Origin of the sequence: Salipaludibacillus agaradhaerens, assembly GCF_002019735.1 — a bacterium.
GTDB lineage: Bacteria > Bacillota > Bacilli > Bacillales > Salisediminibacteriaceae > Salipaludibacillus > Salipaludibacillus agaradhaerens.
Window position 1 is genome coordinate 1448540 of the sequence record NZ_KV917378.1, and the last position, 57671, is coordinate 1506210.

Annotated in this window: 52 protein-coding genes and 2 riboswitches (2 of these 54 running past the window's edge); of the genes, 23 read left to right on the forward strand and 29 right to left on the reverse strand. The window is 37.5% G+C overall.

What is annotated here, in order from left to right; translation table 11 throughout:
- The 3 genes from BK581_RS07045 to BK581_RS07055 all read right to left on the reverse strand — a co-directional run.
- Positions 1–831, reverse strand: partial view of a HAMP domain-containing sensor histidine kinase gene (locus BK581_RS07045; protein ID WP_169837593.1) — the 5' portion only. Its footprint begins 558 nt before the window's first position; 831 of the gene's 1389 nt are visible here — the first part of the coding sequence; its start codon is at positions 829–831; its stop codon lies beyond the left edge, outside the window.
- On the reverse strand, positions 824–1522 hold the full coding sequence (locus BK581_RS07050; protein ID WP_078577502.1) for a response regulator transcription factor: 699 nt from the start codon (positions 1520–1522) through the stop codon (positions 824–826). The genes BK581_RS07045 and BK581_RS07050 overlap by 8 nt, the downstream gene beginning before the upstream one ends.
- A 221-nt stretch (positions 1523–1743) precedes the next feature.
- A complete protein-coding gene (locus tag BK581_RS07055; protein ID WP_078577503.1) occupies positions 1744–2418 on the reverse strand; it encodes a GTP pyrophosphokinase in 675 nt (224 codons plus the stop codon).
- A gap of 211 nt (positions 2419–2629) precedes the next feature.
- On the opposite strand from BK581_RS07055, the gene BK581_RS07060 reads away from it, so the two are divergent.
- Both BK581_RS07060 and BK581_RS07065 read left to right on the forward strand, forming a co-directional pair.
- Positions 2630–3160, forward strand: a complete 531-nt coding sequence (locus BK581_RS07060; protein ID WP_078577504.1) for a GNAT family N-acetyltransferase — start codon at positions 2630–2632, stop codon at positions 3158–3160.
- A gap of 79 nt (positions 3161–3239) precedes the next feature.
- On the forward strand, positions 3240–4445 hold the full coding sequence (locus tag BK581_RS07065) for a cation:proton antiporter (RefSeq protein ID WP_078577505.1): 1206 nt from the start codon (positions 3240–3242) through the stop codon (positions 4443–4445).
- Positions 4446–4633: 188 nt separating this feature from the next.
- Here the strand turns inward: BK581_RS07065 and BK581_RS07070 are convergent, their stop codons facing one another.
- From BK581_RS07070 to BK581_RS07100, 7 genes are all read right to left on the reverse strand, one after another.
- A complete protein-coding gene (locus BK581_RS07070) occupies positions 4634–6340 on the reverse strand; it encodes an adenine deaminase C-terminal domain-containing protein (RefSeq protein WP_078577506.1) in 1707 nt (568 codons plus the stop codon).
- A gap of 18 nt (positions 6341–6358) precedes the next feature.
- The gene (locus BK581_RS07075) at positions 6359–7420 is read right to left on the reverse strand and encodes an ABC transporter ATP-binding protein (protein ID WP_078577507.1); all 1062 of its coding nucleotides are present in this window, start codon (positions 7418–7420) and stop codon (positions 6359–6361) included.
- Positions 7421–7424: 4 nt separating this feature from the next.
- On the reverse strand, positions 7425–8216 hold the full coding sequence (locus BK581_RS07080) for an ABC transporter permease (protein WP_078577508.1): 792 nt from the start codon (positions 8214–8216) through the stop codon (positions 7425–7427).
- Between the two features lie 6 nt (positions 8217–8222).
- Positions 8223–9044: an ABC transporter permease gene (locus BK581_RS07085; protein ID WP_078577509.1), complete on the reverse strand. Its 822-nt coding sequence runs from the start codon at positions 9042–9044 to the stop codon at positions 8223–8225.
- 24 nt (positions 9045–9068) lie between these two features.
- Positions 9069–10001: a nucleoside hydrolase gene (locus tag BK581_RS07090; RefSeq protein ID WP_078577510.1), complete on the reverse strand. Its 933-nt coding sequence runs from the start codon at positions 9999–10001 to the stop codon at positions 9069–9071.
- A gap of 167 nt (positions 10002–10168) precedes the next feature.
- Positions 10169–11224 (reverse strand): ABC transporter substrate-binding protein, encoded by a 1056-nt coding sequence (locus BK581_RS07095; RefSeq protein ID WP_078579881.1) that lies wholly within the window; start codon positions 11222–11224, stop codon positions 10169–10171.
- A gap of 256 nt (positions 11225–11480) precedes the next feature.
- A complete protein-coding gene (locus BK581_RS07100; RefSeq protein WP_078579882.1) occupies positions 11481–11816 on the reverse strand; it encodes a Na-translocating system protein MpsC family protein in 336 nt (111 codons plus the stop codon).
- A 365-nt stretch (positions 11817–12181) separates the two neighbouring features.
- On the opposite strand from BK581_RS07100, the gene BK581_RS07105 reads away from it, so the two are divergent.
- The 3 genes from BK581_RS07105 (at position 12182) to BK581_RS07115 (ending at position 15941) form a co-directional block, all read left to right on the forward strand.
- Entirely contained in the window at positions 12182–13624 is a 1443-nt protein-coding gene (locus BK581_RS07105) for a carbon starvation CstA family protein (RefSeq protein ID WP_078577511.1), read from the forward strand.
- A gap of 203 nt (positions 13625–13827) precedes the next feature.
- Positions 13828–14478: a hypothetical protein gene (locus BK581_RS07110; protein ID WP_078577512.1), complete on the forward strand. Its 651-nt coding sequence runs from the start codon at positions 13828–13830 to the stop codon at positions 14476–14478.
- A 245-nt stretch (positions 14479–14723) separates the two neighbouring features.
- On the forward strand, positions 14724–15941 hold the full coding sequence (locus tag BK581_RS07115; RefSeq protein ID WP_078577513.1) for a dicarboxylate/amino acid:cation symporter: 1218 nt from the start codon (positions 14724–14726) through the stop codon (positions 15939–15941).
- A gap of 58 nt (positions 15942–15999) precedes the next feature.
- Here BK581_RS07115 and sfnG read toward each other — a convergent pair whose 3' ends face one another.
- From sfnG to BK581_RS07135, 4 genes are all read right to left on the reverse strand, one after another.
- A complete protein-coding gene (sfnG, locus tag BK581_RS07120) occupies positions 16000–17076 on the reverse strand; it encodes a dimethylsulfone monooxygenase SfnG (protein WP_078577514.1) in 1077 nt (358 codons plus the stop codon).
- 324 nt (positions 17077–17400) lie between these two features.
- A riboswitch (SAM riboswitch) is annotated at positions 17401–17507 on the reverse strand.
- 191 nt (positions 17508–17698) lie between these two features.
- The gene (locus tag BK581_RS07125) at positions 17699–18940 is read right to left on the reverse strand and encodes a glycosyl hydrolase family 28-related protein (RefSeq protein WP_245828923.1); all 1242 of its coding nucleotides are present in this window, start codon (positions 18938–18940) and stop codon (positions 17699–17701) included.
- A 484-nt stretch (positions 18941–19424) separates the two neighbouring features.
- Positions 19425–20645 (reverse strand): NRAMP family divalent metal transporter, encoded by a 1221-nt coding sequence (locus tag BK581_RS07130; RefSeq protein ID WP_078577515.1) that lies wholly within the window; start codon positions 20643–20645, stop codon positions 19425–19427.
- A gap of 23 nt (positions 20646–20668) precedes the next feature.
- Positions 20669–20923 carry a hypothetical protein gene (locus BK581_RS07135; RefSeq protein ID WP_078577516.1) on the reverse strand — a complete coding sequence of 85 codons (255 nt, stop codon included), beginning with the start codon at positions 20921–20923 and terminating at the stop codon, positions 20669–20671.
- A gap of 316 nt (positions 20924–21239) precedes the next feature.
- Between BK581_RS07135 and ric the strand changes: the two genes are divergently transcribed.
- Positions 21240–21950: an iron-sulfur cluster repair di-iron protein gene (ric, locus tag BK581_RS07140; protein ID WP_078577517.1), complete on the forward strand. Its 711-nt coding sequence runs from the start codon at positions 21240–21242 to the stop codon at positions 21948–21950.
- 744 nt (positions 21951–22694) lie between these two features.
- Positions 22695–24092 carry a hypothetical protein gene (locus tag BK581_RS07145; RefSeq protein ID WP_078577518.1) on the forward strand — a complete coding sequence of 466 codons (1398 nt, stop codon included), beginning with the start codon at positions 22695–22697 and terminating at the stop codon, positions 24090–24092.
- A gap of 174 nt (positions 24093–24266) precedes the next feature.
- On the opposite strand, the gene BK581_RS07150 is transcribed toward BK581_RS07145, so the two are convergent.
- Entirely contained in the window at positions 24267–25370 is a 1104-nt protein-coding gene (locus BK581_RS07150; RefSeq protein ID WP_078577519.1) for a TIGR04053 family radical SAM/SPASM domain-containing protein, read from the reverse strand.
- A gap of 180 nt (positions 25371–25550) precedes the next feature.
- Here BK581_RS07150 and BK581_RS07155 point away from each other — a divergent pair, with 180 nt between their 5' ends.
- The 4 genes from BK581_RS07155 to BK581_RS07170 all read left to right on the forward strand — a co-directional run bounded on the left by BK581_RS07155 (position 25551) and on the right by BK581_RS07170 (position 28056).
- Positions 25551–25868, forward strand: a complete 318-nt coding sequence (locus BK581_RS07155) for an ArsR/SmtB family transcription factor (protein WP_078577520.1) — start codon at positions 25551–25553, stop codon at positions 25866–25868.
- Positions 25869–25955: 87 nt separating this feature from the next.
- A complete protein-coding gene (locus BK581_RS07160; RefSeq protein ID WP_078577521.1) occupies positions 25956–26822 on the forward strand; it encodes a permease in 867 nt (288 codons plus the stop codon).
- 347 nt (positions 26823–27169) lie between these two features.
- Positions 27170–27355 (forward strand): hypothetical protein, encoded by a 186-nt coding sequence (locus BK581_RS07165; RefSeq protein ID WP_078577522.1) that lies wholly within the window; start codon positions 27170–27172, stop codon positions 27353–27355.
- Between the two features lie 302 nt (positions 27356–27657).
- Positions 27658–28056, forward strand: a complete 399-nt coding sequence (locus BK581_RS07170) for a GyrI-like domain-containing protein (RefSeq protein ID WP_078577523.1) — start codon at positions 27658–27660, stop codon at positions 28054–28056.
- A 115-nt stretch (positions 28057–28171) separates the two neighbouring features.
- Here BK581_RS07170 and BK581_RS07175 read toward each other — a convergent pair whose 3' ends face one another.
- From BK581_RS07175 to thiD, 7 genes are all read right to left on the reverse strand, one after another.
- Complete coding sequence (locus tag BK581_RS07175) at positions 28172–28636, reverse strand: hypothetical protein (protein WP_078577524.1); 465 nt, start codon at positions 28634–28636, stop codon at positions 28172–28174.
- Positions 28633–28842: a helix-turn-helix transcriptional regulator gene (locus BK581_RS07180; protein WP_276327420.1), complete on the reverse strand. Its 210-nt coding sequence runs from the start codon at positions 28840–28842 to the stop codon at positions 28633–28635. Before BK581_RS07180 ends, BK581_RS07175 begins: the two co-directional genes overlap by 4 nt.
- A 188-nt stretch (positions 28843–29030) precedes the next feature.
- Positions 29031–30302, reverse strand: a complete 1272-nt coding sequence (gene bcmE, locus BK581_RS07185; RefSeq protein ID WP_211273953.1) for a thiamine pyridinylase — start codon at positions 30300–30302, stop codon at positions 29031–29033.
- A 29-nt stretch (positions 30303–30331) separates the two neighbouring features.
- Positions 30332–31099 (reverse strand): class I SAM-dependent methyltransferase, encoded by a 768-nt coding sequence (locus BK581_RS07190; protein WP_078577526.1) that lies wholly within the window; start codon positions 31097–31099, stop codon positions 30332–30334.
- 12 nt (positions 31100–31111) lie between these two features.
- Positions 31112–32089 (reverse strand): thymidylate synthase, encoded by a 978-nt coding sequence (locus BK581_RS07195; RefSeq protein WP_078577527.1) that lies wholly within the window; start codon positions 32087–32089, stop codon positions 31112–31114.
- Positions 32070–32543: a TIR domain-containing protein gene (locus tag BK581_RS07200; protein ID WP_078577528.1), complete on the reverse strand. Its 474-nt coding sequence runs from the start codon at positions 32541–32543 to the stop codon at positions 32070–32072. Before BK581_RS07200 ends, BK581_RS07195 begins: the two co-directional genes overlap by 20 nt.
- An 83-nt stretch (positions 32544–32626) precedes the next feature.
- On the reverse strand, positions 32627–33448 hold the full coding sequence (gene thiD / locus BK581_RS07205) for a bifunctional hydroxymethylpyrimidine kinase/phosphomethylpyrimidine kinase (RefSeq protein WP_078577529.1): 822 nt from the start codon (positions 33446–33448) through the stop codon (positions 32627–32629).
- A 90-nt stretch (positions 33449–33538) separates the two neighbouring features.
- A riboswitch (TPP riboswitch) is annotated at positions 33539–33637 on the reverse strand.
- Between the two features lie 442 nt (positions 33638–34079).
- On the opposite strand from thiD, the gene BK581_RS07210 reads away from it, so the two are divergent.
- Complete coding sequence (locus BK581_RS07210; RefSeq protein WP_078577530.1) at positions 34080–34520, forward strand: NUDIX domain-containing protein; 441 nt, start codon at positions 34080–34082, stop codon at positions 34518–34520.
- A gap of 353 nt (positions 34521–34873) precedes the next feature.
- Entirely contained in the window at positions 34874–35335 is a 462-nt protein-coding gene (locus tag BK581_RS07215) for a GNAT family N-acetyltransferase (protein ID WP_078577531.1), read from the forward strand.
- 108 nt (positions 35336–35443) lie between these two features.
- Here BK581_RS07215 and BK581_RS07220 read toward each other — a convergent pair whose 3' ends face one another.
- Together BK581_RS07220 and BK581_RS07225 are read right to left on the reverse strand one after the other, a co-directional pair.
- Positions 35444–35647 (reverse strand): hypothetical protein, encoded by a 204-nt coding sequence (locus tag BK581_RS07220; protein WP_078577532.1) that lies wholly within the window; start codon positions 35645–35647, stop codon positions 35444–35446.
- A 281-nt stretch (positions 35648–35928) separates the two neighbouring features.
- On the reverse strand, positions 35929–37434 hold the full coding sequence (locus BK581_RS07225) for a hypothetical protein (protein WP_095995596.1): 1506 nt from the start codon (positions 37432–37434) through the stop codon (positions 35929–35931).
- A 483-nt stretch (positions 37435–37917) separates the two neighbouring features.
- Between BK581_RS07225 and BK581_RS07230 the strand changes: the two genes are divergently transcribed.
- Positions 37918–39654, forward strand: coding sequence for an ABC transporter ATP-binding protein (locus tag BK581_RS07230; protein ID WP_078577533.1), 1737 nt, complete (start codon positions 37918–37920; stop codon positions 39652–39654).
- Between the two features lie 106 nt (positions 39655–39760).
- Here the strand turns inward: BK581_RS07230 and BK581_RS07235 are convergent, their stop codons facing one another.
- From BK581_RS07235 to BK581_RS07245, 3 genes are all read right to left on the reverse strand, one after another.
- Positions 39761–40789 (reverse strand): serine hydrolase domain-containing protein, encoded by a 1029-nt coding sequence (locus tag BK581_RS07235; RefSeq protein WP_078577534.1) that lies wholly within the window; start codon positions 40787–40789, stop codon positions 39761–39763.
- A gap of 1374 nt (positions 40790–42163) precedes the next feature.
- Positions 42164–43618 carry a glycoside hydrolase family 1 protein gene (locus BK581_RS07240; protein WP_078577535.1) on the reverse strand — a complete coding sequence of 485 codons (1455 nt, stop codon included), beginning with the start codon at positions 43616–43618 and terminating at the stop codon, positions 42164–42166.
- 109 nt (positions 43619–43727) lie between these two features.
- Entirely contained in the window at positions 43728–44477 is a 750-nt protein-coding gene (locus BK581_RS07245; protein WP_169837595.1) for a MurR/RpiR family transcriptional regulator, read from the reverse strand.
- A gap of 401 nt (positions 44478–44878) precedes the next feature.
- Here BK581_RS07245 and BK581_RS07250 point away from each other — a divergent pair, with 401 nt between their 5' ends.
- From BK581_RS07250 to BK581_RS07275, 6 genes are all read left to right on the forward strand, one after another.
- Positions 44879–45877 carry a sugar-binding protein gene (locus BK581_RS07250; RefSeq protein WP_078577537.1) on the forward strand — a complete coding sequence of 333 codons (999 nt, stop codon included), beginning with the start codon at positions 44879–44881 and terminating at the stop codon, positions 45875–45877.
- The gene (locus BK581_RS07255; protein WP_078577538.1) at positions 45870–47288 is read left to right on the forward strand and encodes a sensor histidine kinase; all 1419 of its coding nucleotides are present in this window, start codon (positions 45870–45872) and stop codon (positions 47286–47288) included. The genes BK581_RS07250 and BK581_RS07255 overlap by 8 nt, the downstream gene beginning before the upstream one ends.
- Positions 47289–47303: 15 nt before the next feature.
- Entirely contained in the window at positions 47304–48872 is a 1569-nt protein-coding gene (locus tag BK581_RS07260; RefSeq protein WP_078577539.1) for a response regulator, read from the forward strand.
- Between the two features lie 647 nt (positions 48873–49519).
- Positions 49520–50944 (forward strand): sugar porter family MFS transporter, encoded by a 1425-nt coding sequence (locus BK581_RS07265; protein ID WP_078577540.1) that lies wholly within the window; start codon positions 49520–49522, stop codon positions 50942–50944.
- 741 nt (positions 50945–51685) lie between these two features.
- Positions 51686–51955 (forward strand): 30S ribosomal protein S14, encoded by a 270-nt coding sequence (rpsN, locus tag BK581_RS07270; RefSeq protein ID WP_078577541.1) that lies wholly within the window; start codon positions 51686–51688, stop codon positions 51953–51955.
- A 64-nt stretch (positions 51956–52019) separates the two neighbouring features.
- Complete coding sequence (locus BK581_RS07275; protein ID WP_078577542.1) at positions 52020–53075, forward strand: GTP-binding protein; 1056 nt, start codon at positions 52020–52022, stop codon at positions 53073–53075.
- Positions 53076–53238: 163 nt separating this feature from the next.
- Here BK581_RS07275 and BK581_RS07280 read toward each other — a convergent pair whose 3' ends face one another.
- Positions 53239–53685, reverse strand: a complete 447-nt coding sequence (locus tag BK581_RS07280) for a VOC family protein (RefSeq protein ID WP_169837597.1) — start codon at positions 53683–53685, stop codon at positions 53239–53241.
- Positions 53686–54112: 427 nt separating this feature from the next.
- On the opposite strand from BK581_RS07280, the gene BK581_RS07285 reads away from it, so the two are divergent.
- From BK581_RS07285 to BK581_RS07295, 3 genes are all read left to right on the forward strand, one after another.
- Entirely contained in the window at positions 54113–54874 is a 762-nt protein-coding gene (locus BK581_RS07285) for a MerR family transcriptional regulator (protein ID WP_078577544.1), read from the forward strand.
- 21 nt (positions 54875–54895) lie between these two features.
- Complete coding sequence (locus tag BK581_RS07290) at positions 54896–55537, forward strand: hypothetical protein (RefSeq protein ID WP_078577545.1); 642 nt, start codon at positions 54896–54898, stop codon at positions 55535–55537.
- 427 nt (positions 55538–55964) lie between these two features.
- The gene (locus BK581_RS07295; protein ID WP_078577546.1) at positions 55965–56414 is read left to right on the forward strand and encodes an AraC family transcriptional regulator; all 450 of its coding nucleotides are present in this window, start codon (positions 55965–55967) and stop codon (positions 56412–56414) included.
- A gap of 319 nt (positions 56415–56733) precedes the next feature.
- On the opposite strand, the gene BK581_RS07300 is transcribed toward BK581_RS07295, so the two are convergent.
- Positions 56734–57671: the 3' portion of an erythromycin esterase family protein gene (locus tag BK581_RS07300; protein WP_245828926.1), read on the reverse strand. It continues 181 nt past the right edge of the window; the window shows 938 of its 1119 coding nt (coding positions 182–1119); its start codon lies off the right edge, out of view; it ends in the stop codon at positions 56734–56736.

Below are 57671 nucleotides of genomic sequence, written 5' to 3' on the forward strand. Positions count from 1 at the left end.
CTTTTCTTTCGGAATCGTGCCATCCATCATCGCACCTAAAAATCCTCTTATGGAGGTTAGTGGAGATCTCAAATCGTGGGATACGTTAGCGACGAACTCTTTTCGTAACTGATCAAGACTTCCAAGCTCTTTAGCCATATAATTAAATGTATGTGCCAGCTGCCCAATCTCATCTTTGCTTTCGACATGAATACGGGCTGAAAAATCACCTTTTGCATACTGCATAGCGACATTTCTCATGTTCGTTAATGGCGCAGTTATTTTTCTTGAAACGAAAAAAATCATGAGTGCTGTAATTAAAATAGTAAACCCTGCTGTTAAAAAGCTAATCCAAACAATTTGGCTCGATTCATTATCGAACTCATGAAAGAGCATCACCATCACATACTCTTCAACATCAGCTGTAGGAATAATGAGCGGCTCAGCAATCATATAAACGACTTGGGTCCCCTTACCTTGTATTCGCTTATTAACGCTCCCTTCAGCCAATACATGTTTTAAATCTTCCCTGGAAAAGCCAATACCTTCTAAGAAACCAGTATTATAAACGGGAGTGCCTTCCTGATTAAAAAGCAGAATTTGTCTATTTTCTTGATTCATACTCATTTCGAGCGACGTTTGCAACGTTTCTTCATTCCATCCTTGTTCTTTCGCATTTAAGAAATGCTCGATGAGCCGATCTTTTTGATGATCAAATGTCCTAGAGTATCTTGCCGTCATTTCATTATGAATAAGTGAATTTAATAATACCGCAAACACGACAAAGGATATAAGAAGAATTATTAAATGTGAGGAGAATAATTTTCTAAACATGCCTTTATTTTTAAACACGTTCATTCACCTCAAATTTGTAGCCGACTCCACGTATCGTTTTTAGTTTCCAATGCGGCCACTCATCCCCAATTTTTTCTCGAATCCGTTTAATATGGACATCAATTGTTCTGACGTCCCCTTCATAATCAAATCCCCATATTCTATCTACTAACTGCTGGCGAGTGAAGACCTGATTTTTTTCTGTAGCAAGAAAATATAATAATTCCAATTCTTTAGGGGGCAAAAAGAGAGAGTCCTCTCCCCGCCATAATTGATGTTGCTGAATATCAATTTCTAATTTTTCAAACTTAATCGGCTTTCGTTCTTGGTCATTCGGATGTGTCCGCCTCAGAATCGCCTGCATTCGCGCAATAATTTCTTTCGGTTCAAACGGCTTAACCACATAATCATCAGCCCCCATGTCTAGACCTTTAATTTTATCGTAACTTTCTCCTTTTCCAGTCAACATTAAAATAGGGGTTTGGCGTTCATCACGCCTGATTTCTCTACACACTTCCCATCCATCCATTTTCGGAAGCATAATATCTAAAATAACGAAATCTGGGTGTTCATCATAGTATTTTTCCCATCCTTCTTCCCCATCAATGGCGATCGAGACCTCAAAACCTTCCTGTATAAGATACAATTCTAATAGATCTGATATATAAGGATCATCTTCAACAATAAGCACGTGAAGCCTTTCTTTCATAATCTGCTCCCCCTTTTCTAGCATGTACTCATTAAGCTTACTTTAGCATAAGGAAAAGCTCATGAGACTAAATAACCCTATCTCATAAGCTTTCCTTTACTTTATAATAAACAGCTAATTAGCTGATAATTTTTTTGGCCTTTCACATAACGTTATTTTAATACCTAATTTTTCTAGTTTGTATTTAATTTCATATACGGATTTACGTGTGGGCATCTTTGTCATCTGTTGGCGCCTCCTCCGTCGTCATGGAAATACATCGGGATCACTTTCTTATCGTGATCTTCATCCAAGTGTTTTACCTGGTCATAAATAACTTTCATTTTATCATCCATCTCTTTAACTGTATCTGCAGCTTCCTTTAACCCTTTCTCAAGGTGCTTCGGAATTTTTTCATTGTATTTGTAGTAAATTTTATGTTCAAGGCTCGCCCAGAAATCCATCGCTAACGTTCGAATTTGTACTTCTACATAAACATTTTCTATGCCGTGGGATAGTGTTATCGGCACTTGAACAATAAGATGAAGACTTTGATAGCCATTAGATTTAGGGAAGCGTATGTAGTCCTTCACCTCAATGATTGTTAAATCTGTCCGCTTTGTTATCAAACTGTATAAGTGGTACACATCCGATTTAAAAGGCGTGACAATTCTCATCCCTGCAACGTCGAATAAATTATTTTTGGCATTGTTTACCGTCGGTCTCAAGCCTTTACGGTGAAGTTTATCAATCATACTTTTGGGTGTTTTCAATCGTGTCTTAACATGTTCAATTAAACTTTCTTCTCTCATATATTTCGTTTCTTCAACCATAATATTAACTTTTGTTTTTAGTTCATCTAGTGCAAATTTATACGGGAGTAAAAAATTTTTCCATATAGTCGCTTTATCATCCATTATTGTTCGCCTCCAAATAGAGATCTTACTTTCCAACTATCTTATTTGTAACTAAAAAAAGCTTATCAAATGAATATGAACAGAAAATGAACGAGTGAACTAATCCATATTTTTTTATAATTTACGGAATTTAATCCTTATTTACACTTCTTATTATAAAATAATGGGGGTAGACATTTTGTATCATGCACAGAACGGAGGTAGTAATAGAATGAAATACAACAAGAAAGATGGGTTAAGTTATGAAATACGGCCTGCAAACGAGCAAGATGCCCTTGAATTATCTCACGTAAGATGGCAAATCGATGGTGAAACTGACTATCTAGATAGAGAACAAGGAGAAGATTATTTAGATGAAGCTGGATTTAAAGAGCGTATACGTCAAGATAAAGTGACAATTAACCATCTATTTTTAGTAGCTGAAGTTGACGGACAAATTGTTGGCTTTTCTAGGTGTGAAGGCAGCCATTTAAAACGACTTTCTCATCGCGTAACGTTCGGTGTATGTGTTTTAAAATCATATTGGGGGTATGAAATAGGAAAAAACCTTTTAGGAGAGTCTATTCGTTGGGCTAAAAGTCAGCAATTAAAGAAAATGACGCTGCAAGTGCTTGAAAAAAATGAAAAAGCACTAAAATTATATGAAAATAAAGGATTTGTCGTGGAAGGTGTACTTAAAGATGATAAATTACTATCGGATGGTCATTACTATAACACCCTCCTAATGAGTAAGTTTTTATAATAAAGGGTAACTGACTTTAGGAAAACACCTAGTCTTATCAATTCTTATAAATCAGCATGTCTCATAGGAGGTCATCATTTTGGCACTGACACCTATTATAATATTACTATTCATCGGTTATATTATTTTCACCATCGATAAGAAAAAAGAAAATTTCCCCGTTCCAGCTATTTTAACGCTAGTTGGTATCGGACTATTTTTCGTCCCATACTTCTCTCAAGTTGAGGTCACACCAAATATTATCTATCATGTGCTCTTACCTGGATTATTGTTTACCTCAGCTTATCAATTTCCAATCGATGCTTTCAAGCAGCATGGTGGGCTTATTAGCTTCCTTGCCACGATCGGTATTGTCATCACTGTCTTAATGTTAGGAGCGGCAATTTTTGCATTAGCGGGACTATTCACGTCCTTGTCATTTATCGGAGCTCTGTTAATTGCAACTATGCTCACCCCCACAGATCCTGTTTCTGTTACAGCTATCTTGCAGCAATCTTCACGAGAACCACTGGTTGCCAATGTTCTTGAAGGTGAATCCTTAATTAATGATGGGACAAGTATTGTGCTGTTCACTGTTATTTTAAGTATTTTTCTCGAAAATAGTGCTCTTTCATTTACTCAAGTCCTTTGGGAGTTTGCATATGTCTCTTTTGGAGGAACTGCTATCGGCTTTTTGGGTGGCTGGCTATTTAGTAAAGCCATTCATCTCACACATGAACGCGACTACCAAGTCATGTTAAGTATTGTCGTCGCTTATGGCACCTTTAATGTAGCAGAATATATGGGTTTTTCAGGAGTATTAGCTACTGTGTCTGCCGGTATGATGTTATCCTTTGAATTTGGTCGCTTAATTAAAGAAGAGCACTTCCGAGACGCTCTCGATAATTTTTGGCGTATTGTTGAAGTTTCCGTATTATCTATCCTATTTTTACTTATTGGACTAGTAGCAGCAGATTATTTATCATTTAACTATTGGGTACTTGGTATTTTAATTTTTACCGTTTCAATCGGGATACGATGCTTCCTTATTATTACCACTACACAATTTTTCTCTAACTGGCGCCGTAAAATAGGATGGAAAACTGCTACCATATTAAGCTGGTCAGGAATTAAAGGGGCTGTTTCTGTCTTTATGATTCTATCAGTAAAAGAAGCCGGAAGTGGCACTGAAACAGATTTAATCATTTCCCTCACCTTTGCAGCATTACTATTGTCGCTCGTTATACAAAGTATTGGTGTATACCCATTGTCAAAGAAGCTGTTACGGTTAAGCCCTAAATGGTAGGCTTCCATCCACCTTTTTTCATCATTCATACAGGCTTAAAACGCAAAAAGTGCCGCTTTTTTTAATAAAGGTTGTCTTCCTGATAGCTTTTGCCTCAATGGAGGACACTGCCCTAATTGACAGAGTTGTTGAAAAAACAAGAGCTACTGCTGATAAAGCAGAAGTGCTCTTGATTTCTCTAAATATCTTTAATTAATAACTAGTGGAACGACTGCTCCTTTATTAACATCAATAAGACCAAAGTCGGTAATTTTCAGCGCTGGGCTGACTGGCAAAGACAACGTGCTGATAGACATAATGGCATTATAATGCTGGTAACCTAGCTTTTCTAAACTGTGCCGCAAACTCTCAACTTCTTCAGCTAGCGCTTCCAATGGCTTTTCTGAGAGAATCCCGCCAACAGGAAGCTCTACTAATTTCAGTACTTGCCCCTCATGTACAACACAAATACCTCCTTGATGACGAATAATTTCATTAGCCGCTATTTGCATATCCTGAGCATTTTGCCCGATAACGAGCAGATTATGATTGTCGTGAGAATAAGTTGTAGCCACCGCTCCCTTCTTAATGATATCGCCACCGATTAATCCGTATCCACGATTACCATTTTTTCCATACCGTTCAAACGTAGCAATTAATCCAAATGGACTCGTTTCCCATTGTAACTCCTGATTATGAATTGACACGTACTCTTGGCGTTCTTCTGTAAAAGTCGAACCGTCTTTCACCATCATGATCCGGCATAAATGCTGGCCGTTCTCTTTCGCTTGAGTAAGTGTGAAATCTTTAACAGAAAGCGGCTCTAAACGAACACTTCTATAAAATGTTTCAGGAAAGGCTGCATATGAGGTCTGGTCATATATTTCCCCACAACTGTAAACTTTTTTGCCGTCTTTATAGACGACATCTATAGAAAATTCTGACATATCACGCATCAAGATGAAATCTGCACACTTTCCTGGTGCGATGCTTCCTCGATCAAAGAGTTTCATACGTCTGGCAGGAGTATATGTACAGGCATATATCACTTGCTCAGGTGACATTCCCATGCTCATTGCTTTACGGGCAATGTGATTTAGGTGACCATGTTTTGTAAATGAATCAGGCATCACATCATCTGTAACAAAGCAAAAGTGTTCTGTCACTTGATGATCTATCAAATAATTAATAATTTCAGGGGAAAGGGATTTTTCCTGAATTTCAATAAACATCCCTGCGGCAATCCGTTCTTCCATCCCTTCAACTGTTTGATGAGTATGATCCGAATCCACTCCAGCATAGAGCATTTTCTGCAGGTCTACATCACGTAATTTTGGAACATGTCCCTCAATCGGCAATTCTGGATAACGCCTACGAATATGATTTATAATATCATTTGTCTTACCTGGCTCCCCTGAAACGACCTCTACATAGTTCATAATTTCACCCAAGCATAGAATATCCTTTTCACTAAGTAGCTCGTCAATGTCATCCTTTGAAATAGCTCCTCCCGCCGTCTCAAGACGTGTTGCTGGGACAGAGCTTGGAATACCGTAAAATATATCAGCCACACATCCTTGACTCGCCTTTATCATCTCTGTCACACCTTTAAGCCCAAAAACATTAGCCATTTCATGGGGTTCTGAGACAACTGTGGTGACGCCATTTTTGATCAACCCATGAGAAAAAGTTTCTGGCGTGACCATTGTACTCTCAATATGCAAATGAATATCAATCAATCCTGGAATCATATAATACCCTCTGCCGTCGATAACCTCATCTGCTCGAAAAGTCTTTCTTCCTTGCTTACCTACGTACAAAAATTTCCCATCTTTGATGGCTACATTTCCTTTGACAAATTTGCGGAAGTAGCTATTAAATATAATGACGTTCACTATTAAACAATCAACTTTCATTGTTATCACTCCTACGAATTACTCTACTAAAACAAGTTTATCTTCAGGAAATATAAGTTTTAAATGCTGTCCCACTTCAAATGGTGCTTCTGTTTCTTGATTCACTGTGAACGGCCCAATCGCTGTATCAACGATGAATTGATAACCTCTGCCAAGGAATGTACAAACTGTCACTGTTCCATTTAATACGTTCCTTTGATTTTTGACATTCCCTGTGACTACCTCAGCTTTTATATTATCTGGTCGAATTGCGGCAATTTTTGCTGAAGCGGATTGATCATCACGTCTATTAACAAAAAAATCAACGCCTTTCACCTGTAGTCGGACCGTATTTTCCAAGTTCTCTCGTTCATCAAATGTTATAAAATTTTTAAAGCCGATAAAGTCAGCAACAAATGTCGTTTTAGGCTGTTTATATATGATAGATGGTTCATCAAGCTGTTCAATAACCCCTTGATTCATAACGGCAACTTGATCAGATATTGAAAAACACTCTTCCTGATCATGTGACACATACACTGTTGTAATGCCTAATTCCTGCTGTATTCTCCTGATCTCCACTCTCATACTTACACGTAAATTAGCGTCTAAATTACTCAATGGTTCATCAAATAACAATAGATCCGGTTCAATAATCAGTGCTCGGGCGATAGCAACTCTCTGCCTTTGTCCTCCCGAAAGCTCTTGCGTAAAACGCTTTTCAAATCCGGAGAGATTAACAATCTCTAACATGCTTGCCACACGCTTTTCAATTTCTTTTTTTGACAGCTTTCGAAGTCTAAGCCCAAAAGCCACATTATCAAAAACAGATAGATGCGGAAATAAGGCGTAATTTTGAAAAACAAAACCAAAATTACGTCTATTAACAGGCACTTTCGTATAATCTGTCTCTTTAAATAAAAATTGACCTGATCGTGCTTCTAAAAACCCAGCAATCAAACGCAGTGTCGTTGTTTTTCCACAACCGCTTGGTCCAAGGAGAGAAATTAATTTTCCTTTTTCAATATCTAAATTAAAATTCTTTAAAATATCTTGTTTATGATAAGCTACGGACACGTCTTTTAACTGCACTAACGCCATGAACTTACCTCCTTTTGGTGAAATAAGATAGGCCTAATAGCCGTTCGATTAAAAACATCAGCACAGCTGTCAAAATCATCAATAATACTGAAATTGATGCGATTGTAGGATCAAAATAATATTGAACATAGGTAAGCATTTGTATAGGAAGAGTGCTAATACCTGGTCCAGTCATAAAGACAGAAATATCCACATTATTAAATGATTCTAAAAATGCGATAATAACCGCTGCTAAAATTCCTGTTTTTATGTTTGGAAGGACGACTTTAAAAAATGTTTCCAACCGACCTGCTCCAAGGCTCATTGCTGCTTCTTCAACAGCAAAGTCAAAGTTTGACAGACTTGAAGAAATCACTCTTATGATAAAAGGCAGCATGATCACGGTATGACCTATAAAAAGAGCGATATATATAGGTAATTGATAAGCTACAATAATGTATCTTAACAGCGTAAAACCTAATACGATTCCGGGAATTAATATTGGCGAAATAAACAGCGCATTTAATATATTCTTACCTCTGAAATCCGCGCGACTTAAAGCATAAGCCGCCGGTATTCCGAGAATAAGCGCCAGCATATTTCCAGCGAATGAAACTAAAATGGAAATTTTAAAAGTTTGTAGGAACATTTGCACGTCGAAAATGTTCACATACCATCGAAATGAGAAGCCTTCAGGCGGGAACTTTAAGACGTTCCCCGGCTCAAATGAAGTCATAGAAATAATGACGAGCGGCCCTAATAAAAAGATAAATACGAGAAGCGTAAACGGGCCTAACAATCGACTTTTTGCTTGCATACACGTCTACCCCTTCGGATTCAGTTTATATGCTGCTTTATTCATTACTGTTATAACAGCAAAAGTGACAACAATCATAATCGTTGCGATAATTGAGGCAAGCTGCCAATCATTCAATGTAATGGCATTTTGATAAAGAAAGGTGGAAACGACTCTTGCTCTTCCTCCGAGCAAGGCAGGTGTCGTATACGCTGTAAAGCTCCCAACAAATACTAGAATTGAACCGATCATTAAACCTGGGACACAAAGAGGGAACAATACTTTGCGAAAGACCGTTAATTTTGACGCTCCAAGACTTTCTGCCGCCTTTAATAAATCTTGCTCCACATTTTCCAAAACCCCTACAAGCGTTACGATGATCAATGGAAGAAATAGATGGACAAGGCCTATCGTCACAGCTGTTGGTGTATAGAGAAGTTCAATAGGGGCGTTAATTAAACCCGTATTAAGGAGAAGGCTATTTAGAAGCCCGTCCCTTCCAAGTATCACCATCCAGCTGAAAGACCTGACAACCGGACTTGTCAGTAGAGGAAAAATAGTAAGCAGCAGCAAGAACATTTTTTTTCTCCCTGTTAGCTTTGATATATAATAGGCAACTGGAAAACCAAGGATAATACAAATGAAAGTCGTCATGAGGCTCACCCGTAGTGTCCGCCACAAAATACTCATAAAATAATCATCTGTAAAAAACTGAATATACCCTTTAAAGGTAAACGTTCCTGCATCGACAAAAGTCGTTCCGATCGTCAAGGTAATCGGAATAACCATAAAAATTGTTAAAAATAACACCCCAGGAAGCAGTAATAAATAGAACGTTTTTCTTTTCATAGCCAAAACCTCAGTTTCTGTTTTCTAGGCGTTGAATGTCTCAATAAACAATCGAAGAAATGCTTCACTGTCTACATCCGTACAGACACGAACATTCGGCTTCTTCTCTAAACGGTTCTGAAAATCACAAACCGTCTGTCCATCACATAGCTCACTATTCGTTTCGATATCCACATAGTAATTTTCCGTTGTGACTAATTGATTATCTATAGCAACTGCAACTGCCAAAGGATCGTGCAGGGCTGAGCCTTCTATCCCGTTTCGTTCGTAATAACGTTGCATGTAGTCTCGTGTACTATCCCTTACGTAATGAGCTAATTCAGGATTTGTTATTTGGTCTATATGCTTCTTTTTAAGTAATGCTTTTCGAGTCACATCAAGACCAACGAGCGTCGTACGAGGAAAGTCCGCATGAATAACCACCTTAGCCGCTTCTGGATCAGCAAACATATTGTATTCAGCCACAGGCGTCACATTCCCCGGTCCACTCACAACCCCACCCATAAAGATAACTTCTTTCACCTTCTGCGGAAAATCTGGCGCCTTTTCAATAGCAAGGGCCAAATTAGTCAAAGGTCCTGTCATAATTAGTGTCACTTCGCCTGGATGAGCATTTACTTCATTAATCATTTTGTCTGGCGCTGATAGAGATTCTGGCTGCTTCGTCACCTTCATTGAACGAAGGGCGCCCCCAAGTCCATCTTCGCCATGAATCCTATGCTCAAAATAAGGGGCCCGGTTTAAGGGAGCTGATGCTCCTTTATAAACTGGGATATCATGATCAGCGTTAATTAGCTGCAATATTTTACATGTATTTAATGTGGCTGTTTCTAAAGAGACATTCCCATTAACTGTGGTAAGACCGGCAATGTGGAATTCACAACTTTTCACAGCAAGAATAATCCCAAGGGCATCATCAATACCAGTATCCACATCCAATATAATTTTTTGTGACATTTTTTTTCACCAACTTTCATCTTTTATTACAGATAACCTTCCTGCTTCAAAATAGAGAGTAGAGATAAATCTATTTAGGTAGAAGATAAAGGACGCTCATGTCCTGATTCACGCAACGACCAATCAGTGGGAGAAGGCCGAAAACGCCCACTGATTGAAAGTTCGTTTTATTGAGCAAACTCTCGATTCCACCTGTCAATCCAGTGGTCATTGTTTTCATTAACGAATGACATATCCAGTACAATGAGACTTTCAATCACATCGTCACCGTACGTAATACCTTCCGCTTCTTCCTCCGTCAGATTCAATGAGGTGTGAACAGGTGAGTCAATTTTAGCCAACGCTGCGGCTCTTTGTACTTCCTCACTTAAAATCCAATCAATGAAAGCTTCTGCCAGTTCCTTATTCTCACTACCCTTCACAATGTTGACGGTGTTGATAACAGCGTATCCCCCCTCTTCTGGAGAAATGAATTGTGCTTCTGGAACTGATTCCTGAACATCAGCGAAAAACATTTCCATAATAGGTCCAGCGGCTACTTCTCCTTGAATAAACATGTTCACAAATTCTGATGTGCCTTCATACTCTGTCACAATATTAGGGTTTAAGTCAGCTAATTGAGTGAATGCTTCATCTTCATTGAACGTTTCATTTCCTGCTACTCTTGAAGCGGCATCTAAAAACATCGGGCCAGATGTCGTTGTTATACCAGGTATTGTTATATTTCTTTCTAGCTCTGCATCCCATAAGTCGGCCCATGACGATATATCTTTATCTGTTCTATCTGGATGATACGCAATACCAAACTGTGCGATCGTGTACGCCGGCCCGTATTCTTCTCCAGTCGGTGCTTTTGCAACATCATAAATGTCAGCTAAATTTGGAATGTTCTCTCGATCAATCGTCTCAAAAATATCCGCTTCAATACCTTGTTGGGCATAATAATCAGATAAATAAATAAGATCTACTTTTGAGCTGCCTTGTTCCACTCTACTTAACCGCTCTGCGTTATTCCCCGTATCCAAAACAATAGTTACACCATGTTCTTCCTCAAAAGGTGTAAAGACTTCTTCACGGAAAAAGTCTTCTGCGAATCCCCAAGTAGAGATGACTAATTCATCACTCTCATTTGCAGAATCACTTTCATCACCTAGATTCTCTCCACCTCCACAAGCAGTTAATACCGTTAATCCAGCTAGCGATGTCCAAAAAAACTTTTTCATCATTATAAACCCCTCCATTTAATAGATTATATATAAACAAGGCGTCCGCTATTTCACAGGTGAATTAGACGATTGTGAGAGGAGCACCATTGTTTTACATACGAACTAATACCATTAAAAAAAAGGTGATCTTAATAGAATGAGCCATGTCATTCCTTAAGATCACCTTTTCTTTGTAAACAAAGATAAGAAGCATCTAACAGTTGTGAGTATGATTGGTTTTCTTTTAGATAAATCCAAAAGAAACACCAAGGATTTAAATGTCTGACAAAACAATATTTGTGAAGGCTAACTGGGTTGCCCCATCGTAATCTCTTAGCACAGCTTCAAGGGGTAGATGAAGCTCCTGTTCTATTTTTTCTTTTAATTTCTTTTTATAGAGCTGAGACATGCGAAAATCCACTTCCATTTTTAAGTTTGGATCTTCGCCTTCTAAAGCAGCAGAGCGCGGTGACCGGTGATGTTTCGCGTGAAAGGTAATGACGTTGTCATGTATTGATACCTTAAGAAAGGTCGTACCTGTCCCAAATAATTCCTTAGCCACACTATTATAAATATGGGCTAGAGTTTTCTTTTGTTCTAGTATACTCATTTTGATTATCATCATCACCCACCGAAAAAATCAATTAAGTTAACGCTATTATACATAAAACTTTTTATACTTTCAACCGAATCGTTCGGATTTTTTCAAAATAAAATACGTTTGAGTGATTTTTTTGTAAGATTGACTCACAAAATACGCAACATAATTAAAAAAACACCTTTAATAATCGTTATTTTATATAACTGATTGTTCATTTTGGCTTTCTCTTTTGAGTAAATAGGACTTTAGCAAGATCATTTAACATATAAATTAGATTTATATGTATTTTCTGAAAATAACGGTTGTCTTTCTTCCTTTAAATAGTTAAAATATCTTTTATGGTTAGATAATTTAACGTTCCAGGAGAGATAACTATGATAACATTTATGCTTGCTATTGTCTTCCTTATCATCGGCTACCTTACATATTCTAAAGTCGTTGAACGGGTTTTTGGTATTAATGATAATGATGAAACACCTGCTTATACAAGATCGGATGGCCTGGACTATGTCCCGATGAGCTGGTGGAAAGGCAGCCTAATTCAATTATTAAATATCGCAGGTCTCGGTCCTATTTTTGGAGCTATTTTAGGGGCTTTATACGGCCCTGTAGCCTTTATTTGGATTGTTGTTGGCTGTATTTTTGCTGGTGCCGTACACGACTACTTCTCTGGAATGCTGTCCTTGCGTCATAACGGTGAGCAATACCCAACGCTTGTAGGGCGTTATTTAGGAAAAACTGTCCGTGTATGTATTAATTTTATTTCAATTATCTTAATGATACTGGTAGCTGCGGCATTTACCGCGGGGCCAGCTGAACTTATTGCCCAAATCACACCGCTCAATTTTATGACTGCCATCCTCATTATTTTTAGTTATTTCTTGTTAGCTGCATTACTTCCAGTAAACAAAATAATCGGACGTATTTACCCATTTTTTGGGGCCGTATTAATTTTTATGGCTGTCTCTGTAGCCATCGCTCTTCTTTTCACCGATCGTCAAATACCGAACTTAACATTAGCTAATTTGCATCCAGGAGAATTACCACTTTGGCCGTTACTAATGGTCACCATTTCATGTGGTGCAATTTCCGGGTTTCATAGTACGCAAAGTCCAATTATCGCTAGAACACTCAAAAAAGAATCCGATGGTAGAAAAGTATTTTATGGCGCGATGATCGCAGAAGGTGTCATTACATTAATTTGGGCAACTGCCGGGATGACTTTTCTCGGAAATACAACTGGTCTTCAAGAAGCGCTTACTGCTGGAGGGACGGCTGGCGTTGTTAATGAGATCTCTACAACTTTATTAGGGACATTAGGCGGCGTGCTCGCTATTTTAGGTGTCATTTTTCTGCCGATTACTACTGGTGATACAGCAATCCGTTCATCACGTATGATGGTCATTGAGCTTTTGAATAACGGCTTTAAAAAAATGAAAGGGATAAATGATAAAACATTAATCATGACCGCAACTATTATTGTCACGGTACCCGCCTTCTTCCTATCTTTGATCGACTATGCTTTTTTATGGCGTTATGTAGGGTGGACAAATCAAGTTGTAGCTACTGTAATGTTGTGGACAGGAGCAATGTACTTGCTTAAAAATAACAAACCTCATTGGATCTGCAGTGTTCCCGCTATGTTTATGTCAGCAGTCGTCTGCATGTATATCTTCTACGCACCAGAGGGATTTAACTTAAATTACAATCTAGCATTAATCATTGGCTCAATTTTAACATTAACGATCATCGGTTGGTTTATAAAGCAAATAATCACCCAACGGAAAGATAATGAACAAGCTTCAAAAATCGCTTAACATAACTTTATATTACTAACACTCCCTTTATTATCATAGAAGGAATTGCTCACATTTAGACTTATGTTTCTTACTGGAGCAATTCCTTTCTTAATATAGTCCAATAGACTCTAAGCCATCTGTATTATGATGTGGTAGCATATCTAAATATAAGGCTTGATCTAGTTATGATAGCTGTTCATCAATGAAAGGAGTGAAAATGAATGAAAGCACTCGTTGAAAAGCTTTTCGGTAAACCTCCGAGCGCCACCTTTCTACATATTTTCTATTGGTTCTATGTCGTTTTTTATTTTATTGCAGTGATCATGGGTGGTATCTCACTTATTACACTTGCAGAACATTGGGGAAACTTCGTGAGCTTTGCTCTCTTTTTAATTCTCTATCCTCTTATGTTTCGGTTATTTTTTAAACTTTTCCAAACCATACTAACCTATTTTGATTTCAAAAAGAGAAACACATGGTTTATTTTAAGTGCTGGTTTGATCATCATCGTCGGGGGAATGATCACAAGTTTGTTTTTATTTGGTGATAATGTGACTTATAACTATTCCAAAACAACAGTCAATGGTCAATTAAAAGTAACGATAGGCACGTTAAAAGGAAGCACAGACATAGAAGACATATACGTTAATCAATCAGGAATGGTGTCGATCCCCTTTGAGGGAGATGTTAACGAAGGAAGCGCCGATTTAATCGTGAAAGATGAGAATGATGTCATTATGTGGGAAACTGATCTCAGCTCCTCTCAAGAAAATGAAATTACTTTTCAAGCACAGGCTAACTCAGATTATGTTATCCTCTTACAAACAAACGAAGCAAAAGGGCTTCATCTAACCATTGATTTAGCAAATTAAAGAGTTTAGCAAACTTAACTTCTATTTTTGTGAAATAAGTCTAAAATAAAGGCAGATTCCTGCATGACTAAATATTTTTAACAATTTTAATTAAGACTACACAGGTATGGATGAAAGCACTTAGAACCATACAAAATAATCAGTGTTAGATTACCTTCCAATATCCATTGCTTTAATGCATTAAATTGTTATATTGTTAAGACTACATAAGTTTTATCATTTTACACTTAGGAGGATCTATTTAAATGAAGATAAACTTCTTAACACAAATTTTAATTGCATTCATTCTAGCCGTTATTTTAGGCGCCATTGTTGGACCAGCAATCGACATCGTATCACCATTAGGGGAGGCATTTTTACGCCTCATTCGCTTTATTATCGTCCCACTCATTCTCACAACACTCATCACGGGGGTTGCTTCCAGCGGAAATTTAAAGAAAATTGGTCGATTAGGTGGTAAAACTGTTGCTTATTACTTAGCGACATCAGCCATTGCCATTACTTTAGGCCTTGGCATTGGCTACCTCTTTCAACCTGGTGAAGGCGTTCAAGTTCCAGAAGACATTGATATGACTGCTGCTGAAGTAGAACAGCCTGACAGCGTTGTAGACACGTTTTTGAACATTATCCCAACAAACCCTTTTCAAAGTTTAGTCGAAGGTAATATTTTACAGATTATATTCTTTGCTCTTTTCGTAGGGATTGCCATTACAGCTGTTGGAGAAAAAGCACAGCCTGTCCTTCGCTTCTTTGAAGGCTTCTCCGAAATCATGTTTAAAATCACAGGATACGTGATTTTACTTGCACCCATCGGCGTCTTTGGATTGATCGCGCCAATTGTAGGTGAATATGGCCTTAGCATCATTTTACCTTTACTAAAAGTCATTGCCGCTGTCGCTGTAGCGTGTCTCATTCATGTGGCTGTTACGTACTCACTCGCTGTTAAAGCATTAGGAAAAATGAGTCCGATCACATTTTTTAAAGGGATCGCACCTGCCTCTATTTTTGCCTTTAGCTCCGCTAGTAGCGCAGGCACCTTGCCAATCACGATTAAGAATGTGACAGAAAATCTAGGTGTTTCAAAAGGCACGAGCAGTTTTGTATTACCATTAGGTGCCACCATTAATATGGATGGAACGGCTATTTATCAAGGGGTTGCTGTTCTGTTCATCGCTCAATTCTACGGCATCGAACTAACAGTCATGCAGCTGTTATCCGTTGTATTAATCGCTACACTTGCTTCTATTGGAACCGCTGGTGTGCCAGGAGCCGGTTTAATCATGCTCACATTAGTCCTTACTAACATTAACTTGCCTTTAGAAGGAATTGCTCTGGTGGCGGGGATAGATCGTATTCTTGACATGTTCCGGACATCGGTCAATGTCATGGGTGATGCCTCTGCGGCAGTGATCATTGATCGTAACGAACCGCTTGATGAAGAGACATCCCTTCATTCTTCTTAAAACGAACTGTCCTCATAAAAATACCGCCACCTCATCTGGTGGACGGTATTTTTTATTGCTATACTGTTAATACTGCCTCTTGTTCTTTAACGAGCGGGATGACTTCCTCACCAAACCTTCGTAAGTCTTCTTCATAATGGAAATGTCCTGTTAACACAAGATCGATCCCAATTTCTTTCAATGCGATTATCCGTTCTGCTACCTGCTCTCCTGTGCCAATTAATCCCGTTTTGAATCCATCATTGTACTGAACCAGATCTTTAAATGATGAATTAGCCCACATGCCAGACTTTTCTTTCGTTGATTGTCCCGCTTCTGCGACCGCTTGTTTAAATCCTTCTACAGCCTCTGTATCAGCGTGGGACACGATATCCCTTAATTGCTGAACCGCTTCTTCTTCAGTATCTCTTACAATTGCAAAACCGTTAGCTGCAAACTTAATCTCATTTTCACGTCCTTCTGCTTTAGCTAAAGCTTTCACGTCTTCGATCTGTTCTTTGAACCCTTCAAGTGTATTACCATTCATGAAGTACCAATCAGAATATTTGGCAGCCATACGACGAGCCGCTTTAGAGTTTCCTCCTTGGAAGATTGGCGGGCGACCATTAACCGGCTTTGGCAATAATGGTGCTTCATTGATTCGATAAAAATCGCCTTTAAATGTGGTGGCCTCTTGTGTCCACATCGATTTCAATACTTGAATGAATTCTTCTGAACGCCGATACCGCTCATCATGCTCCAGCCACGGTTCGCCATAACCAATAAATTCCTGCTTAAACCATCCACTTACAACATTTAATGCAGCACGGCCTTGACTTATATTATCGAGCGTCGCTATCATTTTAGCGTAAACACCTGGATGCCAAAGCCCTGGATGTACCGCTGAGATCAAATTAATTTTCTCTGTGACACTCGCTAAGGCAGAAGCTAATGTAATGGCTTCTAGCTGATTCTCAGCGCCATAGCTTGCAAAGAAACGTGTCTGTAATAGGGCGTAATCGTAGCCTACTTCTTCTGCTATTTGGACGTATCTTTTATTTGACTCAAAGTCCCACCCCGTTCTCTGTGGTAACTTTGATACTACAAGGCCGCCACTTACATTTGGTACCCAATACGCAAATTTCAAATTTGTCATACGAATGTCCTCCTTATTTTTCACGGCTGAACTGCCTATGATATGATAATTAGCTGGCACGTCCTATCTGTTTGTACAGTTAGTCTAGTTTTGAGGAAAAAGTGTTGCCGCACCTTTTCCTCACTATTGTGTTTTTAAGCAAGTTGTTACGAACCATAATGGAAATGATCGCCACAACATGCATGACGAATGAAACGACATCAAATTCATTTGACTAATAAGTTATGCACATCGTCTATCTCACTCCAAAAACGCTAATAAAAAACCTCCTTTCTCACTAGATGAGAAAAGAGGTTGATAACAGGATAATAGCCTTCAACACATTTCTCATCTTCGGAATGTCAGACATTCCTCTGAAATTGGCACCGTGTACACATGTACTGGTTGCCGAGGCCTCATAGGGTCAGTCCCTCCGCCTCTCTTGATAAGAGTGAATTATTCAGTTTAACAAGTTATTAATGAGTGTAACATAAATCTACAATAACACAACAGAAAAAATCTCATTAATGCAAAAATTCAGAATAAAATTTAGCTAATGAGAAGAGACAGATATGTAAAGTAACCATTTCTATGCAAAGAGGAAGACGCCTTTTAATGTAAGACGTCTTCTCTGTAACATTTATTAACGATTTGTATTCCCGCTATTCGTGTTACCGCTTCCTCCTTCAATACTCACAGGCGTGCCTGTCGTATCTGTTATATTGTTAATGACGGCATTATTTGAAGAGTTCGTTAAGCGAATGCCAATATTATTAAATCCTCTGTGTGTCTCCATACGGTTATATCTGATAGAGTTACCATTAGCGCCAGACAATCGAATAACTGATTCTGGATTCAATGATGGATTGTTTTGAATAAATACATTGCCTCCAAAGATATTGTTGTTTGATTCTATGAGAGCCCCATGAATACGAGAGTTAATAATCGTATTGTCATAAATATCATTATAAGTGGCACCTGTTGTTAAAAATAGCCCTCTTGGATAATTTTCTACCACATTGTTATGAACAACATTATTGGTACCACCGTTAGGTATCCGAATACCACCGTAAGAATCACTTTGTTGTTGCGCATTAATAATGTTATTATATGTGACCGTTGTGTTAGTTGCCCGGGATAAATTAATACCGCTCCCACCAGTGGAATTTGTAATTCTGTTATTCGTAATTAAAACATTTCTAAAATCCCCTATTGCATGTGCCTCACTGCCTGTGGCAATACCATGCCCACTCGTCCGATCAATAAGGCTGTCTGAAATAACAGAATCTCTTAACCTTCTAACAAGCAAACCAATAGTGGCATCCCTTACTTCTATGTGTTCCAACGTTAAATTGGATACGAGCGCATCAATGTTCATCCCACCTACTTGTCCAAGACCTTGAGACGCACGGTTTGTCCGATCTGCATCAAAGGTGATGTGAGAGACTGTCACATTAAGATTAGTCGTCCCCCCACGAAAAATAGGGTTACCTACAACATAATTATTTTGGCTGCCTACTTTTTTAATGATTGTTCGTCCTACACCATCTCCCACAAGATTAACCCCTTGATGAAAGCGTAAGGCGCTATCCACTGAATATGTGCCCGCCGGCAAATAGACGGTTCCCTCTACACCTCTATCATAGAAATAACGCATCGCTGCATGTATGGCATCCGTTTGGCTTTGCTGAACACCTGGCCTCGCTCCAAAATCTCTTGCGTTCACTACTTCATTGGCATGAACTTCTTTAGCTACGCCCATACTACTAACCGGAATAAGAAGTATGACTAACAACAATGTGACGACTAAATGATTCACTTTTTGACCTTTTAGCAAGGTACCCACCTCCATTAAATGATCGTGCTTAAACATGGTATGTTTCATTCCCACCCCCTTCACACACAAAAAAGAAAACGTTTTCATAAAAGAATTGCATAGAATCACAACTACTATTTTGCAAAAAGAGAGGATGTGACAAAATAACACTTTAAATTAATTATACATATTTTAATATTTTACTAAATAGGTTATTATTATCAAAAAAATAAATAGAATGGTATTTTTATCTAATTAATTGCACAGAATAATCGATTATTTTAACTATGTATAAACGCATAGCTCTTTTAATTATTTTCACCAAATAGACTTTTGCAAGCTAAAATTCTTCTTTTACTTAAATAATGAGGAATCGGAGATAAAAAGTGGCACATATGAAAGAAATCCGAACAAATCAGTTCGGATTTCCTGTTAAAATTTATTTCTTACCTTATAGCGTTTTTACTGTAGGATTTTAGAAAACTCGTATTTTGACCAGACTTACCTACTGTGAATTAGTAATAGAATAGACCCCATTCCATTTATATCTTTATTAGAATAGCTGAGGCAGCATTTGGAAGAGTGTATGAATCCCTAAGTAAGCCGTTAACAGAAGGACAATCCCTCCAAATATAGTCATCCACACAGGGTGTTGATAATCGCCAACAATCTTTGAGCGATAGGCTGCTAATAAAATACACCCTAACGTTAAAGGTAAAATTAACCCGTTAAAGGCACCAGCTAAAACTAACAACGTAACGGGACGACCGATTAAGGCAAATATAATGGTAGAGAACACAATAAACCCAATGGTCCAATAGTTTTGATACTTTTTAATGGAGGAATGAAATACAGTTAAAAATGTGACTGAGGTATAAGCTGCTCCAATGACAGACGTTATACCCGCAGCCCACAAAACAAGGCCGAAGATTCGGAAACCAAGTTCTCCAGCTACTATCTGGAACACGGAAGCAGTCGGGTTCTCAGGATTTAAAGAAAAACCAGCCGCCACCACACCTAACACAGCTAAAAATAAAATAAATCTCATAATAGATGCTACTACAATTCCTGAAACAGCTGTTTTAGTGACTGATGAAATATTCTCTCTCCCCGTAATACCTGCATCTAATAGCCTGTGCCCACCAGCGAATGTAATATATCCACCAACGGTTCCTCCAACAACTGTAATGATAGCTAAAAAGTCAATTTCCAACGGGGCAACAGTTCTAAGAGCTGCTTCTGCGTAGGGAGGCTGGCCCTTAAACATGACATACGCCGTTAAAAGAATCATTAATGCACCTAAATACCGGACAATTTTATCCATAGCTACATTTGCCTCTTTAAGACTAAATATAATGATACAAATTACGCCAGTCATCACTGCCCCTACTGTCGTATTTACACCTAACAATGTATTAGCGCCTAAACCACCGCCTCCCACATTCCCTATATTAAAGGCTAGTCCACCTAAGATGATAAAAAAGGCAACGACATAACCTAAACCAGGTACGACAGCATTGGCAATTTCCTGACCTCTCATATTTGATACAGCAATGATTCGCCATATATTTATTTGAGCCCCAATATCTAAAATAATAGATGCTAGTATAACAAAGGCAAAACTAGCTAGCAACTGTTCAGTAAAGACAGCTGTTTGAGTTAAAAAACCAGGCCCTATAGCAGATGTAGCCATTAAAAAAGCAGCACCTGTCATAGCACTAAGTCGTTGTTTTGGTGTCATTTGTTGTTGTTCATGGAGTGATGGTTGTTTCATTTGTTATCGCCCTTTCTTCTACTTCAATGTGTGTGATATACGTTGGCTGTTATAGCTTGAAAGTGCAAATAGGCTCTATAGCTGTTCGCTTTTTCAAATGGTCGTCTCACGTAAAGCAATACAATGGAAATAGTATAATTGTTCACAACTAAAAACACAATACATAGTGTGAGAAAAACTTCCCAAGTATAAAATAAATAAAAGTTCGATAAGTGATCATTTCCCAAATCTTTTGAGTTAAATATGAATAGTTGAATGAATGTCAAAATTCCAATCATGAATGTGGCCTCCATTTCAGACGGAGGCTTATCTGTGATTAAAAAAGATCTCACTATCAATTAGAGCTGTAATCTTGGTCTAGTAAACTCTTATTTAAAAGAAGTAGAATCAACTCACACGTGAATATTTGTCATGTGTTCCTGATCCCTCCCTTAATGACATTCTTACTAAATCAGTGTTGCTATTCTCTGTACGTAATTATATTCAGATCTCTCTTTCTTTTTTTTCGGTGATTTGAATCACCTCGTCCTCTAAAGAGAATAGGTATGCTTGTTATAGCATCACAAATTCAATTTAAAGTATGGAGGAATTCATATGAAAAAAATCTTTACAGAACAGTCGATAATTGGTGACATCGTGACCACTTTTCCAAAGGCGAGCGACCTTTTTAAAACGTATAAAATTGATTTTTGCTGCGGAGGTAACCGCCCACTGATTGATGCCATTCATGAAAAAGGGCTGTCTGCAGATAACGTTCTTGCCACACTTAATACGTTGTATCATGAAACAAATCAACTTAACGAGTCGACCATCCAATGGGAAACTGCATCTTTCAATGAACTCATTGATTTTATTATTAACAAACACCACCGCTATTTAAATGAAGAATTGCCACAACTAAGCCCCTATGTAACCAAAGTGTTACGTGTTCATGGGGGAAATCAACCTCACTTAGCTGAGATTCACACATTATTTAACGCATTAAAAACAGAGCTGGAACAGCATTTGATTAAAGAAGAAACTGAAGACTTTCCGTTAATTTTAGCTATCGAAGCTAATCCACAGGACGGACAACGTGAGCAATTGCAGAACGTCATGAACGAGCTAGAAGCAGAACATCAGCATGCAGGTGATCTTTTGAAACAGCTTCGGGAAGTAACGAATGATTTCACCCCTCCAGAAGGGGCTTGCGGTACTTACCGCCTTGTTTATCAACGACTTGAACAGTTGGAGTCTGATATGTTTGATCATATTCATCTAGAAAACAACATTTTATTCCCTCGTGCCGCTGCCGAACTTAATTAATGAAACGACTCTTCAATCAGTGGGAGTTTTCGTTCTTCTCCCATTGATTGATAGTTAAGTGAAGCAGGACTCTTGCGTTCGTTATCTCACACCTATATAAAATTATCAGTTATCTCTCCCCTTTTCCAACAGCTATCTGTGATAAGTCCGCTAATTTTCTCACCTTCCTGATAAAGTTAAACGCCCCTACAATATACAGATAGATATCTTATGCGTAAATTACTTTTATTCTAATAAACGTGCTCTACGGTAGATCAATCTAGAAATTCAAAGGTTATTGCGATCTGTTCGCACTTCTATGTCAGTTCAAAAAAAGTAGATAACTAAAATTTGATTTAATAACCATTTTTTTAATAAATCATGGTTGTATTGTTATTTCCGAACGTTATGACTCATTCCCACTACACGTGGTGGCTCGCCTTCAACTCATTCTTCTTACGACAGTAACCAATTCAATATTCAAGTTTGATTTTTAGTTAAGAGGTCTTATAAATCATAGCTTTTTAAGTAGATTAGTGTCGTATTTTGTATTTATAACCTTAATTAGTACTAAAATCTTCTGAAAATCAGGGAGAAATACTTATATTTTCCCTGTCCTTCTATGTTTTTCATCAATTCTTTCATCATAAAGGGTCATCCTATGACTAATTTCCTGTAAAAAAACGAAACTTAGTAACTAAGCATTTTATGCGATAATAGTACGGTGATTTTATAATTTTTTTACAGATAAGGATGATTTATTGTATGGCCACTAAAAAAGTAAAAATAGGGATTATCATCACAAGTGTGATTATCCTTAGCATCGCAGGCCTCATTGGCTATTCCCTTCTTACGTCCGCAGAGGCTAAATTGGCAAATGCTATTAAGGGGCTCTTTACTGAAGATACTGTCCAAATTGATAGTGAATTTGATATTAGTCTTACGTCTGATGCTAGTTCGGAAGATTGGTCTCTTTACGGTGATGAGGAAATGATTTTCGACTTAGTAACCGATCTATTTGATGATATATCTGGTACAGGAACGCTTATATTAGATAATGAAAATCATGTTTTAGAGTTAACAAGTGATTTGCATTTAACGAGTGATTTACATGGGGAAGATATTTTATTCACGATGCCATTCCATCTTTACATTGATGAAATTGAAGATGAAATGGCTATCGATTTGGACCCATATGTAGCATTTATGCCAGAAATGATAGACACCTTCTCGTATCAAATTATTCCTAACGTCCCTATGGTCCAAGAAGAATTATATTTATTTGGAAATAATGAGGAGATGGGGGACTTTTTCTCGGCCGAGTTCAATCCTCTTTTTATGCCTATTTTTGAAGAGTATTTTGAAGAAACGCAATTGACACAAAATGTTACTTTAGAAGAAAGCTTCTTTCACAGTGATGAGACAACACAACAACTTAATGAATTTATGATCGGTCACACACTAGACTATATTTCAGAGCATCATGACACAGGTTTTATCACTGTGGAAGATGACTGGTTATATACCGATTTAGAATTTGATCTTCTAATTGAAGCAGAACTTGCCACATTAGAAGCTGTAAAAGAAGATGCCGATATGACAGCCATTTACGAAGATGTTACAGAAAAAAGTGTTACCGAAGGGATTGAGCAACTAGAAAATGCCGTAGATGAAGATATAACCGGGACTATTTCCGCAGGTTTTCTGCTCGAAGACGGCTTAATTATCGAAAATTCACTCACCTTTTCATTTGAATTTGAAGAAGAAGGCATACACTATAACTTAGAAGCTTCATTCTCAAACGTCTTCACGTATAATCAAGATCCCGAGTTTACTTTTTATAATGAAGAGCGCCATTCTGTCTCCCATGACATATTCTCAGATTTAGGATTAGATTTAGAGCAAGCATTCGATGACTATATCGCGAGTATCGCCGCGTTATTGTATGGTGATCAAGAAGAAGCCGCTCTTGATGAGAATAATGAGGTAAATGACGGACAACTGACAGAAGATGATTTATGGCTTATCTCGTTGATTGAAGAACGGTTAATTACCCATGAAGATGCAGGAATGGACGCGGAATCGTTCTATTTATTTGTAGTCGATTTGGAAGACCACGGGTTAGTAAAAAACGGTACATCAGACTATTACATCCCTGAGTAACACAATAGATTGACACATTGAAACAGAACCCCGTGAATATAAATGGCCCTCACAGTTGTGAGAGCCATTTTCCATATCAAAAATTATTATTCTCACAATGCTTCATTTGATCTGTTTAATAATTCAAATCGACATATTCCATAGCCTGTCTATTTTACGAGAATTAATAACTTGTTATCTTAATGCTTTCGGAATATAGATACAAAACGGATCACTTTCCAAATAGTCACCTGTCATTGCATAAGCGCGAGAGCGGGAGCCGCCACACACGTAACGAAATTCGCAAGTCCCGCATTTCCCTTTATAGTTATCAGGTGTTCGAAGCTGTTTTAATATGGGAGATTCTCGATAAATCTCTGCAATCGGGGTGTCCCGTACATTCCCACATTTCACGGGCAATAGTCCACTTGGATAAACATCTCCAATATGTGAAATAAATACAAACCCGTTTCCATCATTAACCCCTTTTGGCGCTCGTCCAAGACCATCGATTTTCCCTGTATGTCCTTCACTTAATACATCTTTATAGCGAATTGATTTGTCTCCACTAGTGCTCTCTCTCATTTTTTGTTGAATAACAACACGACGATAATGCTGTGCTGCTGTTGTTTTTATATCAAATGTTGACCGTTTACTTAATTCGTATAGCCATAGAAACGTTTTTTCATGCTCTACGGGGGCAATCATATCTGATTCCTTTCCTCTGCCAGTCGGCACAAGAAAAAACACACTCCACAACACACAACCTAACCTCTCTACTAATGCCGCCATCTCCTCTAACGTCTCATAATTGTACCTTGAGATAACGGTATTAATTTGAATCGGCACATCCAATTCCTGCAAATACGAGATCGCTTTCATCGTCAATGCAAACGATCCTTCTGTCCCCCTAAAATGATCATGAATCTTCGCTGTAGGCCCATCAAGACTAAAAGCCCACCTAGCAAGACCTACTTCTTTTGCCCTCTCAATAGCCTGTTTTGTCACATTTTCCGTGGCACTTGGGGTCATAGATAACCGGACACCTTTTTGCGTTGCATAGTCAGCAAGGGCAAACACATCTGGACGCATTAAGGGGTCTCCTCCACTAAAAACGAGCATCGGATTGTCCATCTCGTAAATTTCATCTATTAATGCCTTCCCTTCTTCAAATGACAATTCTAAAGGGTGGCGATGGTATTGTGCTTCTGCTCGACAATGAAGGCATTTCAACTCGCAAGCACGCGTCAGTTCCCATATGACAATAAAAGGATTTTGATTAAAGTTGGGTAGTTTCATCGTTAACCCCCTTCATTTTCTTCTCTTAATTATTATAGAAGGAGTTCAAGGAATACGATGTGAGAGATATCACGATTGCTAAAAATATACCTGCAATTTTTATAATTAATCGCTTGCCAATAATTTTCAAGTGTGGTATCGTTTCCATAAATCAAATAAATTTGATATAAGGGTGATGATATGAACAAGACAATACCAGTTAAAGCCTTACCTGACTTCTCTCTATACGAGAAGCGTTTTAAAGCACTGGCTGATCAAAAAAGGTTGCATCTTCTTTCGCTTCTCTGTCAACAAGGGGCCACATGTGTGTGTGATTTAACAGAGGTACTAGATCTTCCTCAATCAAAGCTTTCTTATCATTTAAAAATTTTGTTAGAGGCAGATTTAATATTAAAAGAAAAAAGAGGAACTTGGAACTATTATACTATTCACTCTGATGTTATTAATCATTTACTTTCAGAGGAACTCTGCTGTCTTCTACGCCCGGCTGATTCGTGACGGTCACCGGGGTTAATTACTATTCAATATATCAATTTTTTTTGATGTAAAGTTTACAAACAAATAATTTTAAAAGGTGAGGTTATTATGGTCGACACATTTATAAGCTTCGCTACACTGGCATTCCAATTGACGGCTCTTTTTGTCATCGTGTCTTTTCTCATTAATTTATTTCAAAGCTACATACCTTACGATAAAGTTGAGCGAAAGCTGAAAACGTCGCATCCATTAGTTGGCGCAATTATTGCCCTATTATTTGCTTTCATCACGCCTTTTTGCTCATGCTCCACGATCCCAATCATTGTTAACCTGCTTAAAAACCGCGTAAGATTCGGGATCGTCATGGTGTTTTTATTCGCTTCACCTGTACTTGATCCAACTATTTTAACAATTATGACAGTAATCATGGGCTGGAAAGTAACCATTATATATATGTTAATTACCGCTACTTTATCGTTAGTTATTGGACTATCTTTAGAGAAATTCGGGTTTGAGAAAGACGTTAAAAAAGTCATCATGACAGGCTATCAGGCAAAAAATTCTCGCTTTTCGTTTAAGCACGCGTGGTTAGACACGTTAACATTAATGAAAAATGTCTATCCTTACTTATTACTCGGTGCTGCAATTGGCGCCGTCATTCATGGACTCGTACCAGCTGAATTTATTAGCGCTCATTTCGGCGGAGATGCCCTCTGGCTCATTCCAGTAGCAGCGGTTGTCGGCATTCCTTTATACATCCGCTTATCGAGTATGATTCCTATTTCACAAGTTTTAATCATGAATGGCATGGCCCTTGGCCCCGTCATGGCAATGATGATAAGTTCTGCTGGCGCAAGTCTGCCAGAGCTAGTGTTATTAAAAGCGATCTTCAAGAAAACACTCATCGTCATGTTTGTCATCTCAGTCATCGCCATGTCAACTATTTCAGGTTTTATCTTCTATTTCATTTCTTAGCATAAAAAATCCTATGATAAAAAGGAGGTGACACCCTATGAAAAAATAGTTTAAAGCTTTAACTTCTACTAGTAAAAAATCTAAAACAACGACTTGTTGTCAAGTGAAAATAACAGCAGACACTGTTAATAACTCCTCCTGTTCTAAAGAAAATTAATCTACTACTTAGCTAAATGAAAGTCATAAATTCAAATCATGACTATGACTGTCTCATTTCAGCCGGATGGTTGTCTACGATAAAATTAATACTTATTGTATATTAGGCGTGTTATTGCTTTAAAAACATCATTATTCACTCGACTTAGCTGTGTTACAATTTAATTATTAAACTGGGAAAGGATGGTATGATGGGTTGGATACTAGGAATCGGGATAGGTGCTGTGACTCTGTTTTGGCTTGCCGCTGAGCTTGCAGTTGTGGAGGAAAAAGGCCGAGGAAGCCGTGCTTTTTTTAAGAGCGTTAAACGTTCCTTATATGTCATCACACCACTTTTTATTGTAGCAGGCGCCCTTTATTACCTGTTTTTCAATTAGATATAACGTTTGACATGTTGTTTGACAATAAATAACATGTCTTTTAGTATGCAAATGTGTTTCGCAAAGTAAACGAACTACCCCTCGATATTTCATGACCACCGCTCATTTATTATCCCCCCTCTCCCTTTGCTGAGAGCAATTAACTCTTACAATTACAATAGACAAGAAAAAAGATATATGCTAAACTATTTAAGAACACATGTTCCCATATTTATCTTTATAGCCTATACTCCCTTGAATTAAACAACTCGAAAGCCCGATTGCTGTTTACCATTACATACCAAAAAGGAGCTAATCTCATGAACTTATCACTTATTCAAAGTACACGAACTAACAATTTTAATGATGATCTCGTATTGCAAAAAATAACTGAGCTATGGAAAGCCGCTAGTTCTAAGCTAGCTGATCATCATGATTCCCTATACGGACTATATCATGATTATGAGAGTGACTATAAAGGGGACTATACATTGAGTGTCGCAATTAAAACGACAGAGGAAGCGGCTGATTTATCACTTTCAGAAAATGAAAAATATGAGATTTTTAACGTCGATACAACTGATGAACAAGGCGTTTTTAAGGCGTGGCAAAAAATTTGGCATCTAGAAGAATCAGGTGAATTAAAACGAGCTTACTCCTATGATTATGAAGAATACCAAGTAAATGGCGACATTAACATTTATATTGCTATAAAATAAATGATTGAAGTATCGAGAAATCAGGTGGCGTCTCGACGTCACCTGATTAATAATTCTCATGTAGACTACGCGTTGAGTTGAAGAGAAGATCCTAACCCTTAAAACAGAATTAAGATTAATAATGTCGATACCATGAGATGATGTAAGTTAATAACTGGGTTAAAGGCAATAAGAGAAAAATTATAATCGGATAAAATGGGATTGTCTCTGATACAATTGGATAAAAAAGCAACAGAGCACAAATGATCGGCGTGGCCCACATTAAACTAATATAAGATGCCCGACAAGCTCGATTCGTTAATTCAGTCTCCCGTTCATCTTTTTCGTTAAATTCCTCAGGCAGTAACAAGGCTTTCGACCATTCCTCTTTCTTACGCTTTCGAAGACGGACAAAAGTCGTCACACCACCTAAACAAACAAAGGCAAGCAACGGATTAAGATTTATCTCAAACATCGTCGTATCTCCAGCACTAGGATTGAACTGCGATATATCCACCATTGCTAAATAGAATTCACTCATGACCCACCCAAATAATACTACTAACGTCATAGTGATGGCTATATGGCGAAAGATACTCATGTTTCATCCTCCTCCTTTATAAAAAAAATATCTTCAATAGCTAAGTCAAAGGCTTTAGCTATATTCATAGCTAGCATTAACGATGGGATATAACTCCCTTTTTCTAATGCTACAATTGTTTGTCTCGTCACATTGACTCTTTCGGCTAAAGCACTTTGCGTCATCCCATGTTTTGCACGTAATTCTTTCACGTTATTTATTAACACATGAATCCTTCCTCCTCCAAAATGTAAAGTCTACTTTACAGATATATTGTAAAACAAACTATACATTTTGTAAAGTTAACTTTACACAACTAAAAAAGATGCCATTATCTCTAATTGATAAAAGCATCTCAAAATGTTAGATTTCAGATGATATTAGCCTTATGATCCTGTCATGTTTTACGATCTAGTTATTTAATTGCAGGACGATAATCTAGTGTTTTTTTACTGGCTTTTGTGGCTAACTTCTCCGCAATAATAGGTTTCGCTTCATCCAGCCATGGTCGAGCATCTGGTCCCATCTTAAATAGTTTATTGTTTTCATGGGTTGCTATACCTTTTAACTCTCCATAAATCGGATAGTCCCCTGCTAACTTATCATAGACGCTCTCTCTCGCTGGTAGCAGGTATTGGGGATAGGGATTATTCTCGTCTGGTGCCACAGCATCAACTAATGTGTCTGATGCGGCAATAACATTAGCTAGCTCAATAGCTACTTCCTGTTTATCTTCATCAGTGATTGCTGAATTTATGCCGACCACATCACCATAAAATACTGGGATATCTGTCGTATTTGATAAAGATATTGTTTTGAAATTAACGTCATTAGCAAAATCACCCATGGATGACATAGCTTCTGTGTAACCAATATAAGCTTTGCCATAGCCTTCTTCAAACCATTTAGCTCGGATATAGGGATCATTATTGTCTGGCCAATAATTTGACTGTTGCGCTCCTGCCATTCGTTGTAACATGACAAGACTCTTCAACGCACTTCTGTTTAAGTGAGTTAATTCTGGTAAAACGTCATAGTCCGTATAGACGCCTGTTGTATCAAGGAGCGCATCAAGATACATAAGAACTTTCGTTGTACTACCTGACATGTCTATTAACAGACCTTCACCATGCTCTGGAATAATGCCACTAGATTGTCTAGGCCCAACCTTCTGATATAACTCAGGAACTGATGACACTTCTGACAGGGATGAATCATCTGCTCTTGTGTATAACAAGTTCGTGCACACGATCTGTGGAATTGCATAAACATGATCATTAACTGTGACGCCATCTAATGCGAATGATAAAATATCTGAACTTTCATCAATCTCATCATGTGTAAGTGGCATCAAATAGTCTTCCTCAATAAAATGAGAAAGGTATATCGCATCAAAAACAAACACATCTAAATCCTCATATGGATCCGAAGAATATCCATCCCAATCTACAAAATTCAATGCCACATCTGGTTGAACGGTAGCCCATTCTTCGGCAACCGCCTTTTCGAACCTTTCCAAATCTGGCACATAAGGATATAAAGCTACAGTCAATGAATCTAACTCTTCCGTTTCTGTAAGTTGGCCATCTCCGTAAACGTGACTCGAATAGCTAAAAATACTTGTGAAAACGAGTATACTCATGATGGAAGCTATTTTTCCCTTTATAGATAAAAGCCTGTTCATCATATATCCTCCTTTAAATTTACATCTATTAGCTACATGTCCGTTTTCTTCGCTTTAAAAATAATAAAGGGGGCTTGATCTTTTTCATCTCCCCATTCTGTGACATTGTATTTCTGTTTAGCCTGTTCCACTTTCCTAGCTGTGAGCGTCTCAATCGTCGGTTCACATGTACCAATTTCGCTAAATCTCGCCTCCTCTAAAACTGACATGTAAAACTCTCGTGTCCAATAATAGTCATCTAGAACTAAGTCAGGCCTATTTAAAATATGCAAAAATTGTTGTTTCTTATCACCGTTTTTATAGGTCTTGCCTTTTACACCATTTCTAAATGTTGAGAATTCATAGCCGATCGCATTTGGGTTAGAATCTAAAATCAGTAATTTTCCAGAAGGTTTTAAAACTCTGTAAATTTCTTTAATGACGTTTCCTATCCGCTCTTCACTCGATATATTTATAAACACAAAGCAAATGATCACAATATCCATTGAGTTATCCTGTAAAAAACTTAAATTATCATTGGCTATAAGCCGGTAATCAATATTTTCTTTATGGCGATAATTTTTTGCAATGTCTACCATACCTTTAGACTCATCTACAGCTACGATTTGGTAATTTTCGTTAAGTCCAGCTAATCGTTCAGCTACTTTCCCTGGCCCACATCCATAATCAAGTATATGATGGGCTTGGCTGCTTTCTTTTATTTCGTCGAATAATACTTGAAACCCTAATATATCTTCAAGCATGTCATTATAGTCATTAAATTTTTCCGTGACATCTGATGATTTCCATGACGTCCCCATGATCTCATCCTCCTATAAAAGACTTGCCCATTTATTTTTAACAAAATATTGATAGATCGGTAACAGAGTATGGTACAACTGTGCGTCTATTTTTTTTGAATAATAGATGCTTTGATAGATAGCAAACAACGTGATGAGCTGTTTCCAATACTCGTCAATCTCTATAGCATCAATCTGTTCCTTTGATAATGCCAGTTCCCTGTTTCTTAATAATGCTTCATATTCAATAACTGTCCTCAAATCCTCCCAATTATTTTTGTGTGGCATAGACGGAAATGAATAATTCAACTGACAAGTATTCGTTTCATCTGATAACACACTCTCAACCTTTGGATTGTCGGGCTCATATATATGCATCGTCGCCACATTGTGATAGTATTTACCAGTGTTTAAACCTAATTGCGTCGCCATCATTTCTTGAATAAATGTAAACGAGAATATATCGCTTACAATACCTCGAAACGCATCATTCGCTCTCATAAAAGTACATAAATGCAAGTCATTCTCTCTTTGAAAAAATTGTAAGCCTATCGTACATGACACATCAATATTGCGTAAAAAAATATCTTCATTTGCATCAAATATTTGAATAAACCCACGTTTCGTATCTTTATCCTCTATTAATACGTTAATTAACCTTTCCCATTGATTGATCTTGTTCTCTCCAAATGAAAACAGTTTCGGACCGTAAGCAGTCCCAGTCAATATCTCACCATCAGCAGAATACTTTGCGATATTGCTAGCGTAATAACTAATAAAATCCAACTTATTGCTTCCTGATAAATACCAAAGAGCCTCAGCAAAATTGAAGATTATATTTTCTTGGCGAGATGGTTTATAACATACTCGTTCAATGGGATTCTTAATTTCAAATGAACAATTTAATCGTTCTTTACTTTTAAATCCTCTCGGATTATTCTCATACTCAGGAGAATAATAGACTTGATCCATGGTGTGAAGGTAAGCCTCTTCAAAGTGACTGAACTTCATTATTTTCTATCTCCTTTATAAGCGCATCTAATCTGTCCATATAAGAATCTTCTTCACTATAGACGATATAATTAACGTCTGAGACAGTGTGCAATCCCCTTACTAAGTATGCGTAATTCTCCAGATCTTCAAACAATAACAGGATCATTTTTTTATTAAATGCCGATGCCCATCCGATCTCAATATGGGTCCCTGGAGAGGCTGGAAGTCCTGGAAAAGCGATAAAAATGTCACAACTTTCTATTTCATCATAGTCGATTTTTGTACACTGTTCTGGCGTCATAAACTCCTTTCCCCATAATTCTCGTTTATGGGCATTATGAACCTCATATCCTAAATCCTCCAAATAATTTATTAAATCTATAAGTCGCTTTTTCATGTTAGTTTCAAGTATGGATGTCTCTTTATCTACTAAGCTTTTAAACGGAGCTGCTAAAAATATTTTTTTTCCCATATAACATGTCTCCTTACTACTGAATTTTTGATTCATAAGCTACTAGAAGCCATTCAAAGGGTTAAGTTGATGATTAGTTCGCATTATTTTAAGCTTTCATTTTTAGTCGCTTTAAGGCCATTTTTATATAAATCGTAAAAATGATGTGTTGGACCATTTCCTTTTCCAATAGCAAGTGAGTTGGCAATAGCTGTCGTCACATACTCTTTTGCTAGTTCTACCGCCTGATTTACTGGCATTCCCAGCGCCAGATTAGAGGCGATTGCAGAAGAAAAAGTGCAACCCGTTCCATGGGTGTTTTTCGTTTCAATTCTACGTGTTTTAAAGTGATAGCATGATTCGCCGTCAAACAACACATCCAAAGCATCTCCCATAGCATGACCACCTTTGACAAGAACATTTTTACACCCCATGTGGTGAATTTTTCTGGCAACAGTCTCCATATCAGCCGTATTCGTCACTTTTTCATTAGCTATTTTTTCTGCTTCAGGGATATTTGGCGTTAATATATCTGCATGGGGAATAACGACGTCAATCAACGTCTCTACCGCATTAGGATCCATTAATGGTGCGCCATTCTTTGCATACATAACAGGATCTATAACAACATTACGCGGTGAATATTCTATCAGTTTTTTGGCAACAGCTTTCATGCACTGCGGTGTCGATAACATCCCTATTTTGACAGCATCTGTCCCAATATCTTCAAAGACAGCATCAATTTGCTTCTCAATCATATCAGGCGTTACATCCTGTATATCAATGACCCGGCTCGTATTCTCAGCAACGACTGATACGATAGCACTCATCCCAAAAACTCCATGAGCTGAAAATGTTTTTAAATCTGCTTGAATTCCTGCGCCACCACTGCAATCGGAGCCAGCGATACTAAGCACTGTTTTCATATTAAAAGCCTCCTCAAATATTTTAAATAGATGCAAACAAATATTAAAAAACGCTTCCTAATAGTCATAGTAGAAAGCGCTGCAATACATACGGTTTATGTAATTGCTCCCTACGTCAGTATTAACTGTAATCAGGTTCAAAGGGTCAGGTTTTACCTTCTCAACTATATCGTTCCCCCGCAACATTAACTTTTTAATTATGTATAATAATCTGTCAATCTATATCTATTATCCTCCTATGCTCTCAGTAATGAACTTGACTCCATACTAATTTATCACCCATTTTTATACTAATTTTCTCTGTTTCTTACATTATACTACTTATACTAAAAAAAGTAAAAAATGTTTTCAAATCAATCATTTAAGTTTTTTTCCTTGAAATCCCTTTATTTTTTTCCTTTTAGAGTATAAAATAGTAAACAGTTAACAATGTCATAACTATTATTGAAGAACTGGAAAACTGTAGATAGGGTTCCGCTAGTAAATAGGTCTGTGACCGAGGTCTACATCTTTTACGTATGTAAAAGGCACCTATTGACATAAAAGGTCCGAGGGGAAAGGTTCAGTGTATTTAGTATGCGCTGTAAACCTTTCTTCTCGTTTTTTATATTTAAAAGGAGGCGTTAAGTTTATGCATCACATCGATGAATTAAGAGCTGGTGTTGCTGTTATTATTTTAAATGAAGAGAACCACGTCCTTTTGCAGAAGCGGGCTGACGTGGGGTTGTGGGGCATTCCATCTGGACATATAGAAATAGGAGAAACTGTGACAGAGGCCGCTGTCAGAGAAGTGAAAGAAGAAACTAACTTAGACGTAACAATTAAGAAGCTTATCGGTGTATATTCAGATCCGGCATCACAAGTTTTCAACTACCCTAACGGGAAATCTGTTCATTTTATTACAACTTGTTTTCTTGCAGAAATAATTGGGGGAGAACTACAATGCCATTCTGATGAATCACTTGCCGTACAATTCTATGATCCTAACAAGCTTCCACAAAACTTACTTACGATGCATCCCCGTTGGTTAAAGGATGCTCTTGCAAATTGTGATACAGCTTTTATCAGATAATAAACATCATCTATAACTGAATGAATCTCATCATTGAAAATAAAATAGAAAGTTCAAATAATGAATGTGACTTCACTTCAGACTGCGCTTCCTCCTCAGGAGGGCGCCGCCTTACGTTTCAGTGACTTTTTATCATCCGCATATAATGAAATCTATTTCATATTAGACGTGTTATACTTTAAAAACCTCATTATGAAATCGCTGTAAAAAATAACTGTCAGCATTACTACATTGTGGACTAAACCTTATATTAAGAAACTATGATTAAAAACAAGCAACTATTTACAAAAGAAGTTATATTCTTTTATTTCTACTCAATTATTAAAGAAACACACTATGGAGGAGGCTTTGCAATGACTAAAAGCATAACGTTTCGAACTGCCAAAGAACAGGATTTGCCTAGAATTGTGGCCATGCTTTCAGACGATGTATTAGGTAGGCAAAGAGAGCGAAACGAGCACCCCCTTCCCGAAAGTTACCTTAAAGCATTTCATGCTATTACAACCGATCCAAATAATGAATTAATTATAGCTTGTATAAAAAATGACATTATCGGGGTTATGCAAATCACATTTACCCCATATATAACGCATCAAGGGGGATGGAGAGCCACTATTGAAGGGGTTAGAACTGACGCATCAACTCGAAATAAAGGTGTAGGGACAGAACTTATTCACTGGGCTATAAAGCGCGCAGAAGAAAGGAAATGCCATTTAGTTCAATTGACAACGGATAAACAACGTCCCGATGCTCTGCGCTTTTATGAGAAGCTAGGTTTTAAAGCTACGCACGAAGGTTTAAAACTGAAGCTCTAATATGTAGTTGATTAAACATACTAACTTATAATGTCAACTCTACACCTAACAAACAAGAGGTATAATGGTTTACAATACCATACTCTCAGTTAATTCACATAAAAATCGTCAACGCATAAAAAAGAAATAAAGAATAGTAAATACGAGCGCTGGTACGAACGTGACCACATATATACTTGATAAGATAATCATACGATTTTTAGTATGTTTTCGATAGTTTTTGTCTTCTGGTTTCATGCCGATCATCAATGTTGCCACTAAAGCCCCTACACAAATAACAGCACTTATCAAAATGAGAGGAAAATGAGGCATTTCCCTACCTCCTTTTTTCATGTTATTAACTCTTTATACTTTAACATACTATCTCTTTTCTTTTCACCAACATGAGGTATCTAAAGACATTATCTTTTCAATGTCATCGGTATTCCAAAACAGCCCTGTTTCTATATTAAGCACGTACTTTATAGAAGTATTACTGTACGCGTATTTCACACGAAAAACGGTGTTCTCACATAAGTTTATACTTACGAAGAACACCGACATTCACAAAAGTACTGTCACTTTCTGCAACATATATTAATTTAATGAGACATTTATAAGAATAATATAGACAAAAGCATACCTGCTAATCCTAAAAGCGTTAAAATATACACAGGCAGTTTTGGCATGTTACCGTCATTCTCCATCGCTTTACCAAACATGTAAAAGACAAATGGATGAATCAAGAATGTCATGGAGAAGGTAAATGTAACTAAACCTGCTGCTTCTGAACCAAACATGCCTTCTTGAATAGCCGCAAACAAACCGAAGTGAGAAATAGCTGATGCTTTTGCCATCGCGCTAAATTCTAAGGACATAGAGCTAAAGCTTAATGCTATTAACCCACCGAATATAGCAATTAACTGCCAACCGAAACCAAATTGTAATAGTCCTTTTACCTCCTCACGGTCATTCATTCCATTACAGCGTTTTAAATTTTTAAGTCCAATCACTAGTAATATAGCTCCTACAATCATTAAAATAACAGACGGTACCATGAGAAGTGCACCACGATCTGAGCTCATCGCTAATATAGAAAACACAAATATGTGCATAGCAAAAGGGATATTTACGAGCATGGGTGCTCGATTTGCTGCTTTCTTGCCAAGATCCCCTGCCGTACATGCCCCAGTCAATCCTGTATGAGAGAGCGCGCCTGCCATTCCTGGAGCCAGATTCCTCACATTCGCAGTCCCTGCAACATACATAAGTAATGCAATACCACCAAACATCCAGAAAATTTGACCGAAGAAACCATACCCAAGAACAGCGTTAGCATTCTCCATCGCGAATGCTTCCATAATTCGCGAGCCACCAACCATAAAATTCCCGGCTAAGACGACAGGAATTCCTGCAAAAAGCAGCGCTTTAATGGTAGGTCCAAAACTGTAACTATAAAAAAGGGCACCAATAGCTGTGGCAATTAACATCGCAAAGAAAATTTGTGGTAAGGCGACTAGGTCTTGTATAGCTAATGATAAATAATATGTTATTAATGAAATACCTATAATGATCGCGATTTCTAGTGCGCCTTTTTTAATGTACATCCGCTTATCAGTATATATTGCCTTATTATCTATTAAAACGATGGCCCCAACTAAACCGAGATAAGCGAGAATCGCATAATAGTCTCCAAGCGGTGAAGAATTCAACCCTAAAATGAGGCGAGACACTGCTTCAATACCTAACAATAAGAAAAAAGAACGGATAATAAACACGAGTTGAGTCCGTGTTGTCCCTAAAACCACTTCCTCTTCAGAAGGAATAAGTAATTCCGCATTAGACAATTCTTTATTTCCAAATATTTTCCGTATTTCTTGTCCTCCAACAAAAAATGTCACAATTAATGCGATATTCGTTGTTTTCGATAAAAACTCAATAACAGGAAACTCTCCTAAGCCTGGTGTCGCAACACCACTTGATTCTAAAATAAACCCCATCGCTAAACCAAATATAACGATAAGCAAAATAGGTGAGTAACGTGTACCTGCTACTACTGTTCTCGAAATAAGTATCATAGGTACTAACATAAATAACGTCAGTAAAAAATGATTTAACATTTGCAAACTACTAATTTGTTCTTGTAAAATACCAACTTGTTCAATAATCCCTTCCACGACACTCTCTCCTCTTCCATACTTTGTATAAGTCTTCACAAAAACCATACTCCTATTTGATAAATATGTAAATCTCTCCTGTCACTTTGACACTCAAGCGTCATAAAGATAACGCTTACACACTATGTAATGACTTTTTCTTTTCAATAGCATTTACATTTCCGTTAAGTTAAACTATTGAAGGGTAGATCTTTTTATCATTGCTAAAAGTTTGGTTGCCTTGTCACCTTCGCTTCCAAGTACTTCAGGATAATAGCCAGTGTTCTATATTTTGATGATAAGAGCTTCTCCCCCTTCATGAAATGCGACTACTTCATTGCTTCGACTGTATACTGCCCTTTTAACATAAACTCTCACCTAAAAGTAAATGTCGCCTTATTTAAATCCATACTTAATAAATGCACTATTGTCTAAAGGAGATATCTTATGGAAAACCAAAATCGCTCTAATTTAAAGTCTTTTCTTTCACTTATTTTATCTACGAATATACCAAAACTTGCTCTTGCCATTGGACTTGTTGGAAGCCTCATCACAACTTTAGTCGGACTGACCATTCCTCTACTGACAAGAGAGATGGTAGATGGGTTTTCTATGGCATCATTAAATACAATGCTTATCGTCATTATTTTAGCTGTCTTTATTTTACAAGCAGTTCTTGATGGAATTTCTATGTACGCACTTGTTTATGTCGGCCAAAAAATTGTGGCTCGATTACGAGAAAGAATGTTGTCTAAACTCATCCGCTTACCAGTTAGTTATTTTGATAAACATACGAGCGGTGAAACTGTCAGTCGTGTCGTCAATGATACTGGTATTGTTAAAGATTTAATATCTCAGCATTTCCCTCAGTTTATTAGTGGGATTATTACCATTATCGGTGCAGTAACAATCCTGTTTATTATGGACTGGAAAATGACATTACTCATGTTGATTGCTGTACCCATTACTATTATGTTTATGGTCCCTCTCGGAAGTAAAATGGCTAAAATCTCCCGAGGGCTACAGGACAAAACAGCTACTTTTACTGGAAATGTACAGCAAACATTAAGTGAAATTCGCTTGATGAAGGCTTCGAACGCCGAAAAGATGGAGGAAAACAAAGGATTTACCGGGATTAATCAGCTTTTTTCTTATGGATTAAGAGAAGGACGTATTTTTGCCCTGATTGCGCCACTCATGTATCTCGTCGTCATGGTTATTATCGTCATCATTATTGGGTATGGGGGAATTCGAGTCGCGGATGGTACGATGACAACTGGTTCACTTGTTGCATTTTTACTGTACTTATTTCAAATTATCTTCCCCCTTACGTCTTTTACTATGTTTTTCACTCAGCTTCAAAAAGCAAGAGGGGCAACGGAGCGGATTATTGACATTTTGAATGTGGACCTTGAAGTAGGACAAGATGGTGTAGAGATAGATATTACAAACAAACCCGTCTATGTGGAGAATGTCTCGTTTGCCTACAATGAAAAGGAACCTGTTCTAAAAGATCTATCCTTTCATGTACAACCAGGAACAATGGTCGCATTTGCTGGCCCAAGTGGCGGTGGAAAAACAACGATGTTCGGTTTGCTCGAACGCTTCTATGAACCAACATCAGGCGACATTATAATTGGGGATACGTCCATTAAGGCGCTCTCTATGGCTTCATGGAGAAAGCAGCTTGGATATGTGTCACAAGACAGCCCTATGATGGTCGGAACGATACGGGAAAATTTATGCTACGGTATGGATGAACACGAAGAATTTGGCGATGACCGGCTTTGGGAAGTAGCGAAGATGGCCTATGCAGACCAGTTTATTAGTGAATTTCCTAAAGGACTTGACACCGATGTGGGAGAGCGAGGCGTCATGCTTTCTGGTGGTCAACGACAACGTATTGCAATTGCACGGGCTTTTCTAAGAGATCCGAAAATATTGATGATGGATGAAGCAACGGCAAGCTTAGACAGTCAATCTGAGGGCATTGTCCAACAAGCGTTATTACGACTCATGAAGGGACGAACGACTTTTATTATTGCGCACCGCTTATCTACCATTGTAAACGCAGATAAGATCATTTTTATTGAAAAAGGCGAGATCACAGGTATGGGCACTCATCAAGAACTCATCCAATCTCATGAGCTATACCGCGAATTTGCTGAACAGCAATTGACATAACAAAAGTTTTTACGCATCCATACACTAGGCTCTTTCACACACACTTATGAGAGAAGCCTAGTGTTTTGATTATAGATAGAATGGTTATGATTATGCACCAATTGTTTTAATTAGAATTTTTCCAAACCTCTTCAATCCCTTTCATCATATCGTATGCGCCGTCCGACTTATTTGAACAAACAACAGCAGAGGTAGACGTATGTGGGTAAAAAGCAGAATGGAAGCTGACACCTGGGTCGTATCCCATAACATGATATTTAAAAATGTCATCATTTATTTTTTCGATCCACACTCCATAACCATAATAGCCATTTGCTTCTCCTGTTGAGGTATAAGGGGTTAATAACTTCTGAGTACAAGTTTCACTTAATAGCTGACCCTTCATAAGGGCATTCCATAATTTAGCCATATCTGTTACAGTTACATACGCATCACCATCTGCCCCTCCTTTTACAGGTAGCGAATAAATATTTGTTTTCCACGTACCATCAGGGTAATCAATATATCCTTGTGCTGTGTTCGATGGAAGAGCGTCAAATTCAAAATATCCTGACTTATTCATCCCAACTTTTTTGAAAATATGTTCTTGAATGTAATCTGTAAAAGATTGCCCACTTGCCTGCTCAACTATTAACCCGAGCAGTATATACCCTGCATTGTTGTAAGAGAACCTTTCACCTAACGTTAATTTCATCGGTTGATGTTGAAAGAGTGGTAAAAAAGCTTTTAACTCTCTCAGGTGGTACATCGGTGTTTTAATCCACAACTCTTCAAAATCATCCATAACTTCTTCATCAAAATAGTCAGGGATGCCTGATGTGTGGGTTAAGAGATGATGTATTGTAATATCTTGATTAAAATTTGGTAAGTCAGCACTAAGACATTCTCTTAACGTTAAATCAAATGCAAGTTTTTTCTTTTCAACAAGCTGACAAATCGCTATAGCTGTAAAAAGCTTACATCCAGAGGCGATGCCGTAACGAGTCGCTGCATTATTAGACACACGTTCAGACCGATTTGCATAGCCATAGCTCACCTCCGTTAACACTTCGTTATCATTTTTGACGAGCACTGTCCCTGAAAAATTGTGTTCACTTTGAACCTTTTCTAACTTTTTCAATATGTCCGTGTTCATGATATACCCTCCTAGCTTTAATCATTAGCACTTATTCGCCACAATCAATCATCTTTCCTTTTTTAATAAGTAAAATTCTTTCAAAATAAAGTAAATAGTTCACAACTGAAAGAATTCCATATCGATTAATGAATGTGGGTTTCATTTCAGACGGACACTTTCAGGAGGACTTGTCTTCAGTTAACTTTTGCTCGATAGTGCTTCGCAATAGTGGCTCTTCAGACTTCGTTTCATTCTCTGGAAGTTGCCGTCTTATGTTCTAGTCACTTGTTACCGTCCGTATATTGAGTAATTATTGTTCATAAAACGTCATTAGTGTTACATAAATGTTTTTGGAAATTCCAGAACCAAACGTCTTAGTATTTAAAGCCAAAAAGATAAATACCCATCAAAGGTAGCTTTATTGATTGGGTGATTATTTTACAATTATACTAGTGCGATGATAATACCCATTAAGGAGTGGCTTTTTCTTCAATCTTTCGAAGCCACATAAGCGCCGGCAATGCTGCCCTTTAATAACGGCTAATTTGTAGCCGATTTGACCGTGAGCCGCTTTTCATATGACCAAGTTAAAGAGAAGTTCAGCAAGTGTTTGGCCGATAGCTCGACATGAACTGGACCAGACGACTCTTATCCTTAGTAGAAAAAGAAGTGCTGAGGCTAACAATTCAAAAAGGAGAAGTCCTATTTGCTATAGAAATCCAGAAGTATTAGAAGCTCGGTGAAAAAAGTACTTTCTCAGACAGAGTCTGATTTCCGTCTGGTATCGTGAGGATTCGCTCTTATCGGCTGGGGGTGATCAGACAGGTTAAGAACCCGATCTGAGAAATAGACGGAATAAATGCTCTTAAATAGTCATTAGCAATGAAAATAGCTTAAATAGGCGGAGAGATTCCGCCTATTGACTCGGAAAACTTGGAAATGGCTCGTTTTGCTTTGCATAGTCGGAAAATTTCCCCCTATATTCCCAGAAATGAGCTCTCTCCTACCGCTAACCGGAAAATATCCGTTTATTTCACCTCCGCTAATGACTCGATTATTGGTTCCTTAAAGTCAGGTGTAACCCATCTAAATCCACCTTTAATCGGACATTCTCTTCTTTGGCTCTAAACAGCTAGAATCATTAAACTGAAAATTATGATATTATTTATGCAATGCTAGTGATGAAACGTCATTATGAAAGTGATTCATCCTCCAAAATAAGAACCGCTTTACTGTATTAAAGATGATCTAAAAAGCCTATAACATTTAAGAATGATGAAATGCGATAAAAAGATCGTCCACTAATTAACCTTCACCAATTAAAAAGTGCCCATCCTAGTTTTAAGGATGCGACACTTTTTAATTCGAACCCAATCAAGTTTAGGCTTGTATTTATAGAATTTCACCATTTGATTCGATAACCTGTTTATACCAATCAAAGGATTTTTTCTTTCGTCTTTCTAATGTACCATTTCCATAATCATCTTGATCCACATAGATAAAACCATAACGCTTAGACATTTCAGAGGTGCTTGCACTAATAAGGTCAATACACCCCCAACTCGTGTACCCCATAATGTCCACGCCATCTTTAATCGCTTCAGCCATTTGCTCAATGTGAGCCCGTAAGTAGTCGATGCGATAGTCATCATTAATTGACCCATTTTCCTCTACTTTATCGTAAGCGCCTAATCCATTTTCAACGATAAACAATGGGACTTGGTAGCGGTCATACAATTTATTAAGCGTTAAGCGCATCCCTTTAGGATCAATTTGCCATCCCCAATCAGATGCTTCTAAATAAGGGTTTTTAATACCACTGAAGAAATTTCCTTTTTCCTTCTTTTTCTCAGGTGCACCGCTTGCTACCATTGTCATATAATAGCTGAACGACAAAAAGTCGACTGTATGCTGTAATAAAATTTCTTCATCGCCAGGCGCCATCTCAATTTTAATATTATTCTCTTCAAAGTAACGGTTCATAAAGCTCGGATAGTAACCACGGACTTGCACATCGGTGAAGAATAGATTCTTCTGATCTTCTTCTAAAGCTGCGAGAGCATCATCAGGGTTACATGTTTCTGCATACGTTTCCATACGTGCTAGCATACATCCGATCATAGCGTCAGGAATAATATTATGGCATGCTTTAACAGCTCGCGCACTTGCCACAAACTGATGGTGCAAGGCCTGATAAACAGCCTGCTCTTTATTCTCTACACGATCAACAAGAATTCCGCTTCCAATGTACGGAGAAATGGTTGACACATTTATCTCATTAAATGTTAACCAATATTTTACCTTGTCTTTGTAACGGTGAAAGACCGTTTGAGCATAATGAACGAAGAAATCGACTAGACGGCGGTCTTCCCAGCCATTGTATTTTTTTACCAGGTGTAGTGGTATTTCATAATGTGATAATGTGACTAAAGGTTCAATACCATACTTCTTGAGCTCATCAAATACGTTATCATAGAATGCAAGCCCTTCTTCATTAGGTTCTGTTTCATCCCCATTCGGAAAAATACGTGGCCATGCAATCGACAGTCGGAATGTTTTAAATCCCATTTCCGCAAATAGCGCAATATCTTCTTTATAACGGTGGTAAAAATCAATTCCTCGCCGCTTCGGAAAGTTACCACCTTCTGCTTCAGCCAAAAGGCGATCCAATTCTTTTTCACTTCGAACATCCATCTCAATGTCATTTGTCCGTTCCTCTTTAGGAATAAATTTTACCATATCAAAAATAGATAGACCTTTCCCACCTTCATTGTAGGCACCTTCTAATTGATTAGCAGCAGTCGCCCCTCCCCATAAAAAACCTTCTGGAAAACGATTTTCAGTCATAGTTGTATCCTCCTATTTTGTTATCTATGTTTGATATCTTTTGAAGATCTCAGAATTATCATACTACCGATAAACAAAAATAACTGGTCTCATTTAGACCAGTTACGCACTAGTAGGGATATAGGCGTTGATACCGTTCAACTAACACATCAAACAATCGTAATAATGTATAACCGCTGACAGAGCTATTAGTATGTTTGCCACATTGCATGATCTCATCAAATTCTACTAAATGATGGGTTTCTTCCATAAATGTTAGAAGTAACTTCTGCCCTTTTGCAGATGTGATCTTGTCACCGACATAAAAACCATCTGATAAAATATTTCCACCAATGGAGATTGTGATGAGTAGATCTTCCTCTGTTAAATCAGACAAAGCATCAATTTGTTTAAAAAGATTCGTACTACACTCACAAAACTTCCCCAATTGGAAAAGTTTTTTTTGCAATTCCATCGCTTGCACTTGATGCTTTTCAAAACCTAAAATAACAATTCGTTTTGCTCTATGAATTTGGTTAATAACCCGATTCACCTTTTGTTTTGAGATATTTTCTATTAGTGTAATATTCTCAGCTAACTGCTGTTTAAATATGTCTGAACTTAGCACGATATCGGGCTCTTCATACTTTGAAGAAACTACCACACTATGTCGCAAATTGGAAAAATTTTTAAAACCAATTCGTTTGCAGAAACGATTAATTGTAGACGGGGCAACATTACAAGCTTCAGCAGCGGTTTCTAATGAAAAATCTTTAATTTTATTGATGTTTTTTAGTAAACTTATTGCAATAGAATAATTGATATCCTTCTCAAGTGAATTATTTATGTAAGCTAAAAGTGTATAAATCAATTGCTCCAATGTCCCCACCTCTACAAGTATTTTACCATACCCGAGAGCTGATCATCGGTCTTGCGCTTGCTTATTTCTTTCATAAACGTCTATAAGGAAAGAACAGTCACATGCGGCTATATAAAACGCCCCTTCAATCAAAGAGCATTTTTATTCTTGTGTCACTGATTGTTAGTTGAGTCAATCAGAGCTTTAGCGTTCGTTAGCCCCGTCTAAATAGATTACCTCTCTTCTCTAGTTTAAGCAGAACAGGGAGCTTTGTGAACGCTTATCTGTGACAAAAATTATTGCCTATTAGTCTTGTTATTGCTATAAAAACATCATTGTGAAATGACTCAAATAAATCCTTATTTTTGTATGATATGATGACTATATAAAACGGTTACAATCCATCTTCTGGAGGAATGTATATGAATCGTACAAAAAGCCTTTATATTGTTCTTATTTTTTCGTTTATAACAGCACTTGGGTTTTCATTATATTTCTATAATCACGTTCAAGAATACGACGAGAAAATAGCAAAAATGAAAGCGCTACCCTCTCTACCTCAGTATCATATTGCTTTGATTGGTGAAGAAAAAGATCACGATTATTGGCGTTTAGTTGGTGAAGGTGCTAAAGAAGCAGAAGTTATCTATGACACATTTGTAGAATATGAAGGACCCAAGCGTTCCAATCCTGAGGAACAGCTGAAGTTATTAGATATGGCCATCCAATCTAACGTGGATGGGATTATTGTTCAGGCTCTGAACGAAAACTTTAAAGTGTTGATTAATGAAGCGGAAAATAAAGGAATTCCAGTTGTAACCATTGATACAGATGCTCCCGATAGCATGCGTGAAACGTATATTGGAACCGATAACTATTTAGCCGGTCAACTTGCTGGAAAAGCATTACTAGAGGATACAACTGGTGAGGTAAATGTAGGCGTTGTGACAGGCAGCTTTCAAAATAAACATCATCAATTGCGTGTGGAAGGGTTCAAAGATGTAATTAAAAAAGAAGATCGGATTAAGATCGTTGCCATTGAAGAATCTAATATTCTAAGAGTGGAATCAGAGGATAAAGCTTATCAACTATTAAACGATCATAAAAATATTACGGCTTTTTATGGCACGAGCTCTTATGATGGGATTGGGATTGTAGCAGCGGCAAAATCATTAGACAGGTTAGAGGACTTGTATGTGATTGGCTTTGATACTTTAGATGAAAATATCGAGTTACTCAAAAATGAAGAACTAAATGTTGTCATTGGTCAGCAGCCTTTTCAAATGGGCTATGATAGCATTGGAATAATGCTTGATATTATAAAAGGGAAAACAGTAGAAGACATTTATTATACAGAGGTTTCCATTCTACGAAAGTCAGACTTAACAGCTTCTAATAATAAGGGTGGAGCAGATGATTAAAATTCGAACAAAATTACTCATCTACTTTGCTACTATTCTCTTATTAATGATGACATTATTTTATTTTCATGAACAAAGCAATCAACAGGTAACAAATTTTAACAATGAGAATATCGAACATTTTTTCTTATTAAATGAAATTACAAAAAGCACTAATCAGACATTCCAAGCTTTACAAATATACGCACATGAACCTTTACCAGATAACCAATCCTCGTATGAGGAGGAAAGGAACTACCTCGAACAACTTCAGCAAGAATTTGCGGCAAAGGAAACAGTAGACATTCCTATGAAAAACTTTCTAAACCTAATGACAACCTTTCTTGAACAGACACAGCAAACAGTTGATGGTATACAAAACCAGGACATTCCTCACTATTCACTTTATTTAGTAGAATCAGAAACAACTGCAGGTTACATTCATGAAAAAACCAGAGATATCATTAATATGGAGTTGACCACTTACCAAGATTTATCCTGGCTAATGGACCGGAAAGTAGAAAATACAAAAAAAATGAGCAATGCCATTATCATTGCTGTTATTTTTCTTAGTATTTTATTTGCAATTTGGTTTTCAAATGGTATTACTAAAACGATTAACCAATTAACATGGACAGCAAAAGAAATATCTAAAGGGAATTACTTTGTTCAAGACCTCGTTGTCCCAAGACGAGACGAACTATATTTCTTAACCGAAACATTTAATGATATGAAACAGAATATCATCGAATCAATGAATCAGATAGAAGAAAAATCCAGACTCGCACACCTGTTAAAAGAAATGGAATTAAGAAGCTTACAAAATCAGATTAATCCTCATTTCTTGTTTAATACGCTTAATACCATTTCGAAGACCGCATATATTGAAGGGGCCGAAAGAACAAGTGACTTAATTACATCTGTTTCTGCACTATTACGCTATAATATTGGCAACTTAGATCGTGATACGACATTAAAAGATGAAGTAAACATTGTTAACGAATATTTTTTCATTCAGAATACTCGGTTTGGGGAACGTGTAAAATTTGTTCAACACATTGACCCTGCCTGTCTATCAAAACCAATCCCTTGTTTAACCTTGCAACCGATTGTGGAAAATGCTTTCGTGCATGGGATCGAAAATATTGCGAAAGGCGCAAAAATCACTCTTGATATTTACGAGAAAGGAGAAAGTATTTATCTCGAGGTTTCAGATAATGGTGTTGGAATGGACCAGCAAACAATCGAACATTTACTAGGGGCAAAGGACAAAGAAGCAACACCACCATCCAAAAAACGATCCGGTCATTCAACAGGGATTGGATTGGTCAATGTGATAGATCGTCTTCGTTTATTTAATAAACATAGTAAGGTATCGATTGATTCTGAGCCTGGCAAAGGAACGAGGATTCGAATTCAATTACTAAAGTAGAAGGAGGAGCATACGGTGCTAAGAATTATGCTCGTCGATGATGAACCCATTGAAAGAGAAGGTCTACAGCTTATACTACGTAAAAATCGCTCTAACTTTACTGTTGTTGCTGAAGCTGAGAATGGAATAGAAGCTGTGGAAATGGCTATTATACATAAACCTGACCTCATTTTTATGGATATTAAAATGCCGGAAGTTGATGGGTTAGAAGCCATTAAGCAAATCCAGCCAGAACTTCCAACTGCAAAGTTTATTATGGTCTCTGCTTTTGATACGTTTGATTACGCAAGACGCGCTATGACCTATGGCATTAAAGAATACTTGTTAAAGCCAAGTAAAATATCGGAAGTTTTAGAGTCATTTGATCGCATGGTGGCAGAAATCGAAACAGAAAAACAGAACTTGGCCGAAAAGCAAGAAATGAATCATCGCTTAGAAAGAGCAGGCTCCTTTATTGAGATGGAATTTATTATGTCACTGCTGATGGATCATGTGCATGAATTTGATGTGGAAGTATGGAATGATTGGATTGATATAGAAAATAAACGAGGATATATCGCAGTTTTCTCCTTCCAATTTAATAGAGTGCACTCGTCTCGGAGTGAAAAGTCCCAATGGTACCGCCTTCTGAAGGAAACGATTCAGCGGCAATGTGATCGTTGTTTAGTAGGGCCATTAACCGGTTTTCAAGTTCCAGTATTCTTTTTTGATACGGCAAATGACATGGTAAATGATGAGAAGAGACAGCAGTTTGTAAGGAGAATTATTCCTTCAGTACAAAGCAAGCTGATAGGGTGTCACGTATTTGCAGGTGTTGGAACGGTTGTTTCTGACATTACTCAAATTGGGGACTCTTATAAGGAAGCCATTTATGCGTTGGAACTTGTACACAATCATCCAACTGCCTCTTATATGGTGTACAATGACAAATTAAAACAGAAACGCGCCGAGCTACTTCCATTTGAAATTGAAAAAGATTTAGTGGAAGCTATCAAAACAGGTGATTCTCAAAAAGGATTGCATCTGTTTGAAACCTATTTCAACGTGATTCAACAAGCCTCAGATTATCAAGTAAGAACAATACATAAAGCAATGGAGAATTTCTATATTGTTCTCACTCGCTCTCTACAAGAGCTTGGTTTTGAAGAGGACATTCAAATTAGTGTAGGACAATTAGAAACATCGATGCAAATAAAGGAAGCTGCAAAAGTACAATTAATTGATCTGATCACACGTCTACGAGAATGGCGTGCCCATGGTATTCACTTCCTACTCCTACAAGCAAAAGACTATATTGATCAACATTACGACCAGGTCATCACGCTTGAAGAGGTGGCCAATCACATTGGCATTAGTTCATATTATTTAAGCAGATTATTTAAAGATAAGTTTCATGTAACATTTATTGAGTATCTCACTTCTGTCAGACTACAAAGAGCTAAAGGTTTCTTACTAGATGGCTCAATGTCATTAAAGGAAATCGCACTGAACATTGGCTATAAAGACCCTAATTATTTCAGTAGAGTCTTCAAAAAAGAGACTGGTCTAAGTCCCACTGGCTATAGAAGTAAGTATCAACAGTAGTGTTATTTTTGCGAGTTTATATAAAAACGGGCATTGAGCTATGAGGATAGCTTGATGCCCGTTTTTGCATATAGTCCACATACTTGTTTATTGCAAACTTTTATAGATGCAAATAACATACCAATGAGCGTCTTGAGGTAGTTAATTCATATTACTTCTGAAAATACAATATTTTCGCAAAGAAAGTTGGCTTTAACAAAATAATCTAGATGATAACAACAAATTGAAGAAGAAAGCGCTTTCCGATAAAAAACCGTGTGTTAAATTAAGTTTGTTGAAAGCGTAATCATTAAAAGTTCGAGATTAAGAAATAGACATAAAAAGAGAATGAAGCAATTTAATTAGGACGGTTCACACAACGAATAATTTTGATTGCTTCTCTTAAAATGTTTGTTTAATTAAGGTGATCACTGCTTAAGATGATTCCCTGAGGATAAAACGCTTTCTGAAGATTCACTTTTGCAAGATGTATATTTATAAAACCTTCAATGAGTGGACGTTTCACTTCTCCTACTGATTGATAGTTGAATGAAGGAGATTCACGTCCATCTACAAGAGATCACTGGCATCATTCGTGTTTTACCGAGAATATTTATATTGTGAAATTAATTGAAGAACAAAAAAATGCTTTATGAGGAGGACTAACCATGTTAGAGAAACATTCATCTTGGTATGTTATTTTAATTGCAGTTTCAGCAGGGGTCGCTGGACTAATGTATGGTTTTGATACAGCAGTTATTTCAGGCGCTATCGGTTTTCTTGCTGAAAATTATAGCTTATCGCCGGCGATGCAAGGGTGGGTTATTTCTTGTGTTATGATCGGTGGTGTGCTTGGGGTAGCGCTGTCTGGCTTCTTAAGTGACAAATATGGTAGAAAAAATATTATGTTTCTATCTGCAATCCTTTTTATCATTTCTGCATTAGGCTCTGCTTTTGCAACTGGTGTGACGATGTTAATCTTCGCAAGAATTATTGGGGGATTCGGAATTGGATTTGCTTCCGCTTTATCTGTAACATATATCAGTGAGTGTGCACCGCCAAAAATTCGTGGCAGACTCGGCTCTCTTTATCAATTATTCACTATCTTCGGTATTTGTGCGACGTTCTACATTAACTATGGGGTTGCTAACAGCGGTAGTTATGCTTGGGGGTTAGATACAGGGTGGCGCTGGATGCTAGGTTACGGTGTTTTTCCAGGTTTAATATTTTTTGTTCTACTATTCTTCATTCCTGAAAGCCCAAGGTTTTTAATGCAAAAAGGTAGAGAAAAGGAAGCATTTCAAACCTTAAAGCGAATAAACGGAGAAGCAGTAGCCAGACAAGAAGCTAAGGAAATTAAAATCTCAATTGAAACGGAAAAGAGCTCATCTATTAAACAATTACTAAAGCCTGGTCTGCGTATGGCAATGGGGGTTGGTATTTTCTTAGCATTGTTTAATCAAGTAATTGGGATGAATGCCGTCACATACTATGGGCCAGATATTTTCCGGAGCGTTGGATTTGAAAATAACACAGAATTCCTTGCCACAAGTATTATTGGTAGTGTGCAAGTAGCATTTACCATAGTGGCGCTCCTGCTAATTGATAGATTAGGAAGAAAGAAATTAATGGCCATTGGTTCAAGCCTTATGGCAATTTTCATGGTACTCATTGGAAGTGTATTCTACTTTGAGCCTATCAATAGTGGTCCCCTACTAGTCATTTTTATAGCTGGTTTTACAGCAGCATTCTGTGTCTCCATGGGGCCCATTCCATGGATTATGATTCCAGAAATCTTCCCCAATCACCTTCGTGCGAAAGCTGTCGGTATCGCAACTATGTTCCTATGGGGAGCTAACTGGGCAATCGGTCAGTTCACACCGATTTTAATCAATAACATGGGTGGCGCTTTTACATTTTGGATGTTCGCTGTTATTAACGTCATTTGCTTTACCTTTGTAATGACCATAGTACCTGAAACAAAAAATAAAACGTTAGAAGAGATCGGACGCTTTTGGAAACCTAAAAGTGAGCAAGGCACAGAGTTTAAAAAAGAATTTAACAAAGATTTAGCTGCAGGAAAAATAGATTAGGAGAACCTCAATAGCTTAAACTTTCAGGGAACAAGTGGCTTTTCGTTCAGCCATATGATTGCGAAGATCTTTTTGCCACTTGTTTCTTTATCTAAGCATACCTCACTTCAAACCATGATTTTACTTCACTAACAACCACGTAAATATGAAACCGAATAGCTAAAGTATGTTATTTTGAAGGACATTTAGCTATGCTAAAAGAAACATTCCCAAGAAGATGTTACATGTCGTGTAGCTGTTGCCTCCCACACATCTTTCAACTCTCTCTAACTTCACTTTCTCCTTTACTCTTCTCTTTTGCTATCTGTTTAAGCATCCTATTAATATTATTCAAACTTAGTAAAATAAAGCCTAACATAACAAATGTCACAATTTCTCCAGTGAAAATGACACTTCAGCTCATATTAAAAAATAAACACTATATACCATCAATTGTTCATCGTTTTCATCCTTCTTAGTTTTATAACACGAGCCTTTAATCAGTGAACGTTTTCCCTGATTGTTAGTTGAGTCAATCAGGACATTACCGGACGTTAGCCCCCCTAAATAGATGTCACTCTCCTCTCTATTTTCAACCGGAAGTTTTACGGACGGTTATAGTAATTGCCACTTTTTAGCACCTAATCAAGTCATAGCACGTAAAACTGTAATTTGCCTGCTCTTTACTTCATTGAATTTTTACGGTATGATAATGCCATAAATCGTAATTGTTTCGATTTAATTAATGAAAGGATGATATATGTGGCTAAAAAATCGATGGTAGCAAAGGAAAGAAAACGACAAGCCCTTGTGGCACAATACGCAGATTTACGAAGAGAGTTAAAGGAAAAAGGCGACTACGAAGCGTTAAGAAAATTACCTAGAGACTCCTCCCCTACTCGCCTGACGAGAAGGTGTGAAATGACCGGAAGACCTCGCGCTGTATTACGTAAGTTTAAACTTTCAAGAATTGCGTTTAGAGAACTAGCACATAAAGGGCAACTCCCAGGTGTGAAAAAATCAAGTTGGTAACTCCCCATCACTTTTCGCCTAACTGGTGCCTGAACAACCTTTATTCTCTTTAAGGAGAGATACAATGACTGACACTTTTACATTACCGATAACACTCGTAACTGGGATGACTGAGCAGGGAAAAACCTCACTTATTAAGCAGCTCAATCGATACAGGGTTAATACAAAAAAAGTGATCCATTTCCGTGACCCAAATAGCACCTATAGGTGTGATGCTGAAGGTCCGTACTTTCAGAAAACACCGGTGACAGAAGTCTTTCATGATATGGAAGCAACCTCTTATGACGAGCTAATGGCGTTGCTATATCATATTCAAAGTCAGAAAGATGTGGACGAAATCATCGTGACTAAAGCGTATGATTCTAATTTAGATTTACTTCTCTACGACACTCAAAAAGGGGGACCTTTCTTTCAAATCACACACCACATCCATGTAATAGATGCTGTAAACTTTTGGTTTCAATATTCATCAAAGGATACGGTTCAAACTAAGTCGATATTTCATGCAGAAACGGTCGATCATACAATTGGAGAATTGCTTGTTCTTCAATTAGAATTGGCTGATAGTCTATATATATCCAATGAACACCGGCTGAATGAAGAACGCTTAAATGAACTAATCTGGTTTCTAAAAAAGCTCAACCCTTTGGCAAATATTATGACGCATGCTAATTTTAACAAGCATACGTCTTCCATAGGTGATACAATCTGGCCTGAGGAACACAAGGCCGACTACCTTTACCGCCATCAACTGCAAGCATTCAAACCGAAAAGTCCTTTAGCACTAGTGGGAGATTACGGAATAGAGACATTTATTTACCAAAGCAACTCTCCTGCTTCCTTAAGTCAGCTTAAAGCTTTTTTTTCACATCTGCCTGACGGTATTCTGCGAACAAAAGGGGTGTGTTATACTCCTTTTACACATGAGAGTCACACTATTTCCCAAGTAGGTGCTTCAGTTGAAATTATGTCAGAAGATCCCCCCTATGTGAAACCTTCAACCTCTGAATATTTAACTGAATTTTTGTTCATAGGTCAGCATCTAAATCCACAAAGCATTCGAGAAAAACTAGATATATGTCTATCAGATGTGAGCTATCCTTTAACAAAGGAGCATTGAATTATCTCGTTACAATCCTCTGCAATCAGTGAGAGCTTTCGTTCTTCTCCCACTGATTGGCCGTTGAGTACATCATGACATGAGCAACCGTTATCTCCCGCCTAAATAGAGTTTGCTTTCTTCTCTATTGGAGGCGGGATTTACGGACGATCATCTGTGATAATTAGTTAAATTTCTTATCTTCTTCAAGTAGATCACGGTGCCATTTATCCTTTGATAATTCGGAAAACAATTCAATCAAATTGCCATCTGGATCTCTAAGATGAACTGCTTTAATACCCCAATCAGGTCTATCTTGAACCCCGCTAGCGATGTCTACGTTTTGTGACTGTAGGCGAATAACCATTTGTTCTAACTCTTCTTCCACTTTAAAAATTAATGCAAAACGATCTTGTGCCTGAACAGCTGTTGGTAAAACGGTTGTCCCTACCGCCTCAGCCATCGCATGACGATCAAAAATAGCGAATTCTTTATTCTTACCAGCTTCAAAACTTACATAACCACTTCTGCTGTCACCCCATGTTACCTTAAACCCGAGAATATCTTTATAGAATCGGTAACAATCTGCAAATTTAGTCACTAACAAACGGACATTATCTAGCTCACACATTGTTATACTCTCTCCCTTCATATGAAATTACCATTCATTTTATAGAAATAAATCCATTATGACTTGTAAAAATCGGACATTCGGTATTTTTAATACTGTTAAAAAGTGAAGAAATAAAGCTAAGCTTCAATCGGTGGGGTTTTACCTTAAAAGTAGGATAAAATGCCTTTCAACAGTGGGAGGTTTACGGACGGTTATCTATTTCACATGCTCCGCCACGTTAATTTAAACGAAATTAACTATTGAAAGTGACGTAACGTCATTTTGTATAATAAAATAAGGTGGACAATTCATTTCAGTGAGCTGAAACATCGAGAAATCAGGTGACGTGCTGCTCATCTGATTAAGTTCCCCACCTAGTACGCTGCTGGCTACCCCTTTAAAGCATTTGAGAACTAATTAACATTAGGAGGACAAACCATTTTCTATGATTTCTATTAAAGAGGTGTCTAAACAGACAGGTGTTACAGTGAGAACACTACGTCATTATGACCATATTGATTTGTTAAAGCCTTCAGGGAAAACGGACGGCGGGCATCGACTATATGGTGAATATGAAATTAGAAAATTACAGAGCATTCAATTTTTAAAAACATTGCGGTTTAGTTTACAGGACATTAAACGTCTTTTAGGTGACGAAAATGATGATTGGTACAATCAATTACAAAAGCAATTGAACTACTGTTTACAGGAGAAACAAAAAATCGAACAAGTAGAGAAATTACTTCGTGGCCTCATGAATGAATTTATATTAAAGGGGGAAAATGACCTCCTTCATTTACAAAAACTTATTCGATTATATGAAAACAACCTATCTCAGAAAGAACAGTTTTTAACGGAAAAATTTAACAAAGAAGAAAGAGCCTTATTAGACCTTTTACCAAATATGAATCAAGGTGATCCAGATACAGTGGAGTGGCTGTCCTTATTAGCTCAATTACAAAAACATATGAATAAAGGCATTGCAGCAGATGAAGTCCAAGGTATTATTAGGCGGATGCTTGAAAAAGAAAAAACCACTTTTGGAACGAATCAAGCATTCTCCGATAAAATTTGGGAGATAAGAAAATCACCAGAAGCCTCGGCCAAGGCAGGCTTTTACCCGCTTGATCCTGAAGTTCTTCAATTTATTGAGGAAGCAGCAGATTATCATGACAAACATAAAACAGATGCTCAAAACAATTATTAGCCTCACGAAGGGAGCTGTCCGATGACATTCTTTTTAGATTATCAATGGGAGATCTTTATTTTGGTAGAAATTCTCTCTCTTATTTCGTTACTTCTTTTTGGATTTTTCCGCTATTTTTTAGGAAGAAAGCACGTTAGCTTTATATTCATAGTTATTTTTCTTGTGTTTCTTATCCTAGAAGCTTTACTCGGCCTTTTCATCTACACACATACTGGAGAATTTTCCACCTTTCAAATAGTCATTACCATTTTTGTGATCTATGCATGTACCTTTGGTATCTTTGACTTTCTTCGACTCGACCGGTGGATGCGCCGTAAAATTGGAAAACTTCGAAACGTGGAATTACTTACAGAAAAAGATTACGCTATTCTTGAGCGTAATAAAAATCCGAAATATTTAGCTAAAAAATATCGAATTAGTGCGTCAGTACACTTACTCGTCTTTCTCTTAGGGCAAAGTTTTTTGTGGTTCATAGGTACTAGCGATCTGACTGAAATGGTCAGCTACCTCACAGATTTTTCCTGGGTAGAAGCCGGAACAGCTGCCAATTCTCCATATGCTAACGAAACGATGTATGCAATTGGCATGCTGTGGGGAGTCATTTTTATCATCGATTTTATCTATTCTATGTCTTATACGGTTTTCCCAAGCGAGAAGTCATAAGTACTTGACGCCTAGTCATTATCATTAAATAATGTTATGGGGACGACTAAAGCGACTGATCTATTCATTCAGTCGTTTTTCTATTTCGAAACTAATTTTTGTCTGACCGTTATCATGTGAGACATCCACTCGACCTAATTTCATAATACATATACCTACTCATACATTGATCTTCCGCTACAGGTGGACGGTTACTGTGATAAAACCTCTCACATCAATGCATCTTCAAACTCCGTTCATCTTCTTAGAGTCACCGTCTTTCAACAAACCCCTTTAAAAAAAGCCCAAATGATAGAAACTTTTTGTCTTTAGTCACTTGTTCGTGTTAACCATTCATTCTTAAATTTTAAAAAATGATATGACTATATTTTTATACCATGTTACATTCGATGTACGTCACCTATTACTAAACAAAGGAGAAGGAATAATGACTATTAACATTGAAATATTTCCAAAGTACCGCATTGCATATGTAAGGCAAGTTGGTCCATATGGCTCTGCTAACATGCAAGCAATGGAAAGATTAAAAAAGTGGGCTGTGAAGAAAAATCTTCTAAAATCAGCTATAATACTTGGCATTCCTCAAGATAACCCTGAGACCACACCTCCTGAGAGCTGTAGGTATGATGCATGTATTGTGATTTCAAAAAACTATCAAATTGATGACTCGATCGAAGAAAATGAACTTGCTGAGGGGAAATATGTTATATGCAAAGTCAAACACACACCGGAAGATGTTCAAAGAGCCTGGACTCATATAGGTACTTTTCTAGAAAACACTCAGTACCAAATTGATAACAAACCAGTTGTAGAAAGGTATTCATTTGAGATGATTAACAACGGTTATTGTGAATTATGTGTCCCTATCATATCGTAATGTTGACTCGTTTTAACTCTTATAGACAAGACGTTATCCATATCCCGCTAACGTCTTGTCCTTTGGATAAGTAAATCTTGTTCTCATTTTTCAAAGTCTAATATGTTCCTCAGCTTAAACGATATGACATACCTGCCAGCGTTTTTTGCAATAGAGTTATTTCGGCCATGCTCTTAACGTATCTCGCTCCTTCACATCGGTCGTTGTTTCTTCGAGTGTCTACTAGACTAATGTGTAACATCAATAGAAATGATAAGACGTGAGGCTGTGCCGTTTATTCTGGCGCGTTTGAGCTAAAAAGATGTGAGAGTGCTGCACATTACGGCACTTTTTCGTGTTTAGGAAAAGCAGGTGAGACATTTTTGAAAAATAGTAGTCCATCGTACTGACGAGCTGGGACTAGTGATTGACGTAGGCCCCCACCCTCATATACTCTCCATTTATGCTCTCCCCATTCAAGTTGACTTGATATGAAGCTATTCTGATAAGGTGCATGGTTGAGTAACCATTCCATATGCTTGCGTGTCGATTTTTTTATGGAATAAGCATTTCCCATCTGATCACTCATCTCGCCATTATGTGCATAGAGAGCCATTACAAAGCTTTCATTTTTTATTGAGTCTTTGAGATTTTCAAGGATGGACTTATAAGGGGAAAGCAGACTATCTTTGCTATTTTTTCGAATGTGCATATTATGGGCCCAAATAATGAATTTCTCATGGGGATAGATTTTCTCAGCCAGGAACTGTAAGTTATCAGCCATCATTTGATCTCTCAATTCAAATTGTCTGAAGAAGCTTTGTTGAACATTAGCTTTGCAGTACGCTAACCTATTCTCTATAGAACGAACGATTATGTGTTGCAATGTTTTATCCTGATGTTTTTGTCCCTGTACTTCTTTTAGCAAATGTGTGCCAAGGCTATCGAGCTCGCTGACAGACTGCTTTAACTTTCTTTTTTTAAAGAATCCTCCATACTCTAAAATATAGTTGGTTAAACGTTCAAATTCTATCAATAACTGCTTCACAGACGAGGGGAGATACGATTCAACAAACGGAATAAAATGCTTGCCTGCGCTTTGCTGAACATCCAGACCTGATAAATGTAAAGACGTTCCCTCCTCCGTGTCTTTCATGTAATTAAATAATTCAAGATTATAGTCATTGTGCCAAACTCTCCCTATAGACCCTTCCATAAACTTTAGTGGCGTTAGCTCCTTGCGTAAATAATCACCGATTGAACAATCTCCTAATTCAC

What these genes read in the sequence shown, in the direction of transcription:
- BK581_RS07050 (WP_078577502.1), bottom strand. Translation starts at nt 1,522, where the DNA reads ATGAAAGAAAGGCTTCACGTGCTTATTGTTGAAGATGATCCTTATATA.
- BK581_RS07055 (WP_078577503.1), bottom strand. Translation starts at nt 2,418, where the DNA reads ATGGATGATAAAGCGACTATATGGAAAAATTTTTTACTCCCGTATAAA.
- BK581_RS07060 (WP_078577504.1), top strand. Translation starts at nt 2,630, where the DNA reads ATGAAATACAACAAGAAAGATGGGTTAAGTTATGAAATACGGCCTGCA.
- BK581_RS07070 (WP_078577506.1), bottom strand. Translation starts at nt 6,340, where the DNA reads ATGAAAGTTGATTGTTTAATAGTGAACGTCATTATATTTAATAGCTAC.
- BK581_RS07075 (WP_078577507.1), bottom strand. Translation starts at nt 7,420, where the DNA reads ATGGCGTTAGTGCAGTTAAAAGACGTGTCCGTAGCTTATCATAAACAA.
- BK581_RS07080 (WP_078577508.1), bottom strand. Translation starts at nt 8,216, where the DNA reads ATGCAAGCAAAAAGTCGATTGTTAGGCCCGTTTACGCTTCTCGTATTT.
- BK581_RS07085 (WP_078577509.1), bottom strand. Translation starts at nt 9,044, where the DNA reads ATGAAAAGAAAAACGTTCTATTTATTACTGCTTCCTGGGGTGTTATTT.
- BK581_RS07090 (WP_078577510.1), bottom strand. Translation starts at nt 10,001, where the DNA reads ATGTCACAAAAAATTATATTGGATGTGGATACTGGTATTGATGATGCC.
- BK581_RS07095 (WP_078579881.1), bottom strand. Translation starts at nt 11,224, where the DNA reads ATGAAAAAGTTTTTTTGGACATCGCTAGCTGGATTAACGGTATTAACT.
- BK581_RS07100 (WP_078579882.1), bottom strand. Translation starts at nt 11,816, where the DNA reads ATGAGTATACTAGAACAAAAGAAAACTCTAGCCCATATTTATAATAGT.
- BK581_RS07105 (WP_078577511.1), top strand. Translation starts at nt 12,182, where the DNA reads ATGATAACATTTATGCTTGCTATTGTCTTCCTTATCATCGGCTACCTT.
- BK581_RS07110 (WP_078577512.1), top strand. Translation starts at nt 13,828, where the DNA reads ATGAAAGCACTCGTTGAAAAGCTTTTCGGTAAACCTCCGAGCGCCACC.
- BK581_RS07115 (WP_078577513.1), top strand. Translation starts at nt 14,724, where the DNA reads ATGAAGATAAACTTCTTAACACAAATTTTAATTGCATTCATTCTAGCC.
- sfnG (WP_078577514.1), bottom strand. Translation starts at nt 17,076, where the DNA reads ATGACAAATTTGAAATTTGCGTATTGGGTACCAAATGTAAGTGGCGGC.
- BK581_RS07125 (WP_245828923.1), bottom strand. Translation starts at nt 18,940, where the DNA reads ATGAAACATACCATGTTTAAGCACGATCATTTAATGGAGGTGGGTACC.
- BK581_RS07130 (WP_078577515.1), bottom strand. Translation starts at nt 20,645, where the DNA reads ATGAAACAACCATCACTCCATGAACAACAACAAATGACACCAAAACAA.
- BK581_RS07135 (WP_078577516.1), bottom strand. Translation starts at nt 20,923, where the DNA reads ATGATTGGAATTTTGACATTCATTCAACTATTCATATTTAACTCAAAA.
- ric (WP_078577517.1), top strand. Translation starts at nt 21,240, where the DNA reads ATGAAAAAAATCTTTACAGAACAGTCGATAATTGGTGACATCGTGACC.
- BK581_RS07145 (WP_078577518.1), top strand. Translation starts at nt 22,695, where the DNA reads ATGGCCACTAAAAAAGTAAAAATAGGGATTATCATCACAAGTGTGATT.
- BK581_RS07150 (WP_078577519.1), bottom strand. Translation starts at nt 25,370, where the DNA reads ATGAAACTACCCAACTTTAATCAAAATCCTTTTATTGTCATATGGGAA.
- BK581_RS07155 (WP_078577520.1), top strand. Translation starts at nt 25,551, where the DNA reads ATGAACAAGACAATACCAGTTAAAGCCTTACCTGACTTCTCTCTATAC.
- BK581_RS07160 (WP_078577521.1), top strand. Translation starts at nt 25,956, where the DNA reads ATGGTCGACACATTTATAAGCTTCGCTACACTGGCATTCCAATTGACG.
- BK581_RS07165 (WP_078577522.1), top strand. Translation starts at nt 27,170, where the DNA reads ATGGGTTGGATACTAGGAATCGGGATAGGTGCTGTGACTCTGTTTTGG.
- BK581_RS07170 (WP_078577523.1), top strand. Translation starts at nt 27,658, where the DNA reads ATGAACTTATCACTTATTCAAAGTACACGAACTAACAATTTTAATGAT.
- BK581_RS07175 (WP_078577524.1), bottom strand. Translation starts at nt 28,636, where the DNA reads ATGAGTATCTTTCGCCATATAGCCATCACTATGACGTTAGTAGTATTA.
- bcmE (WP_211273953.1), bottom strand. Translation starts at nt 30,302, where the DNA reads ATGATGAACAGGCTTTTATCTATAAAGGGAAAAATAGCTTCCATCATG.
- BK581_RS07190 (WP_078577526.1), bottom strand. Translation starts at nt 31,099, where the DNA reads ATGGGGACGTCATGGAAATCATCAGATGTCACGGAAAAATTTAATGAC.
- BK581_RS07195 (WP_078577527.1), bottom strand. Translation starts at nt 32,089, where the DNA reads ATGAAGTTCAGTCACTTTGAAGAGGCTTACCTTCACACCATGGATCAA.
- BK581_RS07200 (WP_078577528.1), bottom strand. Translation starts at nt 32,543, where the DNA reads ATGGGAAAAAAAATATTTTTAGCAGCTCCGTTTAAAAGCTTAGTAGAT.
- thiD (WP_078577529.1), bottom strand. Translation starts at nt 33,448, where the DNA reads ATGAAAACAGTGCTTAGTATCGCTGGCTCCGATTGCAGTGGTGGCGCA.
- BK581_RS07210 (WP_078577530.1), top strand. Translation starts at nt 34,080, where the DNA reads ATGCATCACATCGATGAATTAAGAGCTGGTGTTGCTGTTATTATTTTA.
- BK581_RS07215 (WP_078577531.1), top strand. Translation starts at nt 34,874, where the DNA reads ATGACTAAAAGCATAACGTTTCGAACTGCCAAAGAACAGGATTTGCCT.
- BK581_RS07220 (WP_078577532.1), bottom strand. Translation starts at nt 35,647, where the DNA reads ATGCCTCATTTTCCTCTCATTTTGATAAGTGCTGTTATTTGTGTAGGG.
- BK581_RS07225 (WP_095995596.1), bottom strand. Translation starts at nt 37,434, where the DNA reads ATGTTAAATCATTTTTTACTGACGTTATTTATGTTAGTACCTATGATA.
- BK581_RS07230 (WP_078577533.1), top strand. Translation starts at nt 37,918, where the DNA reads ATGGAAAACCAAAATCGCTCTAATTTAAAGTCTTTTCTTTCACTTATT.
- BK581_RS07235 (WP_078577534.1), bottom strand. Translation starts at nt 40,789, where the DNA reads ATGAACACGGACATATTGAAAAAGTTAGAAAAGGTTCAAAGTGAACAC.
- BK581_RS07240 (WP_078577535.1), bottom strand. Translation starts at nt 43,618, where the DNA reads ATGACTGAAAATCGTTTTCCAGAAGGTTTTTTATGGGGAGGGGCGACT.
- BK581_RS07250 (WP_078577537.1), top strand. Translation starts at nt 44,879, where the DNA reads ATGAATCGTACAAAAAGCCTTTATATTGTTCTTATTTTTTCGTTTATA.
- BK581_RS07255 (WP_078577538.1), top strand. Translation starts at nt 45,870, where the DNA reads ATGATTAAAATTCGAACAAAATTACTCATCTACTTTGCTACTATTCTC.
- BK581_RS07265 (WP_078577540.1), top strand. Translation starts at nt 49,520, where the DNA reads ATGTTAGAGAAACATTCATCTTGGTATGTTATTTTAATTGCAGTTTCA.
- BK581_RS07275 (WP_078577542.1), top strand. Translation starts at nt 52,020, where the DNA reads ATGACTGACACTTTTACATTACCGATAACACTCGTAACTGGGATGACT.
- BK581_RS07280 (WP_169837597.1), bottom strand. Translation starts at nt 53,685, where the DNA reads ATGTGTGAGCTAGATAATGTCCGTTTGTTAGTGACTAAATTTGCAGAT.
- BK581_RS07285 (WP_078577544.1), top strand. Translation starts at nt 54,113, where the DNA reads ATGATTTCTATTAAAGAGGTGTCTAAACAGACAGGTGTTACAGTGAGA.
- BK581_RS07290 (WP_078577545.1), top strand. Translation starts at nt 54,896, where the DNA reads ATGACATTCTTTTTAGATTATCAATGGGAGATCTTTATTTTGGTAGAA.
- BK581_RS07295 (WP_078577546.1), top strand. Translation starts at nt 55,965, where the DNA reads ATGACTATTAACATTGAAATATTTCCAAAGTACCGCATTGCATATGTA.